Origin of the sequence: Commensalibacter oyaizuii (assembly GCF_029953265.1) — a bacterium.
Lineage (GTDB): Bacteria > Pseudomonadota > Alphaproteobacteria > Acetobacterales > Acetobacteraceae > Commensalibacter > Commensalibacter oyaizuii.
The window spans coordinates 2,215,858-2,273,528 of the sequence record NZ_JASBAO010000001.1 but is presented as its reverse complement, the minus strand read 5'-3'; the positions used below and the strand labels follow the sequence as shown (position 1 = coordinate 2,273,528).

Here is a 57,671-nt window from a genome sequence, read left to right as displayed (position 1 = left end):
AAACTGATGAATATATTGATTTAATGACTTTAAAGGATATGTAAATGAATAAAATAGTCGGAATTTTTTCTTTATCTTTTACTCTCTCATTTTTTAGCACCGTTGTTAATGCTCAACCTCTGCCATAACATGTGTCCCAAGAAACCATTAACTCTGTCATTAAACAATTTGCAACGAATGTTTGTACAAGCTCTATTATCCTTGCTGCGGAAAGCATGCACAAATGTTATGAATATATAGATAAAAATAGCCCTGACATTGATCAATGCATTTTGGCCGATATGTATTTACAGGATGGTCTTACTCATTTACGTCAAAGAGAGCAAGATTTAGGTCGATCCTCTCCTACTGATGATATTCCTTATATCGAACCAGAAACATCTCGAAAGCGCATAAAAGAATATCTGAGCTTACCTCGTTTTAGTAGTTTGCAAACACAATCCGCAAAAGAAGCATATTTTAAACACGGTATAGACAAAGTAGAACAAGGTATTTTTGGGCAGTGTAAAATTACCGATTATAAATATGGCTCTAGTACTAAATGGAATGGGCAAGTTAAAAATCCAGAACAGCTGGATGATCCAAGTGATAGCAACTAATATTATCAAAAGATAATTTAATAGAAAATTGCTGCAAGGAATTAAGTATAATATATTTACTTTTCTGTCTTTAAGGTCTTTTTAATGAAAAAATATTTATCTGCATTATTAATAATATTATGCACATCAACGATAGCCAAAGCAACGCCTCCACCCATTCCAACAGAATCTATATCAATTGCATTTGATGAAAATAGCGATTTTAATCATATGAAAAAAATAGCTGTGAATCTTTGCAATAACGCTGATAAAAATAGTTACGCAACGCAGATCATGTGCCTTTATGCACAAAATGCAAATATAAGCAATGATAGTAATCATAGCCCACAATACCAAGGAATATATATTACCTTCAAAAGCCCACAACAATTAATTGAAACTGCTCATGCTGCTGAAAAGGCTTGCTATTATGGCAACAAAAATAATACAGTAACCACAATCATGTGTGAGTATGCAAGAGCAACAAAAGATCGACTTAACTTGATCCAAAGCTGCTTAAAACAGCCTTATGAATCAAATAATTTTAAAGACATTAACTACTGTATCAATGATGGATATAGAGGATTTAATCATCCGTAATCTTCAATATTGAAAACATTTCTGTAATTCGCTAAAGTTATTGAGTTTTTTTATAGAATTGGAATAAATTATGGATCTATCTAAAATTGCCCCTGGTAAAGATGTACCAAACGATATTAATGTTGTTATTGAAATTCCCAAAGGATCAAAAGTCAAATACGAAGTTGATAAAGATAGTGGTGCTGTTTTTGTTGATCGTGTCGTATTCACCCCAATGGTTTATCCCGCAGCTTATGGGTTTATCCCTAATACACTGGCTGCCGATGGTGATCCAATTGATATGTTGGTTCTATGTCCAGAACCCGTTATCCCTGGATGCGTTATTCGTGCGCGCCCGATTGGCGTATTGAAAATGGAAGATGAATCAGGCATGGATGAAAAAGTCATCTGTGTTCCTCATGACAAAATTCACCCTGCCTATACCAATATTGCAGAAGTCGGCGAATTACCTGAAATTACTCGTCAAGAGATTGAACATTTCTTTACCCACTACAAAGACCTTGAAAAAGGAAAATGGGTTAAAATTCAAGGCTGGGATAACAAAGCTAAAGCTTGTGAATTAATCGAAACCGCGATTAAAAATTACAAGAAATAATATCATATATTATACGAGGCTATTAAATAACGACTGCCTCGTATAATAATCAACATAAAATACCTTATCAAAATCAATTATTAAATAATAAAAGTAAGTTTTTAGATTACATTCCACTTTATAAATATATAATTTTATATTTTATCGTTATTGATAACATTATCTCATAAGAGAAACTTTAACGACGACTATTGGAACGTTAAACTCACCAGCTAATAAACATTATTGGGTCAAATATCATATTATATTATATAATTATTTATCCTATAGTATATTCGTTAAAGAAAACAACGTAGCTCTTCTTTCCTACTACCAATCCAGCTCGTGCCCCAGCAAATCAAAGACCTCGCGACGTATTTTCATCAAAGCTTCAGCATCCCGATGTCTTGGATATTGCATGTTCACCTTGAACTCGCCAATAATATGGGCTGGTCTTTGACACATCACGACAATACGGGTCGCCAATAATAATGCCTCCTCAATATCATGCGTTACCATTAACCCAGTGAATTGCTTTTGCTGCCATAAATGCACCAACTCTTTTTGCATCGTAATACGGGTTAAACTATCCAACTTTCCCAAAGGCTCGTCCAAAATTAATACGCTGGGGTCATTGACCAATGCCCGTGCTAACGCCACACGTTGGGCCATTCCCCCAGATAACTGGGCTGGATAGGCATTATCAAATCCTTGTAACCCAATCATTTCTAACATATCAGAAATGGCTTGATTATCTTTTTTACCTTGGATTTTAAAACCTAGTTCAACATTTTGCCTGACTGTTAACCAGGGATATAAAGTCGGATCTTGGAATACTACAATGCGAGAGGGATCAGCAGACCGAATTTCGTATCCATTCGCTTTTACCGAACCTTCTTCAGGGTGTTCAAGCCCTGCCACCATACGCAATAATGTCGATTTTCCACATCCAGAAGGGCCTAAAATAACGACAAACTCATTGGGTTCGATTGTTAAATCAATATCATTTAAGACAGGAAGCTCATGGTCATCAAGACTATAACTGTGACTAACCTTCGTGATTTCTATTTTCTGTTGTTTTTCTATAACCGCTACCATTTAATGCTTTCCTTTTGCCAACGTAGCAAACGATTTCGTACTTTAAATAATAACGTCATAAACGAAGTACACATCACCGCCATAATGAACAACGCCGCGTACATATTTGGATAGGCTGCCCAACCCTGGGCCCATTGCATATAAAAGCCCAAGCCAGCTTTGACCCCCAGCATTTCCGCAACAACCAGCATATAAAAGCAAGATCCAAGTGCCATAAACATACCAACAAAGACAAAGGGCAATGCCGCTGGAATAGCTACATGTCGAATTAAGAATAAAGGTTTGGCCCCCATTGTTTTGGCCACATCATAATATCCAGGATTAACCCCTGCAATTCCAGACCATGTTAATATCGCTACTGGGAATGCCGCCGCAAATGCCATCAATAACTCGCCTGCAATAAAACTAGAAGGAATAACTGCAAACAATAAAGGTAAAAATGCTACAGGAGGTAATGGCCCTAAGAAACGTAAAATTGGATGTGCCCAATAACCAAAACGCAACGACCATCCCATTCCAACACCAATAGAAAAACCAATAATGCACCCTAAGATATATCCACCAACCAACAACATCATTGAATGCACCAATGCATCCAATAGTTTCAGCCAGTCGGTAATGAAGACATCCAGTAATTCTTGTGGCGCACCAAAAAAGGGTCTGGGCAATAGTAGGAATTTCGCCTGAATCACTTCCCACAATCCAATAAACACAGCCAAGGCCAAAATCCACGCACCATAATAACGAACCTTATTAAGGGGCAATGTTAATGCACTTAATACAGCTACACTAACGCAGGCAAGGGCAAATGTTGTTGTTCTTGGAAAGTCGTCTGCATTTGGGATCAAATAAGTCAAAGCCCCAGTGATCAGCCACGCAATCGCACCAACGACTTGGGGCCAATAGGCATTTATAACAATCTTTTTCATCCAGTAAAAAGATCCTGTGTTACTTTTTTCGCATAGGTTTCAGAATTCAACGAAGACGGAAATACACCAATTTGTTTGAGCTGATTGGCATAAAAAACTACATCTTTTTGCAATTGCCATCCAACAGACTGTTCGTGCGTACCTTCTGTTTCCAAGATTGCTGCCAATTCTTGGGCAGAGACTTTGGGCGCATATGGTTCAAACATTTTGGCTGCTTCCATTTTGTTATGATGTACCCACTGCCCAGCTTCTAAAATTGCTTGGGTGATAGCTTTGGCAACCATGGGTTCCTTACGAATCAAAGACCCCCTTAGGCCAACAACACAACAGGCAATATGCTTCCACTGCCCTTCCATATTGGAATCAATAGAAATTAACTTATTTTTAGTTTGGAATAAATGTGCCAATGGATCATCCAGACCTGCGGCCTGAATTGCACCACGTTTTAAAGCAAGTGGTAGCATATCCTCTGGAAATTGTCGCCAACTGACCTCTTTTTCTGGATCTATTCCTATTTCTTTAAAACGCATACTAAAGAAGTTTTTGGCGGGACCGCCAATATCACCAACTCCAATAGTTTTGCCCTTAAGCGCAGCAAGAGTTTTAATATCACCGTTTTCTGGTGCCAATAAGTGCAAACAGCCTGAATGTAATCCAGCAACTAATTTAACGTCAAATCCTTGTTGTAAAGGTTTTAACCACCGTAATGCCATCCCTGATGCACCATCTGCCTTCCCTGTAGACATGGTCTCTAACATCTGATCAACAGAACCAGCAAAATCTATGAAATTTACGTCTAGATTATATTTTTCAAAAAAACCTTTTTGTTTGGCAACTGGAAAAGCAGCAGTACAAATCGAATCTGCACTCCACGCTAGGGTGATCTTACGCGGCTTACCATCCAGCTTTACCGCAGATCCAAGATCAGGAAATGGTGACCCCTCATCAGCCAATGCTTTACCTATACTGCCCGATAAGATTGTCGCCCCTGAAACAGCTAATAAAGACCGCGAAAACTGACGACGATTTAACTTACGAAAACCCATAATTTTTCCTAAATGTTTTAAAGAAAATAAAATGTTATTGAATTTAATATTTAAATACTTTGGTTAAAAATACAATTATATTTTACGTTAAAATATGATTATACAATTTTAAATGTATAAATAGCACACAAAAAATGCCACTTAATGTCATAAGTGGCATCAAATCTTTTATTCAAAATCTTATATTTAAAGGTTTATGGATTTTTTAAGGCTAGCTCTGCTGGGGAATTACCTAGATTTAACGAAGGTTTACGACGATGCACTAAATCATCAATTAATAATTCATAATTCTCAAGATAATCTGTCAACGACAGACTACGTTCAGCTTCTGCACGCGCTGCTGTACGTAAATTTTGTGCTAGAATTTGATCCTCTAATACCTCTAATACATGATCTGCAAGTGCGTTTGGATCTAAAAATGGGGTTAGTAGGCCCGTTTTACGATCCGCAATAAATTCTTGAACGGGTTGCGTATCACTGGCAACAATCGCGCATCCCGTTGCCATCGCTTCACGCAAAGACCATGATAGAACAAATGGATAAGTCATATAGACATGAGCATCAGAACGTTTCAATAATTGGCCAAAAACGTCATATGAAACCTGTCCAGCAAAATGCACACGCGACATGTCAAGCTTGTCGCTCAGCTCTCTTAGCATATATTCACGCCAAGATAATCCACCCGCTAAAGACGCGCCATAACTAACCTGATCACGTCCGACCATCACAACCTTTAAATCTGGACGTTCATTTAATAATTTTGGTAATGCTCGCATAAAAATATGAAAGCCACGATAAGGTTCTAGCCCACGTGCAACATACGTTAACAACTTATCATGAGGTGAGACAATAAAATCTCCAAATTTTACATCTTGCTTGCGAACTGACTGATCTGGCGCACATTTTTGAAGATTCACACCCTCACGCAATATAGTCATTTGTTGCTGAGCCCATTTGGGATAGGTCGAATGTTGAAACAAAGTTGGGGTTTGACCCCATCCAGGATTGGTTGCTGAAATTAAATTTATAGTATTTTTTATTCGAACCCGAGAAGGTAAGAGTTCATCTGCAGGAAATTCAGGATCAAAATTGACATCTAATCCGTCTGAATGGTAATAAAATTCGCAATAGTGAATAACTGGAACATCTGGGTATATGTCTTGCAAATTCAACATTTCACCCCATCCTTGATGCCCAATGATAATATCAGGTATAAAACCTAGATTTTTAAGAGTCTTGATCGTTTTATAAACTTCTTCGCCTCTCTTAATGGCTATATCCAATTCCGCTAGCGCAGTATGTATTCCTGGTGTAACTTCGACCGTTTTATAAAAAACAGATCGAACGCCCTCTATCTTATTTTCAGAAGATTGACTGATAAAAATTATCTCGTTATCGGGTTGTTTAGCCAAATGCCGAACAATATGCAAATATTGTCCTGGAAAATTCTGATGAATAAATAAATATTTCACAACAGAAACCAATTCATTAAATAAAATTATACCCATCTATTTTGAATATGATGGGGTGTTAAAAAATAAATGTATATTTTTGCTTAAATATACATTTTTGGATTATCATTTCTTCTTAGAACTTGCTTTTGCCACCGTTTTTCGTTCAACGGGCTTGGCAGAAGCAACCTTGGAACTCGATTTTTTTAACTTAATATTACTTCTCACAGTTTTATTTTCTGTTTTTTTATTAATGGTTGGTGTTGATTCTTTAACTTCAACAACTTTCTTGGCAACGGATTTACCATCAGCAATAGAAATTAATTCGAAACACAGTGCTTCTAAAGGGGCAACAGATTCTGCTGCTAGTGTGGTGTCATCTTCAACAGGTCCAAGTTTGGTTCCATCAATAAAAGTAGCTGTCAGACGCGTACGATATTTTTTTGCTGCTTCGCCACTCAATTTAACGCGCAACCCACATAATGGTAAAGCCATGCCTCGACTACCACAAAATTGATTCCCCTTGTACCAAGGAGACATCCACCCTTTACCCAAAACAGCTTGATATTCGATATCTTCCGGATCGATATATTTATTGACCCCTAAACCAAACCCTTCAATCCAGGTTTTACTGTCTGGAATCCCAATCCAATCGCCTAATTTTACTGAAACATCACCCATACGCTGTACATGGGCAAAAATTGTAATATCATCCTCTTGGGCAGAGGATGACTGTTTTACAGCTGCCTGTTGTGCTTGTAAGGACTGATCTTGTTGCTGTTTTACCTCTGTTGATACAGGTAAATTATTAGGCTGATCTGGCGCATCATTTAAACGCACGACTTGCAATTTGGGGGCAGGAATTTGATTAGCTGGATTTTGGTATACAGTCACTAAAATTAAACCAGGACCACCAGAAACACGAACCAAAGCTGCACTTTTTTCAGCCCCCAACCAACCATCTTGTTCAAAAGTCTCAACATTAACATGAGCACTTTGTTTAAATGGAGGTAGACAAATTCGTAGCCCAGGAAAACCAAACTCATCTGCAGCCGCTTGATTAGGGGCATGATAAATACAATATAGCCCTGCATCCAAGCTCATTAAGTGACCGTTAACGTTTAAATCAATAACGCGTTGCTGATTTTGATTCGTTTTTTGTTTGGTTTCTGACATTCTACGAGTTCCTATTTTTAAAGCTATAATTTAATATACATTCTTTAAATAGACCAAAGAAATGATAATAACTACTTATAAACTACTTTTAATTTTTCATATCTTGCTTTTTTGCAAAAGTCTAACAAAATATTATTTTGATCAATAATAGATAATTCTGGCGAAATAACCCACCCTCGTTGTGTTGTTTTTATCCTTTGTGCAATTGCTCCCAAATCAAAGGCAACTGTTTTCAACCCTGCACGCCAAGCAATGCTTAAAGCATAACACCACGTCTCTGGCCAAATTGCTGGAAAGAACGCTATGTCTGCCTGCTGTCGATTTACCAAATCAACTGCCTCTTCTTCCTTATAACTGCCTGTAATGAATAAACGATTACTATTAAGAAATAATTGGTCATCAACCGTACGTCCCACCAATACAAATTCTAAAGGCAAATCTCTTTGATCTGCATCAGCTACCAAAGCCTTTAAAATATCAAAACCTTTTTCAATTCCGATTGCTCCGATTAAACAGACTTTATAAGAATGTGTATAAATATCTTTTTGTATTTCTGTTTCAGGGATTTTGTCAGTATGTTGTGAAAAAAATGCCAGTTGTTCGATAGTTAAATCTGGACGATCATCCTCTAATTCTTCAACATCAATTTTCTTAAGCATTGGAAAATGCTTTTTAATTCTTGCTGCCGTATCTTTAGAAGGGGTAATGACACGTTGTGCATGCATCAATTCATTTTGTGAACGTTGAATCCAAGAATCCATGTCAATTAGATTTTCTCTACTTGCTGGCATTAAGTCAACACATGCTTGACATTTAGATAATTGTTTAGGTTCGCCACAATATCTTTTATCAGCATTTAGCAAAGATATTCTTGGACAAAAAACCATGTAATCATGTATATAAACATGATAAGGTATCGATAAATCATATAATAATTGACGCACAGCATCATGATGATTTGAAAAATGATGGACCTCTAGAGATTGGATATCCATTTTTTGTAAAAATTGCAACAAAATAGAGTATTCGCAAGGTAGACTGAAAACAAGGTTGGGATATAACTCTGTAATCTCATTATAGAGTATCGTCTCAGATTTAAATTGTATTTCTAACTGGCACCCATCACCCAATATTGTTGGTCGTATCAATATTGGTATCATTCCTTTTAAGCGTAACTTATATATACGTTCTTGAACCGCACGTTCAACCCCTCCCCCATAAGCATGGGTAATGATCAAGGCATAACGATATACAATACCTTGTTTTTTCTTGGCCTTATAAAAATTTTGTAAACGTTGTATATCCAAATTACGACGATAGTTACGTAAAAAATCCCGATCCATATAGGTTTTTACCATTTGATCGTAACCAGGATATAAATCGTTTAAAATCTTAATGTTACGCCTTAACAAAGCATTCTTACTGCGTTGAAAAGAAACGCCACCTTTATGCCCGACAAAAACATCTGCAGCCACAACATGACGCCAGCCTAAATGTTGAGCACGCATACAAAAATCGTTTTCTTCACCATATCCTTGGGCAAATAAATTCTCTCTTAACAGGCCTGTCTGCTTAAGACAATCATGACGAATGTACATACAAAAGCCATGCGCTGTGGGGGCTTGAACAACCACCCCTGCATTTACTTTTTGCATTAATCGCATTAAAGATTTTACTTCTTTAATAGAAGGCACAGGATTTTCTTGATCATAATAGGGATAAGAAAAAATACTGGCATCATTTGAAAACGGTGTAACGGTTCCAATATCTATTTGGCTATAAGCTGCTTTACGTAAAGATTCTATCCATCCTTTAGCCACCAACGTATCACTATTAAGTAAGATAACATCATAACCAGGCCACGCACGAATACCACTGTTAACCGCACCTGGAAACCCTTTGTTTTCATGATGTTGAATTAAATAAATCTGCTGATTGTCAACATTATCTCTTAAAATATCTATTAATTCACTCTCAGGCGAACAATCATCTACAAGCTGAATAATCACATCATCAGGAACTGTCTGTAAAACTGCTTCTACACAAGCAATGGTTTCCTCTATTCCTTTATAAACGGGTACAATGATTACCAAACCCATTGCTTTTTTTGATGCAATCTGAGGTTTTTCTCCATAAAAAAAGGCAGAAACTGGAACACATAACTGATGTTTTTTCGTAATACTTCTTAGTTTTTTTTGCTTTGGAATCAATATCCATGGATCAATTGGACTGCCAATTAAGTTTCTTTGTTGTTCGTCTTTAACTGCATATAATTCAGGAGAAAAATCCTCTAAAGGTAATTTGAAGCATTTGGCGCGAAATAGCGGCACGTCCAAATGCGCAATTTCGAAATAATCTTGAACAGTAATTTGCTTCTCAAGAATGTTCTTAGAATTATAAAAACTTAATACAGGTAATCTTTCTGGTTCAGCAGGATACCACAACCATCCAGACATATGACCTTGGTCAATTTCAACAAACCCCTCTGTGCGACAAATACTTTGTATATCAATCGGACTACCAAGTAACGAAACACCATCTTGTTGCACATGCAGATCTTGGCAATCTTGCCACCCTTCTGGTAAATTAAAATATTTGTTATTAGTCTCGCCCAAATAATTATCATCTAAAAACAAAGAAACTGAGCCTGGTTTGAAAGTCGAAATCCATGCCTGCCCCATAGAACCAACTAATCCACAACACCCATTCATTTGCAATTTTTTAGTTAAATTAATAACTAATGGCCACGTTTCCAATACAGGACAGTGATGTGATAAGGCATGTTCTAGAATGGTCAATAACCGATCAAAATCTTTCTTTGTCGCTATAACCAAGGCTAGCGCCAGCCACCCTTCATAAAAATCAAATTTACCCATTAAAGGATTAAGAAGTGTATAGGCTTGATCATGTTGCTTTTGCTTTAAATATAACATAGCCAAATCAAACGTTATATTTGGATTACGTAGTGCTAGACGATGGGCACGATCCATCCATTGAATGGAGGCTTTTATGTTCCCTTTGTTTTTTTCCTCTTGGGCTCGAATATAAGCAGATTGCGCATTTTGCCTTATGCGTTCCATTCCTTCTGCTTTTTTACGAGCATATTCTAATAATTTTTCTTGTTTTGTTTTTGGCACCGAAACCTCTTAATGTTGTGCCTTTATATTGCAATAAAGTAAAAAAATTAGAAATTGGTTAATTACTTTTTACAAAAAATAATCCAGGGGCAATTTCTACATTATTATTTTGCTTTTTGTCAGAAACATGATCCTGCGTAGCGTTATTTTGAATACCATCAGGTAATGCGCCAAATTGTTCTAAATGATCTAAATCGGTTTGAGCTTCTTTTTCACCGTTATCCTTGGCAACCCCCAACCAATAGCGTGCCTTAATTAAATTTTGCTCTTCAACTAATCCTTTTGCAAAATATCGCCCTAACATTAACTGAGCTTTTGGGTGTCCCTTCTCGGCAGCTTTAGTAAACCATTCTTGTGCTTTAACACGATCTGGCTCTATATGGTTTCCGCCGCCATACATTGCACCTAGTGCGAACATTGCAGGTATATTTCCTTGTTCAGCGGCTAAATGATAATACTTTAAAGCTTCCTGTGCCATTATCTGACCATTATTGGCATAACCTTCTAATAAAATGCCGGCCCACAGCAGCTGCGCCTCTGCAAAACCAGCGTCAGCTGCAGAAGCCATCCATTTATACCCCTCTGTGATATCTTTGTCCCCACCTGTTCCTTGAATCAAAAGACGAGCATACCAATATCGTGCAGGAACAATTTCTTCACAACATCTCCTTAACCATTCCCTTGCTTGCTTCTCTTTTTCAACATCAGAGTTATTACTATTGCTTTTCAATAAGGCCATAGCCAAGTTAAACATAATCGCTTGATTGCCTTGCTCAGCCCCAGGAATCAAAAACTCCTGTATAATTTCGTCCAAATCAATAGAAGACTGAGGTAATTGTAGTGCAAGATCACCCAAAGTAATAATTGAAGTCACATCTCCTTTTTGGGCTGCACTTTTAAAAAAATGGATTGCCCTATCAACAGATTTTTCAACCCCTAAGCCATTTAAATATAATAACCCTATGGTACGTATTGCGGATAAATGACCACATTGTGCAGCATATGAATACCAACGAAATGCTTCTGTATAATTGGGCGGAATATCATCGTTTCCTTGGCCGTTCATATCTGCTAAAACAACCGCAGCTTCGATATCCCCTTTCATAGCTGCTTTTCGAAGCCAAGTTTCAGCCTGAATAAAATTCTGCTCTACACCCTGTCCTTTTTTTAAAGCAACACCGTACAAAGCTTGGGCCTCACGAATACCCAACTCAGCTGCTTCTTTATAATATTGTGCTGCCTTTTCATAATCAAGAGGAACCCCTTGTCCCGTAGCATACATAACACCAAGCTTTTGAATGGCAGAACCCATTTTCCTTTCTGCAGCAATCTTTAAAAATTCTGCAGCTTTTGCATAATCCTCTTGCGTTGAGCCTAGTCTTAATAACAGCAATCCTTTACCCATATACCCTTGGGCAGAATCTTGAGCAATGGCCTGGTCGTATAAATTTAAAGCCTCCTTAATAACATCTTCATCATTTGTATTTAAAGATAATAGATAAGCATATAAAGCCTGACCTTCAGCATAACCATTTTCAGCAGCTTTTTTTGCCCAAAAGCGTGCCTTATCTAAATCAGGTTTAATCGTTTCGTAATTTTCTTTTACAACATCTAATAAATTAGCACCAGTAACTTCCTGTGTTTCGGGAACGCCTTGCATGTATAGTAAAGCCAATATGTGCTGGGAAGGAACCCATCCTCCAGCAGATGCAGCTTCGTGCCAAGATACGGCATCCCGAATACTTAAAACAACACCGTGCCCCCCCAAATAACACATACCCAACCAATACTGAGCTTCTGCGGATTGAAGAGCTGCTGCCTGGGAATATTGTTCAAAAGCAACCGTATAATTTTGTTCATCATAAGCTGCTTTTGCTTTTTTCAAAAATTTATCAATTTTCTTCTCTTGACGCTTTTTTGAAGACCCAAATAAACCCCGCACTACCACTCTCCCAACTTTATATTTTCATTATTATTGAGGATCCCTCATCCCCTGTGATAACTTAGGAATGAGATTATTCATTAGATACTGTGCAACAGTTCGTTTCCCAACATTAATATCCGCCTTAACCGTTAAACCAGGCATAGGGTGAAAGAAATTAGGAACCCCATGCAATGTATATTTCTCAATCTTCAACCGTGCTCTGAAAAACGGTTTCTCACGAAATGTTAGCGGAGCAGCACCTAGACGGTTGGTTTCTTGTGTCATATCGCCAGGTTGGAACACATCTGGGCTAATTTGAGTGACAACTGCTTCAGCACCTCCATATTGCGTATAGGTGAAAGTATCAAACTTAATAATTGCCTTATCACCAAGTTTTAAATATCCAACCTCATCACCAGAAATAGCCGTTTCTACTTCTAGTCCTGTTCCAACAGGAATCAAAGTGATAAAAGGAGCACCAGCATTTAATACAGATCCCACCGATCCTTTAGCAATTGATAAGACAATCGAATCTTGCTCAGCAGTTAATAAAACCTTTTCCTGACGTAGTTTTGCTTTTTTATAATCACTCTCATTGGTGGATAACTGCTTTTGTACATCTGTCAGCTCTTTATAAACTTGACCTTTCCAATTTTCAATATAGGCGGTTTTATCAGCTTGCAAACTAGCAATTTTTTTCTCTGTTTGGGTTACTCCTTGCTGAGACGTAATCAATTTACTTTCAACGTCCATCAATGTATCTTGGGCACCCAAAGTCGATAGCTTACTACCTACCTCTTCATCTTGCAATTTTCGACGCATTTGATGGACATCTGATGCTACTTGAACACGACCGCGCAAAACAGCAACGCTAGCCTTGTAGTTTTTTAACATTGCTAATTGTTCTTGAATTTTTTGATCAAAACCTTCTACCTTGGCGTTATATTCCAACTTACGTTTTAAGAATGCATTGCCCTGTTCAACAGAATAAGGATTAGAAGGGTCTACAGTATAATTCTTTTCGTCAGCCTCTGCCCGTAAACGATCGTATTGTGCTTGCTCACTACTTACTTGCACACGCAAATTATCAATGTCAGCCTCTGTCAATGTCGGGTCAAGATGTGCCAAAATTTGCCCTTTTTTTACAAAATCTCCTTCTCGAACATCAATAGATTTAATGATACTTTGTTCTAATGGCTGAACAAGTAGAGGTGTTGCTGTTGAAACTAACCTTCCATCCGCGGTCACTACTTTATTTAATGGAAATACATACATACCGATGATAGAAAATAACGCCAACGCACTGACCAACCATGTCAAATACTGAGCAGAAGCCGTGGGAGGCATATTAATTGCAGCAGAAGTTGGCGAATGAAACTCTAATAAAGCAACAGGCATGTCTGCTTGAAAGCTATCATCCTTGCCTGCATCAGGTAAAATATATCCATCAGGCACGTGATCTTCATCATCATTTTTAGCGGGTTGGGAATTACTTGCCCCCTGAATGCTTTTAGAAGTTGTCTTAGTAACATCCAATGTTTTATTTTGATCCGTTATATCGCTTTGGTTTGATTGAACGCCATCAGGCAACTGATTATTGTTGTTATCATCTACCATGATTACGCCCCCTCTGGAACCAATGAATCATCAGCTGAATTATCTTTTTTAGCCTGCTCGCGCGCTTGAGTATGTCTATTTTGTTGCAGCCACAAGGTTCTGTAAATTTCACAATTTTCCAATAACTCTTCATGATTACCAATAGATTGCATAACCCCCTGATCCAGAACCAAAATTTTATCACAATTTACCAAAGAAGATAATCTATGTGAAACAATAACCATTGTGCGCCCCTTTGCAATACGCTCCAAGTTGGCATTAACTAGTGCTTCACTCTCTGGATCTAAAGCTGAAGTTGCTTCATCTAAAATCATAAATTTTGGATCTAAAATTACTGCACGTGCAATCGCTAACCGTTGCCGCTGCCCACCAGAAATATTAGTCGATCCTTCCTCAATAAAAGTATCATATCCAGCAGGCATACGCTCAATAAACTCTTCTGCCCCTGCTAAACGAGCAGCGCGAATAACATCATCCATCGTCAATCCTGGACGACCAGCTGTGATATTATCCCGAATAGTTCCACGAAATAAGAAGTTATCTTGTAACACGACACCAAAAGAACGACGCAAATGTGTCAAATTAATTTCGCGCAGATCTACCCCATCTAGCCTCAGAAAACCAGTATAGTTACGACTGACCCCCTGTAGCAAACGCGTAATCGTTGATTTACCGGAACCACTTCGACCAACTAGCCCTAACATCGTTCCAGCAGGTATAGAAAAGGTTAAATCTTTTAATGCTCTATTACTACCACCAGGATAAGTAAAATTAACTCCCTCAAAGGAAAGCGCTCCGATAATTTTAGGGCGTAATCCTGTCGTTAATTCTTTCGTTTCTGTTGGGTTGTTTAATATCTCACCAGCTTGCCCCAAAGAAGTTTGCACTTCTAGCATCGACGACATTAACTTTGCTAACCCTACCAAAGGTGCAGCAACACGGCCACCTAACATCATAAAAGCAACAACAGACCCAGCATCTACGCCAGAAGTAGGATCGCTAATTGCAATAAAAGCACCAATAAGAATAACACCACGATTAATGAAGAAATCTAGCGGCATAACTAAAGTTTCAGGCCAATTTTGCATCCTTGACGTCGATAAACGCCATTTAGAAACCTCAGCAATGACCTCGTCCCATTCCTGCCGTCTAGCAGGTTCAAGTGCCAAGGTTTTAACGGTTCGAATGCCAGCAACCGTTTCATACATCATCGAACCACGAGTCATTTCTGCTTCAATACGTTTGTTGTACAGCTTCATTAGAGGGGGCATAAATGCGACAACCAGCAAACCAATTGCCCCTGCTGCTGCAACTGTCATCCATGCTAAAGTTGCACTGATGTAAAACAAAAAAGGCAAGATCACGACAAGGGTAAATAAATCTAAAAATGTTGATAATAAACGCCCCGTAATAAAATCACGAACCTGATAAATTTGAGATACTTTACCCACAATCCGCCCCGCCTGTTGACGTTCAAAGAATTCCAACGGTAACGACAATAAACGATTATAAGTGTGAATTGAAATACGTGCATCCAGACGGTTAGCCAATACAGCCGTTAATTCACGACGTGCATAACTAATTAATACTTCATAAAAGCACAAGACAATTAAAAGTCCAGTAATCGATATTAATGTCGCTGTCGAATGAAACGCAATCACGCGGTTTACAACCTGCATCACAATGAAAGCAGGAAAAATTTGCAAAACACTAATAACCATTGACGCAATTGCAATATCGCGTAACGATGCCCGTTCTCGCAACACCATCTTAAACAACCAAGCAAAATTAATCTTGGCATCTGCTTCAGACAGATTACGATTTCGCTTAACCAACAAGACATCGCCTGTCCAAGCTTGACGTAAGCGGAATTCGTCTACGGCAACAGGTTGATCAGTTTCTTTACCCAATGGATCTCTTAAAAAAACCACCCTTTTTTGAGGATTAACCCCAACCATTAACCCAGCAGAACCGTCCTTAAACATCAACACAACTGGAGGAGAATTGTATAAACGAATAAGATAGCGCCATTTAAGACGCATTCCCTTGGCAACTAAACCTTGCCCATTCAACCAACGCGCGAGCGTTGCTGGAGAGGGAGAATCTTCACCAGGTTCTGTCGCAAGGTCACGCATATCCAAATCAATACCATGATGCTTTGCAGCAGCCATTGTAGCACGAATACGGATCATCATTGGTGAAAGACGGGCGTGCGTTGATTGTGCTTCGTCTTTGGCATTCCCAGACCCTGCCTGAGGGGGAGTATTTTTTGGTTGATCCACCGACCATCCTCTATCAATAATCTCAACAAAATAACTTAGTATTTCTTCGAAAAATCAACAATCTGCGTTAAAGACAGAATAAATGAAATAATTATATAATTATTTCAATTACAATCTGATCTTTCAGAAACACCACGGAACATATCAAGTATATAATTATAATTCAAACCATTTCCAATTATATAGAAAAATTAGTTTTAACAACCCAAAAATCAAAAAAACAACTTCTAAACTTTAAACAATACATATAAAATAACTTTTTTTACGATTGATAGTGGCTATTCTATAATCTTGAACATTGGAAACCATTTACTACCTCTATAATCTACTCATCTTGTATAAAATAAAATATAAATGATTAAAATCCATATCCTTATTTACATCTATGCGATATAAACCAAAAATCAAATAATATTACACTTCTCTGAAATTAGGCTTGATCATTTATGTCTGGACAAAGCAAACTTCTTAATAAATTACAGCACCATATTCTTCTTTGTGATGGAGGAATGGGATCTATCGTTCAAATGCTTGACCTTGATATCGATAAAGATTTTTGGGGCAAAGAGAACTGTACAGAAGTTCTAAATTTATCCAGACCTGATTTAGTTAGAGATATCCATCGCCAATATTTTGCAGCAGGCGCAGATATTGTCGAAACCAATTCTTTTGGGGGATCGATCACAACCCTCAGTGAGTTTGACCTGCAAGACCAAACACGTGAAATCAATAAACGCGCAGCTGAGATTGCCAACGAAGCCGCGGAATCCTTTGCTGACAATAAGGAGCGTTTTGTTGTTGGATCTATTGGCCCAGGAACGCGTCTACCTTCTTTGGGTAATATTGCTTATGATCCCTTGGAAAACGCCATAACAGAACAATGTCGCGGGTTAATTGATGGGGGTGTTCATGGATTTTTAATTGAGACCTGCCAAGACCCCTTGCAAATCAAGGCCGCCGTCAATGCCGCCAAAATAGCACAAAAAGAAGCCAATATTTTCTTACCAATTTTTGTGCAAGTTACTATTGAAACAACAGGCACTTTATTAGTCGGCAGTGACATTGCCGCGGCTGCCACCGTTATTGATGCTCTTGATGTTCAAATGATGGGCATGAATTGCGGAACAGGGCCACGTGAAATGGCTGAAGCCATCAAATGGTTATCTCAATACTGGCCCAAACTAATTTCTATGCAGCCCAATGCAGGCCTGCCTGAACTTGTTGATGGGAAAACACATTACCCACTATCTCCAGAAGAGATGGGACATTGGATGTCACGTTATATAGAGGAACAAAAAATTAATATGATCGGAGGATGTTGCGGCACTAATCCCAATCATATTGCCGCAATGCATAAAATATTATGTGAACGTGCCCAAAACGAAGGGACCACCTCTGACCGCCCAAAAATTATCGAACGAACCCACCACTGGGTGCCATCCGTTGCCAGTCTGTTTACCTCAACCCCTTTACGTCAAGAAAATAGTTTATTTTCAATTGGCGAGCGTTGCAATGCCAATGGTTCAAAAAAATGGCGAGATCTTCAAGCCGAACAAGATTGGGATGGATGCGTTACAGTTGGTCGTGAACAACTAAAAGAAGGATCGAACGCCCTTGATGTCTGTATGGCCTTTGTTGGACGCGATGAAGATGCTGAAATGCGCGAAATTATTCCCAGATTTACTTCGTCAATCAATGCTCCCTTAGTTATTGATTCAACAGGTACCGATGTCATTGAAAGTTGTTTGAAACTTCATGGGGGTAAACCGATTATCAACTCCATCAATTTCGAAGATGGCGAGGAAATAGCAGCCGAGCGTATGGTTTTGGCTCGTAAATTTGGTGCATCGGTCATTGCATTAACCATTGATGAAGTGGGAATGGCAAAAACGCCCGAAGACAAATTACGCATTACCCAACGGCTGGTTGATTTTGCCTGCAATCGATATGGATTACCACAGTCTGATTTAATGATTGATCCACTAACCTTTACCATCGCCACAGGGGTAGAAGATGATCGCAAATTAGGATTATGGACATTGGAAGGCATTAAAGCGATCCGCGATGCTTTTCCCGACATTCAGATAGTTTTGGGATTATCGAATATCTCTTTTGGATTAAATCCTGCTGCTCGTGCGGTTTTAAACTCTGTTTTCCTACATCACGCTCAAAAAATGGGCATGACGGCTGCCATTGTTCATGTATCTAAGATCCGCCCTTTACATTTAATTGACGAAGCAGAAATCAAGGTCATGGAAGATCTCATCTTTGATCGCAGGGAGGGTGACTATGATCCACTTAAAAAAGTTCTCGAAATTTTTGCCGATCGTAAAGCCTCACAAGCAGCTACCCGCCCTATTGCCTCTACGATCGAGGAACAATTACATGACCGTATCGTAGATGGTAATCGTAAAGGGTTAGAAGACGATTTAAAAAGAGCTATGGAAACCTATCCACCATTGGAAATCATCAATAACCTTTTGTTGAACGGAATGAAAACCGTTGGTGAACTCTTTGGTTCGGGCAAAATGCAGCTACCTTTCGTGTTACAATCAGCAGAAACCATGAAAGCAGCAGTCTCTTTTTTAGAGCCTTTCATGGAAAAAACGAACGAAGATACCAAAGGCACTATGGTCTTAGCCACGGTCAAAGGTGATGTTCACGATATAGGCAAAAATCTTGTTGATATCATCCTAAGCAATAATGGATTTCGCGTTGTTAACTTAGGAATAAAAGTTCCTGTCGCTGATATGATTAATGCAGCCAAAGAACATCGTGCCGATGCTATTGGCATGTCTGGATTACTGGTTAAATCAACCGTAATTATGAAGGATAATTTGCTTGAAATGGCAGAACAAGGATTAAATATTCCTGTTTTATTAGGTGGCGCAGCCTTAACCCGTGCCTATGTAGATGAAGATTGCGCAGAAGTATACAAAAAAAACAATGGTTTAGTTGCCTATGCACGCGATGCTTTTGATGGTTTAACATTAATGGAGAAAATCGCTAGTGGTCAGCTAGATGATTACGTAGCTGCACAAAAGGTACAAAATAAACGTCCTAAACGAAATAACAAGAAAGAGACCATCACAGCAATACCCATCTCTGCCGAAGAAGCAACTAAACGTCGTCAAGATATGGCCCCAAAAGAGGATGTTCCCACACCACCTTTTTGGGGTGTCCGCAAACTTGAGGCAAAAATGAAAGCAATATTGCCTTTTCTTAACGAACGTTCTTTATACCAATTACAATGGGGAATGAAAAAGCAAGGCAAGACTCTAGAAGAGTTTTTAGAAAATGCCAAAACGTCTTTACGTCCTATCTTACACAAATTAATGGACGAATGTGAAAAAGAGAATATTCTGCAACCCCAAGCATTATATGGATATTGGAAAGCCGCAGCAGAAGGCGAAGACTTAATTCTATTTGATGAAGATGGTCAAACAGAATTATGCCGTTTTACCTTGCCCAGACAACATGGTGCCAACAGATTTTGTATTACAGATTTTGTTCGCGATATTCAAGATCCTGTTCGTGATGTTATTGGACTGCAAGTTGTAACCGTTGGACAACAAGCATCTGATACAGCTAGAGTTTGGTTTGAAGAAAACCGTTACCAGGATTATCTATATTTACATGGATTGTCCGTTGAAATGACAGAAGCAATGGCCGAATATACCCATCAACGCATGCGCTCTGAACTAGGTTACATTAGTGAGGACGACCCCGATATGAACAAATTATTAATGCAAGGTTATCGTGGTTCTCGATATTCTTTTGGATATCCTGCCTGCCCTAATTTAGAAGATCAAAAATATATTCTTGAATTATTAAAAGCCGATCAATTGGGAATAACCCTATCTGATGAATGGCAACTGCACCCCGAGCAGTCAACATCTGCGTTAGTAATTTTCCACCCAAAAGCAAAATATTTCATTATTTAATATGTAATTTTTTTTCCATTACTTATCCGTAAGTAATGGAAAAAATTTAATAAAACGGTTGTTTTCAGACACTTCCCCTTGACCTTGGTAAAATGTAATCCAACGGTTGACATATTTTATACCTATAATAAATAAACTGACATCAGTTAAAAATATTATGTAAAATACTCAATCTATAAAATATGTAATTGTTCTTAGTAAGTATTCAAATAAAAATTATTTTAAACACTATTTAAAATTATAGTTTCTAAACTATATTTATTGTAAGATTAGTAGATAATAGATGAAAAATATATCGACTAATTGTCAATTTATTGTCTCTCTTATTGATTAACAAAAATGAAATACCATATAATAACTCAAACAAATAACTTATTTGAGAAAAAAAATGATCATTAAACATTACTATATTACAAAAAAGAGAGAAAATTCGATTTTAGACCTTATTGATAAGAAGCTTTATTTGCGCAAACTGTCAAAAGATCGGTCAAAAGTCTACCTCTCTACTCTCGATATGAAAACAGCGCTAATTCATAATAAATCAGATATTTTGGATGTGATAGATCTAAACTCTATTACTGCGTCAGAATATACACTGAAAAGCCATAAAAATAATCAATTTTATTGTAGCCATCCCTTGGGAGAAACAACGCGGATTGCGTACTTTGAAGCTAATCGTAGCGAAGCCAAAGCTTGGGAAATGTTTAACCTGAAAAAAAGTAAAAATATCGTTGTTAGCCAAACAATTCGACATAAACTTCAAGAATTGAACCGATAACCTTGTATAAAAAGTTGGCCTTTTACACTACAATGTAAAAGGCCAACCACACTGCCTATTCTTAATCTCTTAGTAAAAACTTATATTAATAAAACAAGACACTTCAAATTTTAATAGATCAATCTGAATAATTTTTTGAAAAAATTACTTAAGGAAGATAAACAAACCTTAACAAAAGGTTTAATATTTGTAAATATTTATTTATCTATAAGGTGAATTTATATTTAGCTTTCAACCATCATATTATCTACCATTATTTACACTTAAAAAAATCAAAATATTACCTTAATAAAAGAATTGTATGATAAAACTAGATATATGTATAATCATACCCCCTAAGCAGTTTTCATATTGAAACATTTTAATATCTTTATAAAATTTGAATATTACACGAGGACAGTCATTGGACTTTGTTACTATCATAGACCTTGCGGGTAGTGTTGCCCTCCTATTATGGGGGGTGCATATGGTGCAAACTGGCGTACAGCGTGCGTTTGGGGCAAGGTTGAATCAAATTTTGTCCAAAACATTACGTAACAGAGTTCAAGCTTTTTTTGCTGGTCTGGGGATTACTGCCATTTTGCAATCATCGACTGCAACGGGATTGATGATTACCAGCTTTACGGCAAATGGGGTTATTGGTTTGCCTTCTGCTTTGGCGGTTATGTTGGGTGCCAATGTTGGTACTACATTGATTGTTCAACTCCTTTCTTTCGATGTATCGCGCATTGCTCCACTTTTTGTCCTTATTGGCGTCATTATGTTTAGGCGTTGTACAAATTACTTTCGTGATTTGGGACGAACCTTTATTGGATTGGGATTAATTTTAATCTCATTACACCAATTTTTAGTTATTTTACATCCATACACAAATCAGCCTACACTACGATTAATGTTGGGAAGTATTGCCGACTTACCCTTGATCGCAGTCGTTATTGCCATGGTTTTAACGTGGATTATGCATTCATCTGTTGCTGTTATTTTATTAATTGCTTCTTTTGCTTCCCACAATGTGATATCGGCAGAAACTGCTTTTGCAATGGTGCTAGGATCGAATATTGGTACAGCCCTTAATCCTGTAATAGAAGGGGCAGGCAAAGATGCAGTTGCCAAACGCTTACCTATTGGTAATTTATTAAATCGTGTAATTGGGGCTATAATTATTTTAGTTTTCCTATCCCCAATTACAAATTGGTTTGTACATTATTATCCTGATGCTAATCGATCGATAGCCAATTTTCATACGTTATTTAATATAGTTACAGCAGCTGTTTTTCTGCCTTTCTTAACACCATATGCAGAACTCTTGAAACGCATCTTACCCAGACCTAAAACCGAGAAAGCTGAAGATCCATCTAAACCTATTTATTTAGATAAATCAGCCATTAAGCAATCCCCTATGTTAGCCATCGGTAATGCTACACGAGAATCTTTACGTTTATGTGATGCGCTGGAAAAAATGCTGAGCGGCGTGGATAATGCCCTAAAAAGCAAAACCCCCCAAATCGCAAGTGAAGCACGTAGAGTCGATAATACTCTCGACAGACTGACCAGTTCAATCCAAAGCTATGTCACAGCACTTGATCCCGAATCTTTAAACCGCAAAGAACTAAATCAAATTGAGAGAATTCTAACTTTTTGCACCCAAATCGCCAATGCTGGGGATGTCTTAGATCGTAATGTTTTGCCAACTGTGCAAAAAATGGTCAAGCAACGTATTGTCCTGCCCAAAGAAATGATGGATTTACTAGAAGATATGATGATCCGTATTCATAAAAATCTGCGTATTGCAGCGACATTGTTGATGAACGAGGACGAAAGCATCGCCAGAAAATTAGCCGAAGAAAAAGACATTTTTCGAGAAACCGAAAATCAAGCAAATTCTATTTATTATCGCAGGCTGCGAGAAGAAACAGAGGATAAGAAAACACAAATTCAATTTGGTTCGTTTATGTTGGAATTGGCACGTGATTTAAAACGCACCAATACTCATGTTGTCGCATCATCGGCCTATCCAGTACTAGATCAATCAGGGTTATTATTACCCAGCCGACTACAGCCTGAAGACCGAAATCAAAACGAGACTATTAATCAAGACATAAATGAAACAATCGATCAAGATACAGTAAAACCTTCGCTTTGATATAAGCAAATATGATTGCTCAATTCAAGGTTACTTTAGTAATATTTCAGTATTAAAATAATCTGTTGATATTTCTAATTCAGACTCCAAAAATGTCAATGATTTATATATTGCAACCATTTACCTGCATTTACTTCATTTTAATATTAAAGTGTAAAAGATTATTCTGTAAATCACCACTATTACGCATATATAATATGATGATAAATATTCATTCTCTTATATTCCATAGACATAATGGTCAAAAATATTTTATAAAGAACCATTGATATAAATGAATTGTTTAATTAAAAGTACCTTTTTAACACTTTATTAATAAAGAGGGATACCTTAATCAAGTGCTAGATACTATGAACTGGATTGATCTGGTTTGTCTTGGTGTTGTTATCCTTGGGGCATTGTCTGGATTGACCAGAGGATTTACTCGAGAATTTATTGGCTTGTTTGGGTGGATTATTGCGGCCAGCCTTGCAAATCGTTGGTATCCTGATTTAACCCCTAAAATTACACCCTATATCAGCTCAGAGTCTGTAGCTAATATTATAGCATTCATTGCAATCTTTTTGTTAGCGTCCATTGTTATAAATACACTGGCAAATGTGATTGTAGGACAAAATTCAACGCGCTTTTCTATACTTGGGCGATTAGATAGAATATTAGGAGCTGTTTGTGGCGGGGTGAAAGGATATGCTGGATTAGCCATTATTTATCTAGTTGGCAGTATTCTTGTCCCAGGATATCAGTGGCCAGAAACACTACAAGAAAGCCAAGTCGTTCCCTATATTTACAAAGGGGCTGTTTACATTAATGACTTACTACCCACCTCTATGCAAAGAGAGGTTGTAGTCCCCCAACTTAAAACGCCTAGAATGACAATCCCCCAAGCCCCATCCTCAACAAAGGATACCTTTTCTTATCCTGATAATAATGACCCAAATACATCCGCTCAACCTTAACCCTAAAATATATGTTTAAACTTTAGCACCTAATATTCTCAATATTCCTCTTATTTACCATGGATTTATTATGACCCTCCCTGCTTCTTTACAAAACCAAGACTGTTTTTCTATCGAAGATGATAAACTCCACGAAGAATGTGGTGTTGTTGGTGTATGGACTACACAAGATGCAGCATCACTAACAGCACTGGGTTTGCATGCATTACAACATCGTGGCCAAGAAGCCAGCGGTATCGTGACTTTTGACGGACATCAATTCTGCACCCATCGTGGATTGGGATTGGTTGGCGAAGTTTTTGCCGACCCACAAATTATTGCAAAATTACCAGGTGGCAGTGCTATTGGTCATAATCGCTATGCGACAACAGGCGAAACACAAATTCGAAATGTTCAACCCTTATATGGTGATTTCGAGTTTGGAGGATTTGCCGTTGCACATAATGGTAATTTAACAAATGCACAATTATTAAAACAATCACTGGTACGTCGTGGATGTTTATTTCAATCCAGCACAGACAGTGAAGTGTTCATTCATTTAATTGCAATTTCACTTTACACAAACGTTATCGATCGGTTCATTGATGCCTTAAAACAAGTTCAAGGGGCCTATTCACTGGTTGCTTTATCTAAGGATATGTTAATAGCTGCCCGTGATCCGTTAGGTGTACGTCCTTTAATATTGGGTAAACTACCACAAGGCAAAGAGAAGAAATCTTGGGTCGTAGCCAGCGAAACCTGCGCTTTGTCAAGTATGGGTGCCGAATTCGTCCGCGATATTGAACCTGGTGAAGTTATCATTATCAATGATGATGGTATTCAATCCATCAAACCATTTTCAAATGTTGCCAACCGTTTTTGCATATTTGAATATGTTTATTTTGCACGCCCTGATTCTGTCATTGAAAACAAATCCGTTTATATGGCTAGAAAAAAAATTGGTGCTGAATTAGCCAAAGAATGTAACGTCGATGCTGATGTTGTTGTTCCTGTTCCCGATTCTGGGGTGCCAGCCGCAATAGGATACGCTGCAGCTAGCAAGATACCCTTTGAATTAGGTATTATTCGCAGTCACTATATCGGACGTACCTTTATTGAACCTACAGATCAAATCCGCCATCTGGGGGTAAAATTAAAACACTCAACAAACCGCAGTGTTTTAGAAGGGAAACGCGTTATTCTAATTGATGATTCAATTGTTCGTGGTACAACCTCCAAAAAAATTGTAGAAATGGTCAGAGCCGCAGGCGCAACAGAAGTACACCTACGCATTGCCTCACCTCCAACACAATATTCTTGCTTTTATGGAATCGATACACCCGCCCAAGAAAAGTTACTGGCTCATACCCATAACATCGATGAAATGTGTAAATTAATTGGCACAGATTCTTTAGGTTTTATTTCTTGTGATGGTTTATATCGCGCATTAGGAGAAGAAAAAAGAAATAACTTTGATCCACAATATTGTGATGCTTGCTTTACAGGGGATTATCCAATTCCGTTAACAGATCATGACAAACAATTAATTAAGACGAAATAGTTTATGTCCTCCCCTCTGCATGGGAAAATAGCATTTATTACCGGGGCCAGTCGTGGTATTGGACAAGCCTGCGCTATTGCTTTAGCACAGGCAGGGGCGCACTGTATTCTGAGTGCTCGTACTCAAAGTGGTTTAATGCGTACAGATGACATTATTCGTGCTATGGGAGGGGAAACAACGTTATTACCTTTAGATCTAGGAACATCTGATCCCAAGCAATATATTGATCCTATTGGCCCCTCTATCGCAGCTCAATATAATCAACTGGATATTTTTATCCATGCAGCTTTTCAATACATGCCTTTAACCCCAATTACGCAAATTGTCGATTCTGTTTGGGACAAAAACCTAAAAACAAATCTTACCAATTGCAGATACCTTATTCGCACCTTATCGCCTTTGTTATGTGCAACACCCAACGCACATACAATTTTTTTACAAAATACTGTGGAACCTGAAGCTTTTTGGGGGCCTGTTGCTATAGTACAGGCTGCTTTAAAAACGATGGTCTTGTGTTGGAAAGCAGAGGTTACCGCTCTTTCATCGGTTAAAATTGATCTTTTTACCCCTCCTCCTACGAATACAGTTTTACGACAAACATTCTTCCCTGCAGAAAATAAAGACGCTCTATCATCCCCAAAAGAAGTTGCCAAACAAATTATATCCTTGATTTTATCACAAAAGTAGATATAATCAGAATTCCTCTATTCGTAGAAGTGTAAAATAAAATATCCTCAAATTACTGGAATTCTAATTTTTCATTAATGTAATTTATTATTTTAAATTACTTTGAATGAAGATTGTAGCTTTGTTTTAACTTTATAAATAGATGAAATGTCGTAATAAAAAACGGTAAACACTTAATGAAATAATTCTTAATTTTGTATAAGAAGGAGGACGAAACAATGACTAATCTTCATCGTTTCCTCTACGGGACTTTTTTTAGCAGCATGATTGCTTGGACCATCTACTTGTTAACAGTAGATTTTTATTCGCTTGCTGTCGTTTCACAGCATTACAAGCATCTTGTTAGCATTCCCTTTCCCGGGGATTGGTTAAATTTATATTCTTTAGCCCTGATTAATCTAGTAACCCTATTTGTTATATTTGTTTCTGCCATAATTGCAAAGATTGTAACTGCAGGATTATCATTAACATCTTGGTTTCGATTAAAACGTTCAGAAGAAGAAGTTAAAGCTTAATCTGATCCTTATACAAACATTGCGTTTTACAATATTACATTTTTTTATAATCTTATAAAACGCAATGTTTCTCCTAGAAATCAATTTCGATCATATTTCATTGTGAAACCACTTATTAAATAAACTTAATTTTTTATAATCTTGATTATAACGTAATACTTACATAGATAGAATATATCTTATCATAATATTTAAATGGTTTATTTGGATTAAAAATGAAATATTTTGTTATTTATACATATAAAAACCAAGATGCTCTTAATTCTTTCCACCAAGCAAATAATCATTTAAATATTTCCATCACCCCTGTAGAGGCACATGCTTCAAACGCCCAGCAGCGCCAGAAATTAATTACGCAAAATATTATCACAAGTGATAATCAATATAGCCCTTACGAACTTTCATTGACTGAGGCTCATATCTCTTTATGGAAGCATGCCGTTGAAACACAACAGCCAATTACTATTTTCGAAAGCAATGCAGTTACTCACAAAGATTTTTTATCTCATCAACAACGCTCTTTATTACTACACCCCAATTATGAATTAATGATTTGGGGGTATGATCTGAACTGGAATCTTTGTCTAAAATTACTTCCGAGTATACCAGAGGCAATTTACAATTTTTGTGGAAACACTACCCAAGAAATTGATACGGCAAACAACGATCTAATTGACGTTGAATTATATCAAAAAAATATAATTTCACCTCAAATCATCAAAGTTTTGTCTTTTGCTGGCTTAGGGTGCTATACGATTTCACCCAAAGGGGCAGAGCAGTTACTAAAACTTACTTTACCAATTGCCAATGATATTGCACCAAGCTATCAAGATCGCCCTCATGGAACGAACTTTTATGCGTTTAGCCCCATACAACATCGTTCTAATAAAAGCTTAGATATCGAAGTTAATCGTCACCTTCATATTCTAAATGCTTATATTTCATTACCAATGATCGCCGTGTTACCAACAATCTCAACATTGTCATCAACATAACAAACTTTTTACATAATTAAACCACAAAGTCTTCGTACAGATTTCCTATGTCTGTTCCCTACATGCTGTCAAAAATAAAAATACTACCGTAAAATTAATAATATTTTTGACAGCGTCTTTTTCCTGCATAGTATTTTATTTATTTTTTTCATAAAAAAATACAGCTTGCTGTATAAATAAATACACAAAAAAGCTATTTTCAAAATACTTGTTTAATGAATATACTATTATATTCAGTTACATCTTAACATATAATTTTAAACTACTCATTTATAGAGGATATTATGGATTTAAAAGCTATTGTTCGCAAGCGATACACAACCAAAAAATATAATCCGAGTAAAAAAATTCCGGCTGACTTATTCGAACAATTAATTGACGCACTTCAATACACGCCAACATCAATTAATTCACAACCTTATCATTTTATTATTGCCGAGACTCCGAATGGAAAAAGTCGTATAGCAAAATCCATGGAAGGTGACATGTATTCTTATAATCACAGCAAGGTTATTGATGCCTCTCATGTCGTTGTTATTTGTGCAAAAACAGATATGGACAAAGCGTATATTCAAAATATTTTAGATCAAGAAGAACAAGATGGACGTATTGCTTCACCTGAAAAAAAACAAAAAACTGTTGATCTTTATAGTCGATATATTCACATGCACAAAGAAATCTTTCACGATCTTCAAACATGGATGGACAAACAAGCATATATTGCTTTGGGAACCCTATTATTAGGTGCTGCTACTTTAGGAATTGATGCAACCCCAATTGAAGGATTTGATCATAAAATATTGGACAACGAGTTTAATTTACATGATCAAGGATATAAAAGTTTGGTTACGATAGCCTTGGGTTATCGCGCAGATGATGATTATAATGCAGAACTTCCTAAATCGCGTTTGCCTAAAGAGCAAATATTTTCTTTCTTTTAAATGACCGATTGATTTACAATTTTTACTTTTTCACCTTGTTAAAATGATTTTACATCCTATTCAAAAAAACGAATAGAAGTGTAAAATCTATCTTCAAGTCATAATAATTACAACTAACCTTCTGGCATTAAGAATATTTAATATTCTAGACACCAAATTGTGCTGCTTTAAAATCACAAAGTTACTTGCACATTGTCCAGTTAAAACGATACCATAATTCTTCCCTACTCATTTTTATCACTTTTATAACCAAGGAAAGAAAATGATACATTTATTTGAGCCATGGTCTATTGGGAATCTTACCCTAGAAAATAGAATTATTATCCCGCCCATGTGCCAATACAGTGCCCAAGACGGCAAAATGAGTGATTGGCATCGCATCCATATTGGCAGTATGTTAACCTCTGGTGCTGGATTATTTATTATAGAAGCCACCGGTGTATCCCCAGAGGGACGTATCTCGCCCTATTGTGTTGGATTATGGTCTGATGAGACCCAACAGGCAATGGCAGATGTTCTTCGATCTGTTCGCCAATATTCGTCCATGCCCATCGCTATTCAATTGGCCCATGCAGGCAGAAAAGCTTCTACATATGAACCTTGGAAAGCACAGGAAAAAGGGGAACGACTCATACCTCAATCTGATCCTTTAAGCTGGCAACCTATTGCTCCATCAGCAATCCCATTTTTACCGGATGATCCCGCCCCTACAGCAATGACAATAGAGGATATCCACCAAACAACCCAAGCCTTTGTAAACAGTGCAAAACGATCAGAGGCTATTGGTATTAATGGTATTGAACTGCACATGGCACATGGATATTTAGTTCATGAATTTCTATCCCCTCTTTCCAACCATCGACAGGATTCCTATGGCGGCTCTCTTGAAAATCGGATGCGTTTTGCCCTAGAGATTTATAAAGCTGTATATGATGCGGTGCAGATTCCTGTATGGGTTCGTATTTCCGCTACGGATTGGGTGGATAAAGGTTGGAATCTTGATGAAGCAATTATTTTATGTAAAGCATTAAAAGCACTGGGATGCCCTGCTATTCATGTTTCAACAGCGGGATTAAGCCCACAGCAAAAAATCCCAGCAGGGCCAGGATTCCAAGTCAGTTTTGCCCACGAAATACGTAAACAAGCTGCAATTCCAACCATTGCTGTTGGTCTAATCAGCGAGCCAGAAACAGCCGAAGCTATTCTTGCCAGTGGTCAGGCGGATGCTGTTGCGATAGGGCGATCTATACTGGCGAACCCTCATTGGCCATGGGTAGCAGCTCAAAGGCTAAATCGGAAGATAACCACAGTCCCACAATATTGGAGAGGTAAACGTAACTAGAATAAGCGAGCTGAGTAATTAAAGACGAACAAATCTCATTTGTAACTGATGTTTTCATCCCTACATTATGTCCTTATTTTTGCGAAATACGATGGATTTGTTGAAAACTTGAAGATAAATCGAGTTTATTTATCATTTAATTTGACTTTAATACGTTCTTTTGATGATACATATGTAATTTAAAAGATGACTCATTCCATTTCTATGTAATCAGTGCGTCGATGAATAGGATTAATATTGCACGATAAAGTGGTCACCTAATCCAATACTAATGGTTAGTATTACGGATTGGGTTACCTGCTACAAGCACAAATGAAATCCTCCTCGTCCTTTAAGGTGCAAATAATTTCAAAAAGTTACTATAGGTTATTTTACAGATTTTTTTTATTTTTGATAAAATGCCAAATAGTATCTGTGGCATTTTTTGCACCATTGCTCAATTGAATACATTTCTGAAAAAATAAAGCTGATTTTTTAAATTCTTCATTTTTTAAGATACGCAGAATAGACGCCTGAATATGCTGAGAATTCCATTTTCTGAAAGGAATGCGGATGCCAGCGCCGTGTGATTCTATATTGCCAAATCAATAAATTGTTCCTGCTGCATTGCTACACCAACAACAGACGTTCCAACATAAAATGCTGTTTGTAAAGTCCCCTGGCCACCGTGACATAATATAACATCAGCCATTAGATTAACTTTCAATGCAGGAATAAATTTATTGATAACATACACTCTATCTCTGCGATTTAAAATGTTTAGACATTTATCAACAGAATAATGAGATAAAAGAATAACTGCGTTCCAGTTTAACCCGACCCCATATGTAAAGGCCTCCAAAATAGGCCTTAACATTTCTTCTGAACCTGCACTACTTAGCGTGCAAAAATTTTGGGTTCAGCAATATTTGAGTCAAAAACATTTAAAATATCGGGATCAATCTCAATTTCACCATCAGATATAAAAAATAAAGACCCAGTGAATTTCACCTTGGAAGGAAACTTATCCAGTTGATAAAAATCTGGTAAATCATTCACAATAATCAAAACTGCTTTCAATAAATCAAAAACTTTTACACGGCTCTTTGTTCCATCCGAGGGGCATGACCGCATTTCTAATATTATTTTGATGCAATATAGGAACGCGTTTTTTTATAAATAGAGGGATTAACTTAAAAAATAACAGCCGTAAGTATTTTGGTAAATGGGAAAATATTTTTATTTGTTCCAACACATCAGGTAGCATATCAAAAATACAGGCACCAAAGGTAGTGGAACAAAGCAAATTCCCGTAATTTCAGGCTCCACCATACGACGTGCTAAACCAGTAATTGGCTAAAACCTATGTAAAACAATATCAGGTTTGATGTCGCGACATGCATCAAGCTCTCCAAGCAATAACGCATTAGCTAATTTCTCTGTGTCTATCAGATTGGTTGGCGTCATTCCCTAAATCTTGAAAGACAGTGCTAACAACAATTTTCATGTTTCTCATAAACACCCTAATCTACCTTCTACATAGAGTGGCTTACTATGACGTGAGTTAATTGTTGTGGATTATTAAATGTTTATTTAAACGAAAAGTTTTCTACAGACACCAATGCTGATCATCAAAATTGCGCCAAGTGATCATTTCGAATTGAGGTATAAGTCCAAACCAGATGAGACAGTCAACTTAAAAAATGAACATAGCCCGTTTAGGTATGAGGTATCGAATCCTAAATCAAAATATAAAATAATTATAATTACGAATTAATTTTCGATGGGGACAGTAACATACAAGAAGATAGCTTCTGGCAGGCACTTTTAGCCGCTGTCTGACTTAACCCTGTGACTCTAGCCCGGTAAAGTTTATTTCGTCCAACGGTTACAGCTTCGACCTGTTGTGATCCAGCGTGTAAAGCAGCTTGACTTTTTGCTTTTCCTGCAGCACTGCGTGCTTGGGAAGACGAAGCAAATGCACCGACCTGAATTCCCCATCCACCAGCAACAGAAACCTTACTTGTTTTTGAGGGGGCAACGACTTTCTTAGCAGTCCTTGATGAACTCGTTGATGGGGATAATTGATAAGAAACTGGTTTATAATAATTTCTGTTTTTATATGTATTTGTAGATGGTGCTGATGCAATAATAACGGGCGGTGGCGCTACTGGGACAACACTTTCTTCTCTTGCCATTACAGGACGTGAAGGTGTCGGTTGAAACCCTCTCGACTCCCACACAGACGTTACATCTTTATTGGTTTCGCCTTTATAGCGATTTGGTTGGCGATCAAAACTTTTCCATTGAGTAGGGTATCCTGTTCCCGAAGCACTGACCTGCCCTTGAGGAGGTAGCATTGCAACTTGCACTGGACGTCCACCAGCACTGCGTAAACTTTGTCGATTTAAACTATCAGTCGTACCCGTATCGACACGATTTAGGCTGGCCATATTTAAACTATCTGCAGACTGCCCACCGCTTTGTCTATTAGCCCACGCCTGTTGCACTGCGTTTGCTTGTGGGGATAATCCCCTAGATCGATACGAAAGTGGCTGCGCAGCAGATGCGTATTGCGTTTGGTCCAATCCCCCACCAAATTGTCGGCTTTCAACCAATAGATCAGCCTGTGAACGTCGTTTTGGATTGATCCCCTGAATACGTGGACCTATAGATGCAACATAACGACGCGTTTCTAAGGGTAATGCTCTATTACGAGTTAGAAAATCATCTAAACGACCAGGACCACCGTTATAAGCGGCTAAGAACCCAGGCGATCCATATATATCATACATTTGTCGGATATATGCTGTACCTGCCATAATATTATCATGAGGATCATAAGCATCGTCCCCTAAATTATAAGCAATTCTCATTTCATCGTATGTTGGTGGCATTAACTGCATCAAGCCCATTGCTCCTGGGCCAGATGTTGCAAAGGAATTTCCACCAGATTCCTGCTTCATGACGCCACGAATCCATTCTTCGGGAACGTCAAATCGCTTTGATGCCTCTTTAATATATGGCCCCCAAGGGTCACTAGCTGGTCCAGGAGGGGCGTAATAAGATCGAGCACGCGCTTTATAAGTAGCAACTTCTTGCGCTATGGGAACTTGCTGTTGACGCGTTGAAGGCGTAGATGAACAAGCTGCAAGTAATGCTGCGATGCTGCCGACACTTCCTAGACGCAAAACTAAAGAAGCTGACAATTTTTTATGCAAAATCCTGTTCATATAATGATAAGAACCCACAAATGAAGGTCGACAATTATTTCTAGCGTGCGCCATGATGCATCTATCCCAAATTTATTTGAATCAATACTTTATATTGATATCATAATAAAATACTGCGCTTTTACGGTTTGTTAAATAACTTTTTTATAAGGAATCAACAAACTAATTTAATTATAATAATACCTACAAGATAAAGCTTTTTTTTGCAATAGAAATGATGATCAAGAACGGATATAAGAAATAATTTTTCTTTAATAAAAGAAATTTATATCAATATAAAGATTGTCTCTCATATTGGGATCATTTATAATGATGGATGATAGAAACTTTGCAAACCATTGCATCTAAATTTATTTGATTGTTATATCCAAAAGATGACCTTACGCATTCAAAATAGTAATCAAGCATCTAATAACGTATATTATCTAGCACTAAAGGATATAAAAGAAAGCCTACAATTATGGAAACTGGCATTTTCCCTTGGATGGTTTGATATTAAATTGCGTTATAAAGGGTCTCTTTTGGGACCATTATGGATTACATCGACCTCCGCAGTTATGATTGCAGCTATGGGAATTATTTACGGTTCCCTTTTTAAACTCAACCTGCCTGAATATCTTCCATTTGTTTCGTTATCAATAATCCTATGGCAACTTGGTATTACCGCAGTCATGGTCGAAGGGTGCCATTGTTTCTTACAGGCCAACGATACAATCCATTCCGTTAAATTGCCCTTTTTCTTACAAGCACTACGAACCATTATTAGAAACGGTATTATCATAACCCTAAATATGATTGTTCCATTCGTTGTTTTTCTAATTTTTAATGTAAGACCTGGATGGGTTGCCTTACTTAGTTTACCCGGTTTTTTATTATGGATTGTTGATGGACTAGCAATTTGCCTACTTTTGGGATGTATATGTGCACGTTTTAGGGATATTCCCCAAATCATTAATAGCGTTATTCAAATTTTTTTCTATATAACCCCTATTATGTGGATGCCATCACAGTTAAAACCCAATATTAATGTAATTTCCTTAAATCCATTTTATTCGATTATAGAAATTATTAGAACCCCTCTACTTGGTCACATACCCCCTTTAATCATTTGGCTTTATGCTTTGGGGTATAGTTGTCTTTTGTGGATTATCGCTGGATATATTTTTGCCAACAAACGTGGTCGATTAGCATTCTGGATATAAATTCGTAAGAACGTGTTTACACCGTTATTCTGGTTTTTATTAATATAATACAAAAAGGTTTACTTATTCATGCATATCAAAGGTCAATATTCTACATTTACCTTTCGTCCCCCTGGTGTACTAAAAAGTTCAGTATCAACCTCTCCTAAACCTCGTCTTGCCCCAGTAGAAGCATTTCCTGAACAGCAATTATTACGCCTAGCCCAAGGAGTAGATCCAAAGAGCGGTTCGCCCCTTGAATTATTACGTGAAATACAAGCAGGCATGTTATTTTTCTGCACTCTAGAGAACGTTTTCCTAGTGGTAAAAGATGGCATAGATGGTGTTATTATTACAGACGATTTACACGTCATTACAGAAAGCACTTATTTTTGTGAAGAAGCGCTGGCATCTCAAGAACTGCCTTCATTACAAAATGTAGAGTTTCTTGATGAAATATTTATATCTTTTGACTCGCAATGGATGGCCTATGACCACTGGATGGGGTATACCCTTTCAAAAGCATATTTAGCCAGCTTATATGTTCCTGAACATATAAAAATTGCTGTTCCTGAATATAGAGATATTACGAGCACTCCACACCCTATATCGAAAAAATTATATGAAGAAACCATTGATAAAGTGGGGATAAAATCTCGTATCCTGCCATTAAAAGATGGAATATATAAGATTAAAAAATTATCTTATCTGTGGCCTAACAGCTATCTTCCGCAAGCATATTTTAACTTTAAAGATGCTCAAACTGTTTTTTCTCATTTAAATAAAAAAATCAAGTATAGAGACAATCTCCCCCCCCGTTTTTATATTAACCAAGATGATCATATGGAACCTATGCTGCAAGAGGGGCAACAAAATATCATCAAGGATACACTAAAAGAACTTGATATCACCCCTGTTGATCTAAGCACAATGGATTTCGATACTCAAATTTCCCTGTTCTCACAAGCAGAATTAATCGTTTCCCCTCATAGACCAGAGTTAATTAATATTTTATTTTGTCAAAACGACACAGAAATATTAGAATTTTCACGTTCGGTCCATATGCAAAATTATATACCCGCATGGCCTTATATGATCGCATCAACCAATCGAATACAGTATAGTTTTTTTGATTTAGATTGGACCAAAATTACCCCAGAGATAATTAAAAATGCTATTAATCGTTTAGACTCATTGTAAAAATTTATACCTAAACATGCACGAAGCAAATCCAAAAAGTTTTATTCACTTAGAGCATTTATCCATTGAATTTCCATTATTTCATTTGGAACATCGCTCTATTAAAAAAACTTTGTTCTCTAAAGCCAGCAATATTGTAAGCAAGCAACAGCGACAACATCAAAGAACAGGCGCTGACATCGTCACTGATTCCAATCAGAACGTAGTCGTTCAAGCATTGAAAGATATCAATCTTTCCATACATGCAGGCGAACGTGTTGGCTTGATTGGTCATAATGGTGCTGGAAAATCCACTTTGTTAAGGGCGATCACAGGCATCTACGAACCCAATCAAGGGAAAATTATCACCAACGGTTCGATAGAAGCATTGCTTAGTACAAATGCAGGGATGAACCCGCAATTATCTGGTCGAGAAAATATTTATTTACGTGCAAAACGCTTAGGGTTGTCAAAAAAAGAAATTCAGCAATTAGAAAAAGACGTTGAACTTTTTGCTGAATTAAATGAGTTTATGGATTTACCTATCAAAATCTATTCATCAGGAATGCTAATGCGGCTTGGCTTTGGATTATCAACCGCAATAGCACCCAATATTTTATTAATGGATGAATGGTTCATGGCGGGTGATAACAGTTTTCAAGACAAAGCAAAACAAAGATTAATAAATATTATTGATAAGGCTGAAATTGTTGTCTTAACAACCCACTCTTTACCCATTATACGAACATGGTGCAATCGTATTATTTGGATGAAATCAGGGCAAATTGTTGCAGATGGCCCTACGGATGAAATCATTGACCAATACCAGCAAGCTATGGAAACGGATTCTATATCCTAGTCCTTATTTTTTTATTGAATTATCTTAATAATCGCTGCATCATGGACTAAATTTGTTTATGATTTTCCTTTTATCACATTATATTTGAATTATAAATGTCCTCTAATCTTGCTCCCATACCTGAACCATCCCAACAAGAACGTTTTTACTCAATAGCCCAAATGGTCATGATTGCATCCATTGGCATTCTCGCCATCTGGCTAATTGGCGATCTTTTAATGATTGTGTTCGCTGCAACCCTTACCGCTATTATTCTTAAAGGTCTGGCAACCATTTTAAGACGGTACACTCATATCCCTTATTGGATTGCATTAAGTATCGTAATTACTTTTATCATCACTGCATTTATCGCACTGACATTAACCAGTGGCCCACAAATTAGCGAACAAATTATTAAACTAAAACACGCTATTGCAACACAAGTTGGCAGTCTTAGAGAACAATTGCATACCAGCCCTTTGGGCAATATCATTATGGATTATTTGCCAAATTCTGTTGGTGGAAATAAAGAAGGATCCAATCATTCTCTTGGCTCACGAATTGCTGGATCAATGACAGGTTTTATTACCTCTGTATTTGGGGTAATGGGAACAATTTTTGTTATCTTTATTGCAGGATTATATTTTGCAGCCTCGCCCACTTTATACGGAAATGGCTTATTACGTTTATTCCCCAGTCGACAACGCCCAAGAATACGCAAATTATTAATTGTTGGTGGGCATACCTTATGGTCATGGACGGCAGGACAGTCCATCGTTATGTTAGTTGTTGGATCTTGTTCTTTTATCGGGCTTAGTATCATTGGTATTCCTTTAGCTTTGGCCCTAGGTGTGGTCGCAGGTCTTGCCAATTTTATCCCTTACATCGGGGCGATTATCGGTGCTGTACCGGCGATTTTAATTGGCTTATCCCAAGGCAGACAAGAAGCAATATTAGTTTTAATTTTATATTGCGTTATTCAATTTCTAGAAGGCAATGTTATTTCCCCCTTAGTTCAAAATCATGCAGTAAGAATGCCCCCAGGGGTTACCATTTTATCTCAAACTGTTTTTGGAACTATTTTAGGTATGCCAGGTCTAATTCTGGCCTCACCTCTTACAGCTGCGATTTTAGCAATCATGGATGCCAGCACACCACAACTAAAAGATGAAGAAAAAATGCCACCACTTGACTAAGGCACCTCGTGGCAAAAATAGTACTGTTCTTTAAAAAAAATCCTATCTTCTTTTTAAATAATATTTTTAAATTGTAATTCCTACTAACATTTTAAAGTGATTATTTCATTCGATCATTTTAAATCATGTTTTAGTTAGGAATTACTATGGCTAAAAACACCTCAATTAAACAGCTTCCTGATGGATATTTAGATAAGACTCCAATTTTTCAATTTATTTTATTATCATGTTTATTTGCCTTGTGGGGAATACCGGTTAGTCTTAATGATATTCTAATTACTCAGTTTAAAAGCATTTTTAACCTCAGCGATTTTGCCAGCGCCCTTGTTCAAAGTGCTTTTTATGGCGGGTATTTTTTAATTGCAATTCCTGCATCTCTCATTATAAAAAAAACAAATTATAAAATTGGAATTATTATTGGATTAGCTGTTTATATTCTTGGTTGCTCTTTATTCTATCCAGCTTCTACGATGGCAACCTATACTATGTTCCTAGCTGCTATCTTAGCGATGGCATTTGGACTAAGTTTCCTAGAAACAGCATCCAATACATTTAGTTCAATGTTGGGCCCCAAGAAATACGCCACATTACGATTAAATATCAGTCAAAATTTTCAACCCTTTGGTGCCATCACGGGCGTATTATTAGGGAAATATCTGATCTTCCAAGAAGGGGATAGCTTACATTCTCAAATTAGTAAATTAAACCCTGAACAACTGCATGCGTTTCGTTTACAACAGCTCATGCTGACGCTACAGCCATACAAATATATTATCATTATACTTGCTATCGTAATGGTATTATTTTTAATTACTTCTTATCCAAATTGTAAACCTACAAATACTAAAGAAAATATCGTTGAAAAAGCCTCTTTTTCAGAAACAATTGGATATTTAGTTCGTAATGTTAGTTTTCGTAATGGAATTATTGCTCAGTTTGTATATGTAGGTATGCAGACAGCCGTATGGTCGTTTACTATTCGCCTTGCCTTAGAGCTAGGGGCGCAAAACGAAAGAGACGCTGCTAATTTTATGTTATATAGTTTTCTTTGTTTCTTCATGGGTAAATTTATTGCCAATGTTTTTATGACTAAATTTAATCCTAAATTGGTGTTGTTTATCTATTCTGTTATTGGTACTTTGACCCTTTTATACATTACGTTTGCCAGCAGTTTTCATGCTGTTTATGCTGCAATTTTCACCAGTATCTTGATGGGGCCTTGTTGGCCGACCATTTTTGCCAACAATCTAGAAGTCGTTGAAAAAAAATATATTGAAATTGCAGGTGCCATCACAGTTATGTCTATCGTTGGTGGTGCTGTTGTTCCCGCAATACAAGGATATGTTTCAGATCACCTACACTCTATGCAACAAGCATTTATAGTATCTGCTATTTGCTTTGCAATTGTTGGTATACATTTCTTACGTGAATATTTAAAACATAACAAACCCGCTGTGTGATTATAAACGTGCTGTGTCCAGCCGATCGTAGATTGATTATCCTTAATGATCGGCTCAATAATTTGCTTATAAGATCTTATCCCTATTAATATAAAATAACTTTATCTATCTTATTAAAGAAATTAAATTATCTATAACGCTAATTTTTTTTTCATTTATATCTTGATTTTCCGTAATATTTATAAAAAAATAATTATTTCAGATGTATTTAAAAAAGATTTCTTTATGAACAAAAATATTAAACAATTTTCCGATGGATATTTGCAAACAACACCTAAATTTCAGTTCTTTTTACTTTGTTTAATTTTCACACTAATTGGTGCTCCTGTCAGCCTAAATGATATTTTGATTACCCAATTTAAGAGCGTCTTTAATCTTAGCGATTTTTCCAGTGTTCTCATTCAAAGCGTTTATTACGGGGGATATTTCTTAATCGCAATCCCAGCATCTTTAATTATAAAAAGAACCAGCTATAAAATCACCATTTTAATTGGGTTGTTAATTTATAGTATAGGATGTCTTTTATTTTATCCTGCGTCATCTTTGGCAACTTATACCGTGTTTTTGGCAGCAATTATGATCATGGCTTTTGGCCTAAGCATTTTGGAAACAACTTCAACCACCTATAGTGCTATGCTGGGGCCACATGATTATACAACCTTACGACTAAATATCAGTCAAATATTCCTACCAATAGGATCAATTATTGGCATTTTTATGGGAAAGTACCTGATCTTTCAAGAAGGAAAAAGTCTTAAATCCCAAGCAGTCAGCCTAAGCCCAGAGCAATATAATGATTTCCAGCTGCAGCAATTATTATATACATTACAACCTTATAAATATATCGTCATTGCCCTTGCCATTATTTTTATATTCATTCTCATCACTTCCTACCCGGACTGTAAACCCACCAACAAAATAACGCACGTGGCTGAACGTCCAACATTAATACAGACCTTGCGATATTTAATTAAAAACAAAAGTTTTTGTAGCGGTGTTTTTACCCAATTTATCTATGCAGGCATGCAGGCCTCTGTGTGGTCATTTACCATTCGCCTTGCTCTAGAACTAGGAGAAGTGAACGAACGAGAAGCCTCAAATTTTATGTTATATAGTTGCACCTGTTTTTTTATTGGTAAGTTTATCGCTAATATTTTCATCAGTCGCTTTCCTCCGAAACTTGTTTTATTTGTTTACTCGGTTCTTGGTACCTTTACCCTGTTGTATATTACTTTTTCATCCAGTTTTTGGGGGGTATATGCGGCTATTTTTTCCAGTATTCTAATGGGTCCTTGCTGGCCGACTATTTTCGCAGATAACTTAGAAGCTGTAGAAAAAAGATATATTGAGACTGCTGGCGCAATTACAGTTATGTCGATCGTCGGTGGGGCAGTCATCCCAGCAATACAAGGGTTTGCCTCGGATGTGTTGCATTCCATGCACGAGGCATTTATCGTTCCATCATGCTGTTTTATGATCATTGCACTGTATTTTTTTCGTGAATATAGCAAGGAAAAAACAAACCTTCCCTAAGCAAAAAGAATATAATACCTCTAAAAAATTATGTAATGAATATTATTTGATACTTGATTTGACTTATTACAATAAATACTTATAATAAGTCTTAAATACAAATTTACTACGTGCAATAAATAACGGTCTACTCGTGACCAACTTAGTCACAGCTTTATTTAACGGATAAAGAGAAATAAGTAGCTATACTCTTTAAGTTATTTTTTATTGAGTAAGTTATTCTTTAATTTTTACATATAGTCTTGTTCTGGAGGATCTATGTCGAACAATCCACATGATACTATCCATATTACTGGCATTGACAAACCTATCTTACGAATTGCCTTGGGAACTTGGGCAATCGGTGGTTGGCAATGGGGTGGACCAGATGATGAAAATGCTATAAAAACAATACATAAAGCCATTGATGATGGTATTACCCTAATTGACACAGCTCCTGTTTACGGATTTGGACATTCAGAAGAAGTGATTGGCAAGGCCATTCAGGGTAAACGGGACAAAATTGCGTTAGCCACAAAAGTAGGCTTAAACTGGACTGATGATAAGCAAAAAGTTTTTCGTGATTCTCGTCCAGAGCGTATTCGCCAAGAAGTTGAAGATTCTTTACGGCGTTTGAAAACAGATTATATAGACCTATATCAAATTCATTGGCCTGATGATAAAACACCCATCGAAGAAACCGCAGCTGAATTAGAAAAGTTACGTAAAGAAGGAAAAATCCGTGCTATTGGGGTCAGTAATTTTTCCACGGCGCAGATGGATGCCATCCGAAAGCACGCACAGCTCTCCACAGCACAACCTCCTTATAATTTATTTGAAAGAGATATTGAAAGCGACATTTTACCATACGCTAAGCAACATGACCTTGGTGTATTATGTTATGGTCCCCTTTGCAGAGGCTTATTAAGCGGAAAGATGACTAAAGATCGAGAATTTAAAGGGGATGATTTGAGAAAAATCGATCCAAAATTCTCTGCCCCTCACTTTGAGCATTATCTTGCAGCAGCGCAAGAATTATCTGAATTTGCCAAAGATACCTATAACAAAAACTTACTTGCGCTAGCAGTGCGTTGGGTATTAGACAAATATGATGGAAATATTCCTTTGTGGGGCGCTAGAAAACCAGAACAAATCGAAGGTGTGCAAGATGCATTAGGTTGGAAGCTTTCTGATAACGATCTACGCACAATTGACACAATTTTGAAAAAACATATTAAAAATCCTATAGGCCCTGAATTCATGGCTCCACCAAACCGTTGATTTCGGCAGGCCCTCCTGCAATATGGAGGGCCAGTACAAAAGAGCAATATGTCAAGCATCGTGTCCGACATTGCCAAAATTGACAATAATTACCCCAATCACGATACATAAAATTCCAAGAATTGAAATGACTGATAAATTTTGTTTATAAATAAACCAAGCTAGCAAACAAATACCGACCGTTCCCACCCCTGACCAAACCGCGTAAGCAATACCAACAGGGATTGTGCGTAATGCTATTGATAAGCAATAAAATGAAACGCCATATCCAATAAGTGATAAAAAAGTAAAAAAGAAGTTAGAAAAACCGTTTGATGCTTTTAGGCTGCTGGTTGCTAAAATCTCGACACCAATTGCAATTGTAAGATATAAATAAGACATTAACAAAATAACTATTTTCAACTATACTATAAAAAAACGTAATAAATATTAAACAAAGGAATTCACGATGGGTATTTTTGGTTCTATGATTATTTTAAGCATTATTTCTTATTCAGCTTTTATCTTTTTTATGAAGGTCATTGGGGCTTCCCAAGGAAAAGAGCTTGATACTCAGGAACGTATTTCAAAGGATACCGAAGAATTCAATAAATTTTAATTTACTTTTTCTGCTCGTGAATATCGAAATTAAGATCAACATGATTGTATATAGTTTTTTTTAAAACCGGTGTAATCGTTACCTTAATATTTTTCCCCTTATAAAGCTCTGCAATTCGAACCATTGAACTCATAATCAAACTTGCTTCGGCTAAATTATTCGTCTGCAGGGGAATGGCTTGCTTTAATTTTTGTTCTAAAAAAACTGTATTGCCTGTGAAAAAGATATGATCAATTACAGGATACGTTGCTGATGTTTTTTCCCTTGTAACTGAAGCATGTTCTTTTTCTACCATAGCTGACTTTACTTTTGTATGAGTTTTGGATGCTTTTTGATGATTTTGATGAGTATCAGCAGCATACCCTTCATGTATCCATGAATATGTAATTAAAACACTTATAGCCATACAAATATTTGTTAAAATTGGCTTTTTTCTTGTTAACTTCATCAAAAATTACTTTATTTCACTCAAAAACTAAATATTCACAGTAATCATAAGTAATATCAGCTATGATATCCACCCTTGTATTTCCTTTGTGATTAATTTGTGTAACATATTAATTGCGATCAAGGAATCATTTAAACATGGAATATACATGAACTCTTCCCCCCCTTTTGACATAAACAAATGCCGATATTCGTGATTAATCTCGTCCATAGTTTCCAGACAATCGGCCATAAAACCTGGTGCGACCACAGCTAAACGCTTGATGCCTTGTTGTAACGATTTTTCAATAATATCCGTGATGTTAGGCTCCAACCACTTATCTGGTCCAAAACGCGATTGATAAACCAATGGCATTTCCGGCTCTGTTTTTCCCATTGCCAAACGCAATGCAGTTGCAGTCGCTTGACAGTCTTGTTCATAAGGGTCGCCAGCATTAACATATCGTTGAGGTAGCCCATGAAAAGATAATAAAATCTGCTCTGGTCGATGCTTGTATTCTGATAATTTTTGTTCAATATTTTGTTTTAATGCTGCGATATAAATCGGATCCTGAGCAAACGAAAACGTTGTTCGAACTGCTGGTTGCATACGATACGTCATCAAATGTTTAAAAACAGCATCATTAACCGTCGCCGTTGTAGTAGCACTATATTGAGGATACAAAGAAAGAATTAAGATGTGGTTACAATCTTTACTTTTTAAGTAATCCAGCTTTTTAGCAATTGATGGCTGCCCATAACGCATTGCCCAATCAATCAACACATTTTGCTTATTAAAATAATCTTGTACCTTTTCCGCTTGACGTTTGGTAACAACGGCCAATGGGCTTTTATTTTCTGTCTTATCCCACACCCGTTCGTACGATTTGCTCAACCGTCGAGGACGAAACGTTAAAATTGGTCCTTGTAAAATTGGCTGCCATAACCAAGGCGGTATTTCTATTACCCGTCTATCAGATAAAAACTGAGATAAATATCGACGAATGGACCGATAGTCGGTTCCTTCGGGTGTCCCAAGATTAACTAATAAAACGCCAATTCTTTTTTGCAATTTATCTTCCTCACCCCAATGGTCGTTTTCATTTAACGCGATCATACCATATTGACTATAAACAGCAGTCTATCGCTTTTTTCATTAAAGAGGAACAGGGATATTTATCTAACTGAGATAGATTATACCATGCATAACCCTCGGCATTTATCGGACTGTCTTGAAATATTATGGGTTTATATAAACTAATCTTTAAAATGAAATGAGTAAAAACATGGTTGATATCGCCTATATATTCCCAATCCCCTGTATATCCCATTTGTTTCAACCCTGCGGGCAAATCCCAAACTTTCTCTTCCCAAGATGTGCTTGGCAGCTGCCAAGTACCTGCTAATACACCTTTCATAGGGCGTTTATGGAATAAAACATTATTGTTAGAACCTTGTATAAAAAAAGATATGCCGTACTTGATAGGTTTTGCAGCTTTTGGTGAACGCTTTGGTAGATCATTAGCAATATTATCCAAACAAGCTTTACAGACTGCTGACAAAGGACACAGTAAACATAAAGGGTTCTTTGGTTTACAAATCGTTGCCCCAATATCAAATAATCCTTGTGCAAAATCCCCTGGTCGCTCTTGAGCAGCCTGACCTTGATTAAGCATCTTGGCAAGGGATGCTAGCTTTGGTTTAATGGCTGGTAATGATTCTTTTATAGCAAATAGCCGTGCAGTAATTCGTTCGACATTTCCATCTACAGGCACTGCAGGTTGATTAAAACCAATGGAATATATTGCAGCGGCTGTATAATCGCCAATTCCTGATAATTTTTTTAATTCATTGATTGTTGTTGGAATATTTCCCCCTTGATCAACAATTTGTTGAGCACATTGATGCAAATTCCGTGCCCGACTGTAATATCCAAGTCCTGTCCACAAAGACATCACATGGTCCAATGAGGCTTTGGCGAGATCACAGATTGTTGGAAAATCCTGAATAAAACGATTAAAATACGGAATAACTGTTGCAACTTGCGTTTGTTGTAACATAATCTCACTAAGAAGCACATGGTAAGGATTAGGGGCCTCCCCTTTCTTTGCTCTCCATGGTAAGATTCGTTGATGATGATCATACCAGTGCAAAATAAGATCGGCATAAGGGGAGTTGGTTGACATATAATGTGTAATACCTGTGAAAAGAAACAGTTAACAACAGATGACGAATATAACATAGATGAATATCCTGTAAATAAAACAGAAAAGCGCAGCTATGATATGTATCAAATAGCGAGTACGGTACATCGTGTTACCCGACCAGTTTTCAAAAAAAAATCCCCAACGACTGTTCAAATCATGTCCGATTGGATTGATATTATTGGCCATCATTATGGTAAAATAACCATCCCTCACCGATTATATAACGGAACATTAACTATTGCTTGTTCCAGTACGACTGCTGCAGAAATGCACTATATTGCGCAAAATATTATTCAAAAAATTAATTTATATTGTGGGCGACCTCTTGTAAAAAACATTAAGTTTTTGACCAGTCAAAATGCAGTCTCTTTTTTACATACTCCTTCAAAAAACCCAAAACCCATTGTGCGCCCTATTAAAATCAATGATCTACCTGAAGGTCCTTTACAAACCGCTTTGGCACGTTTGGGCGGACTTTTACAAGCAAAACAAAAAGGAAATTATAAATGATGTTTACACACCACAAAAAACTAATTGAAAAGGCAAAAATACAAGATGTACCTTATTGTGCGATTTGTTATCCTTGCGAACTAACCGCCATTGAGTCGGGAATTGAGGCACATAAATTGGGATTGTTAAATCCTATTTTTGTAGGCCCCAGCGACGAAATCAAAGCCATTGCAAAAAAACACAATATTGCATTAGACCAATTTCAAATTATAGACGCTAAAACAGAAGCCGCCGCCGCGGCTATGAGTGTTCAATTAATTCGTGAAAATAAGGCACAACTTTTAATGAAGGGCAGCTTACATACTGATGTCATGCTAAAAGCTGTTGTAAATAAGGAAACAGGCCTCAGAACGGGTAAGCGCATTACCCACGCCTTTTTAATGGATGGGCCTGAATGGGAAACACCTTATATTATTACCGATGCAGCAATTAATATTTTCCCTGATCTTGTTACCAAAATGCATATTACTCAAAATGCTATTGATTTGCATCATGCTCTAGGATATGGCGTTCCCCGCGTGGCGATTTTGTCAGCTGTTGAAATGGTTAATCCTGATATTCCATCCACATTAGAGGCCGCAGCATTGTGCAAAATGGCTGATCGAGGGCAAATTAGAAATGGCGTTGTAGATGGTCCCTTGGCCCTAGATAATGCTGTAAGTATGGCCGCTGCAAGAATGAAAAAACTGGATACCCCCGTGACAGGCCAAGCTCAGATTTTAATTGTTCCCAATTTAGAAGCTGGGAATATCCTTTTTAAGGCTCTTTCTTTTATTGGTGCAGAAAAAAATCGTGCTGATAGTGCTGGCATCGTTTTGGGTGCAAAAGCCCCAATTATCTTAACCAGCCGTGCCAGCAGTTTAAACAGTCGCCTGGTATCTTGTGCGATGGCAAAATTATCTTATTATCACACTTTATAAATTTGAATAATAGTGCGTATTAATCCGCACTATTATTTATAGTAATTCTAACGACCATTTAAACTGCTTATAGCCTTAATCATCCCTAAGGCTACGGCTCTACATACGGGATTAATATTGGAATCAGGGTTTGTAAAATCATTGTCAGAATATTTTTTACCACAGGCATCCATAATGTCAGCGTGTAGCTTTAAACACTCGAATTTATCCTTCGAACATACTTGATTATAATAATATTCAAATCTATTTCTGTCTTGGGAAACAACATCATCAATACCTAAAAGATATACAGTTGTTAAATAAATAGCACTTTTTGTATCGCCTTTATCTGCAGCAGCTTCATTTAGCTCTACAGCTTTTCGAAAATCCTTGGTAACACCATATCCCAAGCGATAACATAGCCCTAAATAATATAACCCTTCAGCATTTCCTTGATCTGCTAATTTTTGAAAAATTGCTTTGGCTTTATTATAATTTTTTTTAACACCATTTGTCCCCTTCAAATACCATTGTCCCAAATCAATTTGTGCAGCAGGCAACCCTTGGTCTGCTACTTTGATCATCCATAATTCAGCTTTACTTTGCATTTTAGCATCCTGATTTTCAGAATAAAATAAAGCCAACTTGTATTGATCTTCAACATTCCCTTGTTGGGCCACTTTTAATAACAACTTTTCTAGCTTTTGATTATATTGAATAAATTTTTTCTGACCTTCTGGATAATAAACATCTTCAAATCTTTTTCTTTTTTGCTTGTATAACGAAATTAATGCGTTTCTTGCTTCTTTGTTCCCTTGATCTGCAGACTTTGCTAATCACACTTCCTGTTTTTGTTCAGAATTATCAATTGATGGTTGGTTTTGGAAAAAAACCCTTAATTCGTACTGCGCCTGGGCATCCCTTGACGTAGCTTTTTTACTTAATATTTGAAATTGATCCAATTCTTTTTGGGCTTCGGTATTTCCAATTGATGCCTCTTTTTTTAGCCCTACGATATAGTCATTCATAGATTTGGCGAATGTATGATGTGTTGGAAATAATAAAAAAGTTACTATAAAAAAATTTTTAAATTTCATTAAGAAAATCCCTAAAAAAAATTACAAAATATATTAAACACTATTAACTTTGATATTAAGCCTATATAAAAAGGATCAAAATTAACCCAAAAACTACAGTGATTTAAAAAATATTACTTATAAGGAACATTTTTAATGAGAAAGATTTTTTATACCTTACTGATCACTGTCGGTTTGATTGGTTTCACCGGCAGCAGCTATGCCGAAAATAGTGCTGTATTTACCCAAATGGAAAAGTTAGCTAATGAAGGAAATGGGCAAGCGCAGCACAATCTCGGAGTAATGTATCAAAGAGGGATCGGCACGATCCAAAACGATGCGAAAGCAATCGAATGGTATACAAAAGCTGCTGATCAAGGGGTAGTACGAGCCCAAAATAATCTTGGTATGATTTACAAAAACGGCAAAGGTGTTGAAAAAAACTATGCCAAAGCCATTGAATGGTTTACGAAAGCTGCTGAATACTTTCAAAAAGCCTGTTCAAACAAAATTAGACCAGCCTGTAAACTCTACGAACGAACAAAACAATAGAATAAAGATTATTTTTATCGGGTATTTGTGTGTTCATAAATACCCGATTTTGTCATTGACTTGTCTGCACACCATAGTCAGTCATTGGTCGTAATTGGTGAATAACCCCCTTGTTGAACAGATAACTCATAAACCCGCGAATTCTATTAAATTCTATTTTCCCCGGATTGACAGCAATCAAGGGCAAAGTTGCTTGCCATGCGGCTTTATTTAACTCTGTATTAAGTTCAGGATGGTCTTTGACTGCTTTATCAAAAATTTCATCTGGGTGTAATTTTAAATACTCTCCCCCTTCCTTCAAAGCCTGCATAAACCGCGCAATCTTAGGATCCTTAGCGTAATCAGGACGAGTTATAAAAATCAGTTCATCATAAGCGGGAATACCGTATTTTTCTGGATAAAAAGTAGAAACCTGCACGTTGCGTTGTTGTAAATCAATCAGTTCATAATTTCTATTTGCCCCAATGATCGCATCAACTGCCCCAGTCATTAATGCCTGTTCTAATTGAAAATTAACGTTAATCAATTGCACATCAGATAGTTTTAACCCAGCACTTTGCAAAATTGTTCCCAAAACTGCACGTTCATCGCCAGCAACTGAAACCCCGATTTTTTTACCCTTTAAATCTTTGATTGATTTTATACGATCATTTGTGATCAAAACATCCAATGGTTGATTTAACAATGATCCTACTTGCACCAAAGGGATATGTTGATCCACCATCATTCCTAATTGGATGGGATAAGATATTGCCATATCTGCTTGTCCCGCGGCAACCAGTCTTGGTGGTGTTCCAGGATCAGCTGGGGCAATCAATTCTACATCTAATCCATGACGTTGAAATGCCCCACTATATTGAGCAGCCAATAATGATTGATGCCCAGCATTTAAAAACCAATCTAAAATCACTGTGACTTTATCATTGGCAGAGACACGTGTACTCGATAAACATCCAATACAAATAAATAACGCAGCAAACAAACGGAATATATTTAAAATATTCATAATATATCTATTCTTTTCCTAACAACACTCATATGACAACCCAAAATGATTAATCTAATAAATCATTACCTTACCAACTGATCCTTTCCGTTCCCATTCACAAGGAAGATGACCTGTTTTATAAACCTCGAATAATTGTGCAAAAACCAGAGATTGCTTTATAATTTTCTTATAATGATCCTCAATCATAAAATGCACAATATCTCCACCCTACACACGCTTTTAATAATTGATCATCTATCCCATCAATATGAATCAAATTTTCAATTGAGTGTTTATAATAATCTTTCCAAGATTGAAATAAGCTAGGATATTTTGACAAAGAAATACTGACTCTCTATTTGCTTCTTCCACAACTAAATTTTCCAATTTCTACGCACCAATCAATTGCTGACAAGGTGTCTTTTAGATCATTATCCATAAAGTTAATGCCAGTTTATTATTCATCAATACCAGAAGACATAGCCATCATATCAGGATGAGAATTTTTAACGTGTTTCTGCCCAAGTTCTCCTTGTTGCTTTTCATATTTTCTCTTTAATTTTTCTGCTCTTTTTGACCATTGTTGTGCTTTTGCTAAATCTTTGGTAATACCATCGCCTTGTTCATATATTTCTTTGAGTTTCAACGCCGCTTCGCTATTTTCTTTAGCAGCCTGTTCATAATATGAAATTGCTTTGAAACTATCCTTTTCGACGATTTCTCCCACTCGATAGATATCCCCTAATTTATCTTGAGCATATAGATCATCACGTAATTTCAGAGTTGTAATCGCCATCTCATAATAATGCTTGGCTTTTTTTGTATCTTTGACAACACCGTTACCAACAGCATAGAGTTTACCCAGCTCTATTTGGGCATTATCATCATTTTTGATGACTTGCTGTTCATAAAATTTTCTGGCTAGACTATACCATTCCTGTGCTTGCAAAGGATCTGTTGGAACATTGTTGATATCAGAAAACAAAGTCCATAATCTCTTGGTAATCTCATGATAACCTTTTATAAAATGCCAATCTGGTAATCTTTGCTGAGCCTGCTGATAATTTTTAACCGCTTGCAACACATCTTTTGGAACCCCATCACCCTCATCATATTGCTTTGCCAGTAAAAAGAAAATATTCGCCTGTTCTGCAGCCTTATCAAACAATTCAAAAGCAATATTAAAATCTTGTTCAACCCCCAGCCCAGCATGATACATATCTCCTAAAAACCATTGTGCCATTACATGATTTTGATGAGCTGCTTTTTTGTACCACCTGACGGCTGTGCCATAATCAAAATCAACCTCTTCATCATCAACATCTACACCATAACCATCATTATAAAGTACACCCAGGCGAAATTGTGCCTCGGCATCGCCTTGATTGGCAGATTTTTGATAATATTCAAAAGCTTGATTGATATCTTGCTCTACACCGTGCCCCTGTTCATACATCATTCCCAACCGACATTGTGCTTTGGCATGACCAGAGTCTGCTGCTTTTTCATACCACATCAATGCCTCAGCATAATCCTGAGCGATATGCTCATTTCCCTCATTATATAAATTACCAAGTGTGTATCGTGACTCTACATCCCCGTTTAAGGCTTTTTCTTTTAGGTTTCGTAACATTCTATTCACCACTTATTCATTAAATAGGGATGAAATGATCATATTAAAAATTTTCTTTTAACAACTTAATTTACTTTGATACCAAGGGATTTATTGAACATAATCGTCATACAAAATACTATAGGATAGTATCAGCTCATTCTTGTTATTAAGAGTTCTATTCATGACCTTATCTTCTTATTATAAACAATTACACAGCACTCTCATTCTATTTTTATGCATCATTTCTGCCAACAGCATTGCCAAAACACCAGCCTCGCTTAATCAATTCAGAGGAGATCCATTGATCGCCAGCAAGAAATTTGCACTGTCTATTGATCAATCCTGTGGTGAAAATAGTTCTGCCGATCAACTCAACCTGAACAAGCAAAATAAAAAATGTATTCTTGAAAAAATTACTTTTCCTTATGATACAGTCTTATTTAACGATACAAAAAAAAATAAGTCTATTCCTGTTCAATTATCCCCTCAATTTCACAGCGTCATTCGAACTATATTTCATCCTAATGATACAATTTCTACAGCAACATTATTTATCGAGCAGCCCAATCATCAAAATACTTCACTGATGCTGTATCAAGAAAAACCAAATTTTGATGGGTTTAGTGTTACAAAACGCTATTATTTTATCGCCTCCCCCACACAAATTTTTATCTTAGGCGTGATTTATACCGAAGAAGGCGCTGTATTAGATTATTGGCATAATTATACCATCAATCATCAAGGACAATTCCGCTTGTCCGATACAATCACTTGCCAAGCTGGTATTCCCAGAAAATGCAGTAATCAACAAGATTCCTATTACAAGTTTTTTTATAAGTAAAAACCGATTAGTGAGAATGTTTGCAGAACGCAATAATTTTTCTAGTAAATAATTTTATAGAATTCTTTTGATAATCTAAGTTTTCTTGATTGGTATAATTTTTATATTTTGGAAAATCGGATCTTTCTTTCATTCTTTTTGCAGTTTCTACTTTCGAAAAATAAGTAATTTTATCAAAAGGACTAGTTTTTCCTACGGCTTGAGCCTCTTCAGTTTCTGGTTGTATTATTAAATTAACAGCACCATCACCTAAAAAGCAAATTTCCAAATCTGGACTATCCTTAGGTGTTTTTTGATAGCAATCATGTACCTTTTCAGCGGCTTCTTTAATTCCATCAACTGTTTTAACGCAAAAACTTGGAGCAAATTTTTTAACAGCAGCATCAATAGTGCCATCTGACATGTGGCTTGGTTTGTCCGCAGCCATAGCGGTTAAAGGGAAAGAAATAATAGAAAAAGCAAGTAAGATTTTTTTCATTTTGACCTTCATATACACTTATAAAAGTTTACTCAATTTACCATAGATGACTCTAGTTTTAAAAATAAAAAGCCCGTGCGTTCTGCCATATTGCTTTACCTTAAAATCCAGTGGTCATGGTTAACATGGTTGCAAACCCACCGCCAATATAATAATTCGGCGATGAACCAGCAATTACTGTGCCATATTTTCCAACAGTATCACGTGCATTTCCTGTGGGACTGGCAACACCAGAAAGATATTTTTGATCGGTAATATTAATAAAATTCATGCGAATTTGTGGATGTTTCATAAATCCATAACTATCAAATCGATATCCCAGTGCCACATTTCCCGTTGCAAAAGAGCCAATCGATTCATCGTTCATAAAAGTTGCATATTGTTTGCCAACCATTTTGACATTACCATTAGCAAAAAAATGACCATCATCATATGTCAACCCTACGGCAAATTGCCATGGTGGGCTTCTGACAGCTCTTTTTCCTTTGGTAGGTAATAAATCACCATAGGTGCGTAAATCATTATCTATTCTGGTATATAAATATTCACCAGAGACATAAGGACTGAAATGATGCCAGGGTTTTAATCCAATTTCTGCATCTACGCCACGTGATGTTTGACCACCAGCATTAATCGATGAACCTACCCACGCACCATTTTGTCTTAATATCGTCGAAATCATTCGATTGGTATAATTATAATTAAAAAATGTAACGCTTCCTAAAAAACGGCGACCGTTATAACGGTATCCTAGCTCTTCCTCGATTGAATATTCTGTTTTCAAATGGTTCGTGCCAATCTGTGAAATATCCCCTGTATTGGGATCGTAAGTATCATATAATGTTGATTTATTGGGAACAGCGAAATTAGTATTTACACTGGCAAAAATCTGATGCTCTTTATTAAATTGATACCGAACCCCCAATCTTGGCAGTGGTTTAGATACATTATTCCCAGTGCGATATTGAGGGCCTGGTAATCCATTCCACCCCGAACGATTGAAAAAAATCTGCTTAAATCCCGCATCAATAAATAATTTATTGTCCATAAACGTCATATGGTCACCCAGAAAAACCGCATTTACTTGGGTTATCGTATGCGTATTTTGGGCCAATAACTCCTGACCGTCAGGTAGATGAATGTTTTGATGTTTACCACTCCATAAATCCCATGGCTGTCCATTGGAAGAAACAGGCGTAAAAGGTTGCGTTACAACATCATCAGAATAATCATACCAATATCCCAATAATAATTGATGATGTTTCAAGTTTAATGTTAATGTGGGTGTAAACCCAGAACGATAAGTTCGTTGAAACCATCCCCCTAACACTGTTGCTGTGCCATCTACCGCGCCTGGGATATCAATTTTACCTTGAATAGGTTGGGTTCCTTGCCACAATCCCATCTCATTAAGCGTGGTGCCATAAGGTGAATTTCCATATCCATATTGAAAATACGGAGTTACCTTAAATTGCAATCGATCTGTTAACGTAAATTTAGAAGGCGTAGCCACATAAATTTGTTGAAATGTTTGCTGATATAATTTCCAATAATTGCTGTTATCAATTGCTGTTTTATCCCATGTGCCAGAATAATTATTTCCACCCCCTGCACCATCGGCAATCCATTGAGATTTTGTTGGAGTATAATAACTGCTCATAAGCGAGTAATTCCAGTCACCAAGGAAAGAAATCGAATTATTATTCCCCCACTCTTTTAAAAATTTAAAATCAATATGCTGGCGATGGTCATATCCTGGCCCACGCCAATTATTCCCCCCAGTATAAGAATAAGAAATAAAACCCTTTATCCCTGTTTTACCAATTTCACCCGTATCAACACGCATGAAAGCACGCCCTGTATGATGTGACCCATAAGATAGATCAATCAGTCCACCAAATTTTTCCGCAGGATCGCGCAATTTTAAATTAATTATTCCACCAGCAGCATTATAAACAGGACTGCCTAAATCGGGGGACCCTTGGGCCAAAGCGATAGATTGCAAATTCTCATTATCAACAAACTGGTTTAAATACCCAAACCCGTCAGAAACATCATTCAATGGCATTCCCTCTAAAACATAGCCTATTGAATTACCGGTCATTCCCCGAACCGTTAAATCTGTCTGTGACGATAATCCATAAGGATCAGAAGTGGAAACATTTGCCCCTGGCAACATATTGATTAAATTATATACATTAGACGTTGGAGCTTGCATTTGAATATAACTAGAAGACACAGTACTGACTGATTTCATCGCCGTTTCAGGTTTAATCAATCCACCCCCAGCATCTTTGCCAACAAAACCATAGGCTGTTCGATATCCTGGCGCTTTGCCTGTCACCATAATCTGTTCGCCCGCCTCAGATATGGGGACGTCTTGTTTATTTTTTGGATCTGCTGCAACAGCAACCATTCCCGTCACAGGCAATGCTGTCATCACACAAAATAAGCGATACATATAACTTGAGAATTTAAACATTTTACTTCCTCCCTTCGCTGGCATGATCCAGATCAGGTTCTACGAGTGTATTCTCAGCCCCTTTTTATAAAGAGACACCCCGGTTAAAACAATTTGTAATTGTTTTATCGTATTTTTACTGTGTTGAATACCCCCTTATTCATTCCATTTTTCGTGTTGTAAAAAAGGATGAGTTACATCCAAAAATGCAGCATTTTTTTCCATTGAATCAGCAATGATTGTTAAACATGCAATAGCAGCCACAATTTCCATACGAACAGCCAAATTTTGTTCGTAAAGCTCACGTTTTCTAAGCTTTTTGATAACACTATGACAAACAACGACAGTACGCCCATACCGCCCATGAAATTTAGAAATTCGTCTTAATACAATTCGCAACAAATCCTTAATGTCGTTGGTCATAATATCGTGATCAATCATCGACCTTAAACGCAAAACATTCAACCCAATCATCATGACGGCCATCGTTCCCAAATGATAGGCCTGCACGACTTTCGTATTTTTTGTTGTATTTAACTGACGTATCATTGTTACCAATAATTCCGTTGTCTGAAACAACCAAATCCGTGGGCTACGTTTATGGGTAGTCGGCACTGCCCGCATATTTTTCAATAAGGTTTGACGTAAATTTAACCGTGTATTTATTGGGCTGTACGGATAAATCAACCGAAAAGAAAGAAGCGCAAATATAATCCCCATAAATAAGGATAAAGCATTATTTGCAAATGTTACCTCGTCCAATCGGGCTTGATTGTCTAAGGACAACATATATGGCAAATACGAAGCATAGGACGCTGAAACAGACAATGTTTTTGGATTGGCAATTCCTAACCCCCCAATCAAAGTCGGAATAAATAATACCACGCATAGAGTGAACATATTTTCCATTGGAGGAATAAATACGAAAGTCAGGAAAAGACCAACAATTAATGCATAAATCGATCCTTTAAACCATCCAAAGGTTGAAGCAGAAGGATTTTCAAATAAACAAAAACGTGCACATCCCATTCCTGTTAATGCAGCAGCAGATCCCCCCTTGTCCCAACCCGTCACATACCACATGACACAGGCCGCGGTCATGGCAACAAATGTACGCAAACAATTTTTCCATGCCAAAGAATAATTTAAAGGAGGGGTAACATGAAAGTTGAAATGATCATTTTTATATGGATGAATGCTTTTATAATATTCATCTAATGTTATTTGTAATTCACCTAATAGCTCGCTTAAACTTCGAAATAAAATCCGATCATTAAAAATGGTTTGATTGACCTTTACAGCATCAGTAGAACGATTACGGTCTCGTTGTTGATAAAAACTATCTGTAATTCGTTGACGACATTCCCAGCGCAATGCATTTAATCGTTGTTTTTCAATAAGAAAACCTTCCCCTTTTTCAATACGTCGTAATAGTTTTTTTAACCGTTCCTGCACCACAGGGATAATAAGTTTAAATTCATAAGTTTCCTCACCAAAATAATTCATTTGTGTAGATAACCCTGTGCTACGGGCTAACACTGCGGTTACTGAAAATAATGCTGCATGGGCATGATCCCCCGTATGATCATGCCCATTCATTTCGATTTGCCTAAATTCTATTGTATTATTGAAATTTGTAATTGCCGTAAACAGTTCCTGAGATTTTACAACAGCCTTTTCATCCCCTGAAAGCATGTCTGCAACGGATTGAACGGTTCCTTTAATCGCAAATAATAAATTATCATTTAATTGCTGGCGGGCATGTCTATCTAAATTAAAATCAAAAAATCGTCCAACTACACTATCTGATAATACCCCAAGTAAAATATAAGTGGCCCGCGACATTGCCAGCATAAAAATTCCATCGGGGTTGTTAACTGACCCAAACGCAATGATTGCACAAGTAAAACCTGCTAAAACCATTGCATAGGCTTTAAAACTTTGCATACAGGTTCCAAACCATACGCAAACAGCTAAAAAGAACGTTACCGCCAGATTAAATAGCCATGGTTGTTGTGGAAAGATCGCGACCAAAATAATGGCTGCAATTGCACCAAAAATTGTTCCCACAGCCCGCCAATACGCTTTTGAAATTGTCTCACCACGCGACGTATTACGCGCACAAATCCAAACCGTCATGGGTGCCCATTTGGGACTGTCCAATTCCATCCACAGCGCAATACCCAGTGCCAAAAAGGACGCAATTGTCGTACGCAATGCAAATAAAAATGCAGAACGAGATGGCGCATATATCCAGCCAAAAGACTGTATATATGCTTTTGATAAGATTAAATGCCTGTCCAGCCACGACGTGACTGTTTGTAGTCGTGCCACAAGAAACCTTTAAAATTTTAATATGATTTAAATAAATGAAATTAAATAATAAAACTTATTTACTTTATTCTATTTTTACAACTACTACAAATTTTAAATATATTTATCTATATAAAATTCGTTTTTCAAAAATAAAGATTTTAATAAAAAAGCATATTATGGGATTTTACCTTAAGGAACGATGCGTTTCTATTTAATGCATATGCAATCAAGATCAAAGAAGAGATAGCCGCACTAACTTCTATCCTAACGGCTAAATTACGTTCTGTTTCTTCTCTTTTTCTAAACTTAGCAATTGCTCTATAGGCAATCAAAACTGTTCTTGCATGTTGGCCATATCTAGCCTTATCACCTTTAAACTGAGCAATGCGACGCAAAACCACCCTTAATATATTTTTAACATCCTCTGTCATAATATCGTTATTGACCATAGCCTGTAAACGAATGACGTTTATCCCTATTAACATAACAGCCATGCAACCACGACGATATGTATTGGTTAAATTACTATTTTGTTCCTCACTTAATTGACGCATAAGCATAACAAAAGAAACAGAAACAAAATGTATCCACT

Annotated in this window: 50 protein-coding genes and 1 riboswitch (1 of these 51 running past the window's edge); of the genes, 25 read left to right on the top strand and 25 right to left on the bottom strand. The window is 37.0% G+C overall.

Features of this window, described 5'->3' with window-relative positions; genetic code table 11:
- Window positions 1-131 precede the first annotated feature (131 nt).
- The 3 genes from QJV27_RS10430 to ppa all read left to right on the top strand — a co-directional run bounded on the left by QJV27_RS10430 (window position 132) and on the right by ppa (window position 1,773).
- Entirely contained in the window at window positions 132-599 is a 468-nt protein-coding gene (locus tag QJV27_RS10430; RefSeq protein ID WP_281448865.1) for a hypothetical protein, read from the top strand.
- Window positions 600-683: 84 nt separating this feature from the next.
- Window positions 684-1,178, top strand: a complete 495-nt coding sequence (locus tag QJV27_RS10425) for a hypothetical protein (RefSeq protein ID WP_281448864.1) — start codon at window positions 684-686, stop codon at window positions 1,176-1,178.
- A gap of 70 nt (window positions 1,179-1,248) precedes the next feature.
- Entirely contained in the window at window positions 1,249-1,773 is a 525-nt protein-coding gene (gene ppa, locus QJV27_RS10420) for an inorganic diphosphatase (RefSeq protein WP_281448863.1), read from the top strand.
- A gap of 309 nt (window positions 1,774-2,082) precedes the next feature.
- Here ppa and QJV27_RS10415 read toward each other — a convergent pair whose 3' ends face one another.
- From QJV27_RS10415 to QJV27_RS10375, 9 genes are all read right to left on the bottom strand, one after another.
- Entirely contained in the window at window positions 2,083-2,850 is a 768-nt protein-coding gene (locus QJV27_RS10415) for an ABC transporter ATP-binding protein (protein WP_281448862.1), read from the bottom strand.
- Window positions 2,844-3,779 carry an ABC transporter permease gene (locus tag QJV27_RS10410; protein WP_281448861.1) on the bottom strand — a complete coding sequence of 312 codons (936 nt, stop codon included), beginning with the start codon at window positions 3,777-3,779 and terminating at the stop codon, window positions 2,844-2,846. Before QJV27_RS10410 ends, QJV27_RS10415 begins: the two co-directional genes overlap by 7 nt.
- Entirely contained in the window at window positions 3,776-4,825 is a 1,050-nt protein-coding gene (locus tag QJV27_RS10405) for an ABC transporter substrate-binding protein (RefSeq protein ID WP_281448860.1), read from the bottom strand. The genes QJV27_RS10410 and QJV27_RS10405 overlap by 4 nt, the downstream gene beginning before the upstream one ends.
- 194 nt (window positions 4,826-5,019) lie before the next feature.
- On the bottom strand, window positions 5,020-6,297 hold the full coding sequence (locus QJV27_RS10400; RefSeq protein WP_281448859.1) for a glycosyltransferase family 4 protein: 1,278 nt from the start codon (window positions 6,295-6,297) through the stop codon (window positions 5,020-5,022).
- A gap of 105 nt (window positions 6,298-6,402) precedes the next feature.
- Window positions 6,403-7,452 carry a hypothetical protein gene (locus tag QJV27_RS10395; RefSeq protein WP_281448858.1) on the bottom strand — a complete coding sequence of 350 codons (1,050 nt, stop codon included), beginning with the start codon at window positions 7,450-7,452 and terminating at the stop codon, window positions 6,403-6,405.
- Window positions 7,453-7,523: 71 nt separating this feature from the next.
- The gene (locus QJV27_RS10390; RefSeq protein WP_281448857.1) at window positions 7,524-10,589 is read right to left on the bottom strand and encodes a glycosyltransferase; all 3,066 of its coding nucleotides are present in this window, start codon (window positions 10,587-10,589) and stop codon (window positions 7,524-7,526) included.
- Between the two features lie 58 nt (window positions 10,590-10,647).
- Entirely contained in the window at window positions 10,648-12,531 is a 1,884-nt protein-coding gene (locus tag QJV27_RS10385) for a tetratricopeptide repeat protein (protein ID WP_281448856.1), read from the bottom strand.
- 30 nt (window positions 12,532-12,561) lie between these two features.
- Window positions 12,562-14,130 (bottom strand): HlyD family type I secretion periplasmic adaptor subunit, encoded by a 1,569-nt coding sequence (locus QJV27_RS10380; protein WP_281448855.1) that lies wholly within the window; start codon window positions 14,128-14,130, stop codon window positions 12,562-12,564.
- Between the two features lie 2 nt (window positions 14,131-14,132).
- Window positions 14,133-16,412, bottom strand: a complete 2,280-nt coding sequence (locus QJV27_RS10375; RefSeq protein ID WP_281448854.1) for a peptidase domain-containing ABC transporter — start codon at window positions 16,410-16,412, stop codon at window positions 14,133-14,135.
- Window positions 16,413-16,858: 446 nt separating this feature from the next.
- On the opposite strand from QJV27_RS10375, the gene metH reads away from it, so the two are divergent.
- The 10 genes from metH (at window position 16,859) to QJV27_RS10325 (ending at window position 30,253) form a co-directional block, all read left to right on the top strand.
- On the top strand, window positions 16,859-20,356 hold the full coding sequence (metH, locus tag QJV27_RS10370) for a methionine synthase (protein WP_281448853.1): 3,498 nt from the start codon (window positions 16,859-16,861) through the stop codon (window positions 20,354-20,356).
- 388 nt (window positions 20,357-20,744) lie between these two features.
- Window positions 20,745-21,134: a hypothetical protein gene (locus tag QJV27_RS10365; RefSeq protein ID WP_281448852.1), complete on the top strand. Its 390-nt coding sequence runs from the start codon at window positions 20,745-20,747 to the stop codon at window positions 21,132-21,134.
- Between the two features lie 403 nt (window positions 21,135-21,537).
- A complete protein-coding gene (locus tag QJV27_RS10360; protein WP_281448851.1) occupies window positions 21,538-23,277 on the top strand; it encodes a Na/Pi cotransporter family protein in 1,740 nt (579 codons plus the stop codon).
- Between the two features lie 338 nt (window positions 23,278-23,615).
- A complete protein-coding gene (locus QJV27_RS10355; RefSeq protein WP_281448850.1) occupies window positions 23,616-24,233 on the top strand; it encodes a CvpA family protein in 618 nt (205 codons plus the stop codon).
- Between the two features lie 70 nt (window positions 24,234-24,303).
- Window positions 24,304-25,773: an amidophosphoribosyltransferase gene (gene purF, locus QJV27_RS10350; RefSeq protein WP_281448849.1), complete on the top strand. Its 1,470-nt coding sequence runs from the start codon at window positions 24,304-24,306 to the stop codon at window positions 25,771-25,773.
- A gap of 3 nt (window positions 25,774-25,776) precedes the next feature.
- Window positions 25,777-26,460, top strand: coding sequence for an SDR family NAD(P)-dependent oxidoreductase (locus QJV27_RS10345; protein ID WP_281448848.1), 684 nt, complete (start codon window positions 25,777-25,779; stop codon window positions 26,458-26,460).
- 218 nt (window positions 26,461-26,678) lie between these two features.
- On the top strand, window positions 26,679-26,975 hold the full coding sequence (locus QJV27_RS10340) for a hypothetical protein (RefSeq protein ID WP_281448847.1): 297 nt from the start codon (window positions 26,679-26,681) through the stop codon (window positions 26,973-26,975).
- Between the two features lie 215 nt (window positions 26,976-27,190).
- Entirely contained in the window at window positions 27,191-27,970 is a 780-nt protein-coding gene (locus QJV27_RS10335; protein WP_281448846.1) for a glycosyltransferase family 25 protein, read from the top strand.
- Between the two features lie 284 nt (window positions 27,971-28,254).
- On the top strand, window positions 28,255-28,911 hold the full coding sequence (gene nfsB / locus QJV27_RS10330) for an oxygen-insensitive NAD(P)H nitroreductase (RefSeq protein ID WP_281448845.1): 657 nt from the start codon (window positions 28,255-28,257) through the stop codon (window positions 28,909-28,911).
- A gap of 262 nt (window positions 28,912-29,173) precedes the next feature.
- Complete coding sequence (locus QJV27_RS10325) at window positions 29,174-30,253, top strand: NADH:flavin oxidoreductase/NADH oxidase (RefSeq protein WP_281448844.1); 1,080 nt, start codon at window positions 29,174-29,176, stop codon at window positions 30,251-30,253.
- Window positions 30,254-30,824: 571 nt separating this feature from the next.
- Here QJV27_RS10325 and QJV27_RS10320 read toward each other — a convergent pair.
- From QJV27_RS10320 to QJV27_RS10310, 3 genes are all read right to left on the bottom strand, one after another.
- A complete protein-coding gene (locus QJV27_RS10320) occupies window positions 30,825-31,109 on the bottom strand; it encodes a hypothetical protein (RefSeq protein WP_281448843.1) in 285 nt (94 codons plus the stop codon).
- Window positions 31,110-31,129: 20 nt separating this feature from the next.
- Window positions 31,130-31,366, bottom strand: coding sequence for a hypothetical protein (locus QJV27_RS10315; RefSeq protein WP_281448842.1), 237 nt, complete (start codon window positions 31,364-31,366; stop codon window positions 31,130-31,132).
- A 632-nt stretch (window positions 31,367-31,998) separates the two neighbouring features.
- On the bottom strand, window positions 31,999-33,465 hold the full coding sequence (locus QJV27_RS10310; protein WP_408869640.1) for a lytic transglycosylase domain-containing protein: 1,467 nt from the start codon (window positions 33,463-33,465) through the stop codon (window positions 31,999-32,001).
- A gap of 374 nt (window positions 33,466-33,839) precedes the next feature.
- On the opposite strand from QJV27_RS10310, the gene QJV27_RS10305 reads away from it, so the two are divergent.
- The 7 genes from QJV27_RS10305 (at window position 33,840) to QJV27_RS10275 (ending at window position 42,112) form a co-directional block, all read left to right on the top strand.
- On the top strand, window positions 33,840-34,667 hold the full coding sequence (locus QJV27_RS10305) for an ABC transporter permease (protein WP_281448840.1): 828 nt from the start codon (window positions 33,840-33,842) through the stop codon (window positions 34,665-34,667).
- 69 nt (window positions 34,668-34,736) lie between these two features.
- Window positions 34,737-35,846, top strand: coding sequence for a glycosyltransferase 61 family protein (locus QJV27_RS10300; RefSeq protein ID WP_281448839.1), 1,110 nt, complete (start codon window positions 34,737-34,739; stop codon window positions 35,844-35,846).
- Window positions 35,847-35,862: 16 nt separating this feature from the next.
- Window positions 35,863-36,684, top strand: coding sequence for an ABC transporter ATP-binding protein (locus QJV27_RS10295; RefSeq protein WP_281448838.1), 822 nt, complete (start codon window positions 35,863-35,865; stop codon window positions 36,682-36,684).
- Between the two features lie 95 nt (window positions 36,685-36,779).
- Window positions 36,780-37,859 carry an AI-2E family transporter gene (locus QJV27_RS10290; protein WP_281448837.1) on the top strand — a complete coding sequence of 360 codons (1,080 nt, stop codon included), beginning with the start codon at window positions 36,780-36,782 and terminating at the stop codon, window positions 37,857-37,859.
- 146 nt (window positions 37,860-38,005) lie between these two features.
- On the top strand, window positions 38,006-39,319 hold the full coding sequence (gene fucP / locus QJV27_RS10285) for an L-fucose:H+ symporter permease (RefSeq protein WP_281448836.1): 1,314 nt from the start codon (window positions 38,006-38,008) through the stop codon (window positions 39,317-39,319).
- Between the two features lie 225 nt (window positions 39,320-39,544).
- Window positions 39,545-40,852, top strand: a complete 1,308-nt coding sequence (gene fucP, locus QJV27_RS10280; RefSeq protein ID WP_281448835.1) for an L-fucose:H+ symporter permease — start codon at window positions 39,545-39,547, stop codon at window positions 40,850-40,852.
- Window positions 40,853-41,110: 258 nt separating this feature from the next.
- Window positions 41,111-42,112, top strand: a complete 1,002-nt coding sequence (locus QJV27_RS10275) for an aldo/keto reductase (protein WP_281448834.1) — start codon at window positions 41,111-41,113, stop codon at window positions 42,110-42,112.
- Between the two features lie 51 nt (window positions 42,113-42,163).
- Here the strand turns inward: QJV27_RS10275 and QJV27_RS10270 are convergent, their stop codons facing one another.
- Complete coding sequence (locus tag QJV27_RS10270) at window positions 42,164-42,493, bottom strand: DMT family transporter (RefSeq protein ID WP_281448833.1); 330 nt, start codon at window positions 42,491-42,493, stop codon at window positions 42,164-42,166.
- Between the two features lie 67 nt (window positions 42,494-42,560).
- Here QJV27_RS10270 and QJV27_RS10265 point away from each other — a divergent pair, with 67 nt between their 5' ends.
- Complete coding sequence (locus tag QJV27_RS10265; protein WP_281448832.1) at window positions 42,561-42,710, top strand: hypothetical protein; 150 nt, start codon at window positions 42,561-42,563, stop codon at window positions 42,708-42,710.
- Window position 42,711: 1 nt separating this feature from the next.
- Here the strand turns inward: QJV27_RS10265 and QJV27_RS10260 are convergent, their stop codons facing one another.
- The 3 genes from QJV27_RS10260 to mutY are packed head-to-tail and all read right to left on the bottom strand — an operon-like array spanning window position 42,712 to window position 45,322.
- Window positions 42,712-43,158: a POTRA domain-containing protein gene (locus QJV27_RS10260; RefSeq protein WP_281448831.1), complete on the bottom strand. Its 447-nt coding sequence runs from the start codon at window positions 43,156-43,158 to the stop codon at window positions 42,712-42,714.
- A gap of 60 nt (window positions 43,159-43,218) precedes the next feature.
- Complete coding sequence (gene hemH / locus QJV27_RS10255; RefSeq protein WP_281448830.1) at window positions 43,219-44,253, bottom strand: ferrochelatase; 1,035 nt, start codon at window positions 44,251-44,253, stop codon at window positions 43,219-43,221.
- A gap of 10 nt (window positions 44,254-44,263) precedes the next feature.
- A complete protein-coding gene (gene mutY, locus QJV27_RS10250) occupies window positions 44,264-45,322 on the bottom strand; it encodes an A/G-specific adenine glycosylase (protein ID WP_281448829.1) in 1,059 nt (352 codons plus the stop codon).
- Window positions 45,323-45,325: 3 nt separating this feature from the next.
- Here mutY and QJV27_RS10245 point away from each other — a divergent pair, with 3 nt between their 5' ends.
- Window positions 45,326-45,853 (top strand): DUF721 domain-containing protein, encoded by a 528-nt coding sequence (locus QJV27_RS10245; protein ID WP_281448828.1) that lies wholly within the window; start codon window positions 45,326-45,328, stop codon window positions 45,851-45,853.
- Window positions 45,850-46,773 carry a bifunctional enoyl-CoA hydratase/phosphate acetyltransferase gene (locus QJV27_RS10240; protein WP_281448827.1) on the top strand — a complete coding sequence of 308 codons (924 nt, stop codon included), beginning with the start codon at window positions 45,850-45,852 and terminating at the stop codon, window positions 46,771-46,773. The genes QJV27_RS10245 and QJV27_RS10240 overlap by 4 nt, the downstream gene beginning before the upstream one ends.
- A gap of 47 nt (window positions 46,774-46,820) precedes the next feature.
- Here the strand turns inward: QJV27_RS10240 and QJV27_RS10235 are convergent, their stop codons facing one another.
- The gene (locus tag QJV27_RS10235) at window positions 46,821-47,444 is read right to left on the bottom strand and encodes a tetratricopeptide repeat protein (protein WP_281448826.1); all 624 of its coding nucleotides are present in this window, start codon (window positions 47,442-47,444) and stop codon (window positions 46,821-46,823) included.
- Between the two features lie 144 nt (window positions 47,445-47,588).
- Window positions 47,589-47,849: a hypothetical protein gene (locus tag QJV27_RS10230; RefSeq protein WP_281448825.1), complete on the bottom strand. Its 261-nt coding sequence runs from the start codon at window positions 47,847-47,849 to the stop codon at window positions 47,589-47,591.
- 135 nt (window positions 47,850-47,984) lie between these two features.
- On the opposite strand from QJV27_RS10230, the gene QJV27_RS10225 reads away from it, so the two are divergent.
- Window positions 47,985-48,380: a tetratricopeptide repeat protein gene (locus QJV27_RS10225; protein ID WP_281448824.1), complete on the top strand. Its 396-nt coding sequence runs from the start codon at window positions 47,985-47,987 to the stop codon at window positions 48,378-48,380.
- Between the two features lie 52 nt (window positions 48,381-48,432).
- On the opposite strand, the gene QJV27_RS10220 is transcribed toward QJV27_RS10225, so the two are convergent.
- The 3 genes from QJV27_RS10220 to QJV27_RS10210 form a co-directional block, all read right to left on the bottom strand.
- Window positions 48,433-49,386 carry an ABC transporter substrate-binding protein gene (locus QJV27_RS10220; protein ID WP_281448823.1) on the bottom strand — a complete coding sequence of 318 codons (954 nt, stop codon included), beginning with the start codon at window positions 49,384-49,386 and terminating at the stop codon, window positions 48,433-48,435.
- A 54-nt stretch (window positions 49,387-49,440) separates the two neighbouring features.
- Window positions 49,441-49,584 carry a hypothetical protein gene (locus QJV27_RS10215; protein ID WP_281448822.1) on the bottom strand — a complete coding sequence of 48 codons (144 nt, stop codon included), beginning with the start codon at window positions 49,582-49,584 and terminating at the stop codon, window positions 49,441-49,443.
- A gap of 241 nt (window positions 49,585-49,825) precedes the next feature.
- Window positions 49,826-51,001: an SEL1-like repeat protein gene (locus QJV27_RS10210; protein WP_281448821.1), complete on the bottom strand. Its 1,176-nt coding sequence runs from the start codon at window positions 50,999-51,001 to the stop codon at window positions 49,826-49,828.
- A gap of 163 nt (window positions 51,002-51,164) precedes the next feature.
- Between QJV27_RS10210 and QJV27_RS10205 the strand changes: the two genes are divergently transcribed.
- Window positions 51,165-51,824 (top strand): hypothetical protein, encoded by a 660-nt coding sequence (locus tag QJV27_RS10205; RefSeq protein ID WP_281448820.1) that lies wholly within the window; start codon window positions 51,165-51,167, stop codon window positions 51,822-51,824.
- Window positions 51,825-51,831: 7 nt separating this feature from the next.
- Here QJV27_RS10205 and QJV27_RS10200 read toward each other — a convergent pair whose 3' ends face one another.
- The 4 genes from QJV27_RS10200 to QJV27_RS10185 form a co-directional block, all read right to left on the bottom strand.
- Entirely contained in the window at window positions 51,832-52,302 is a 471-nt protein-coding gene (locus QJV27_RS10200) for a hypothetical protein (protein WP_281448819.1), read from the bottom strand.
- A 100-nt stretch (window positions 52,303-52,402) separates the two neighbouring features.
- Complete coding sequence (locus tag QJV27_RS10195; RefSeq protein WP_281448818.1) at window positions 52,403-54,784, bottom strand: TonB-dependent receptor; 2,382 nt, start codon at window positions 54,782-54,784, stop codon at window positions 52,403-52,405.
- Window positions 54,777-54,876, bottom strand: a riboswitch (TPP riboswitch). It overlaps the preceding gene by 8 nt.
- A 43-nt stretch (window positions 54,877-54,919) precedes the next feature.
- Window positions 54,920-57,097 (bottom strand): FUSC family protein, encoded by a 2,178-nt coding sequence (locus QJV27_RS10190; protein ID WP_281448817.1) that lies wholly within the window; start codon window positions 57,095-57,097, stop codon window positions 54,920-54,922.
- Between the two features lie 140 nt (window positions 57,098-57,237).
- A protein-coding gene (locus tag QJV27_RS10185) for an FUSC family protein (protein ID WP_281448816.1) crosses the window boundary here: on the bottom strand, window positions 57,238-57,671 show its end. It continues 1,726 nt past the right edge of the window; only the last 434 of its 2,160 coding nucleotides appear in the window; its start codon lies beyond the right edge, outside the window; it ends in the stop codon at window positions 57,238-57,240.

Bases quoted from the DNA above. Each gene is read 5' to 3' on its own strand.
- QJV27_RS10340 (WP_281448847.1), top strand. From the start codon at position 26,679: ATGACTAATCTTCATCGTTTCCTCTACGGGACTTTTTTTAGCAGCATG.
- QJV27_RS10205 (WP_281448820.1), top strand. From the start codon at position 51,165: ATGACCTTATCTTCTTATTATAAACAATTACACAGCACTCTCATTCTA.
- QJV27_RS10275 (WP_281448834.1), top strand. From the start codon at position 41,111: ATGTCGAACAATCCACATGATACTATCCATATTACTGGCATTGACAAA.
- mutY (WP_281448829.1), bottom strand. From the start codon at position 45,322: ATGTCAACCAACTCCCCTTATGCCGATCTTATTTTGCACTGGTATGAT.
- QJV27_RS10270 (WP_281448833.1), bottom strand. From the start codon at position 42,493: ATGTCTTATTTATATCTTACAATTGCAATTGGTGTCGAGATTTTAGCA.
- QJV27_RS10310 (WP_408869640.1), bottom strand. From the start codon at position 33,465: ATGAACAGGATTTTGCATAAAAAATTGTCAGCTTCTTTAGTTTTGCGT.
- QJV27_RS10290 (WP_281448837.1), top strand. From the start codon at position 36,780: ATGTCCTCTAATCTTGCTCCCATACCTGAACCATCCCAACAAGAACGT.
- QJV27_RS10260 (WP_281448831.1), bottom strand. From the start codon at position 43,158: ATGAAGTTAACAAGAAAAAAGCCAATTTTAACAAATATTTGTATGGCT.
- QJV27_RS10195 (WP_281448818.1), bottom strand. From the start codon at position 54,784: ATGTTTAAATTCTCAAGTTATATGTATCGCTTATTTTGTGTGATGACA.
- QJV27_RS10325 (WP_281448844.1), top strand. From the start codon at position 29,174: ATGATACATTTATTTGAGCCATGGTCTATTGGGAATCTTACCCTAGAA.
- metH (WP_281448853.1), top strand. From the start codon at position 16,859: ATGTCTGGACAAAGCAAACTTCTTAATAAATTACAGCACCATATTCTT.
- fucP (WP_281448836.1), top strand. From the start codon at position 38,006: ATGGCTAAAAACACCTCAATTAAACAGCTTCCTGATGGATATTTAGAT.
- QJV27_RS10295 (WP_281448838.1), top strand. From the start codon at position 35,863: ATGCACGAAGCAAATCCAAAAAGTTTTATTCACTTAGAGCATTTATCC.
- QJV27_RS10410 (WP_281448861.1), bottom strand. From the start codon at position 3,779: ATGAAAAAGATTGTTATAAATGCCTATTGGCCCCAAGTCGTTGGTGCG.
- QJV27_RS10200 (WP_281448819.1), bottom strand. From the start codon at position 52,302: ATGAAAAAAATCTTACTTGCTTTTTCTATTATTTCTTTCCCTTTAACC.
- QJV27_RS10395 (WP_281448858.1), bottom strand. From the start codon at position 7,452: ATGTCAGAAACCAAACAAAAAACGAATCAAAATCAGCAACGCGTTATT.
- QJV27_RS10320 (WP_281448843.1), bottom strand. From the start codon at position 31,109: ATGTTAAGGCCTATTTTGGAGGCCTTTACATATGGGGTCGGGTTAAAC.
- QJV27_RS10225 (WP_281448824.1), top strand. From the start codon at position 47,985: ATGAGAAAGATTTTTTATACCTTACTGATCACTGTCGGTTTGATTGGT.
- hemH (WP_281448830.1), bottom strand. From the start codon at position 44,253: ATGATCGCGTTAAATGAAAACGACCATTGGGGTGAGGAAGATAAATTG.
- QJV27_RS10245 (WP_281448828.1), top strand. From the start codon at position 45,326: ATGTGTAATACCTGTGAAAAGAAACAGTTAACAACAGATGACGAATAT.
- nfsB (WP_281448845.1), top strand. From the start codon at position 28,255: ATGGATTTAAAAGCTATTGTTCGCAAGCGATACACAACCAAAAAATAT.
- QJV27_RS10230 (WP_281448825.1), bottom strand. From the start codon at position 47,849: ATGAAATTTAAAAATTTTTTTATAGTAACTTTTTTATTATTTCCAACA.
- QJV27_RS10345 (WP_281448848.1), top strand. From the start codon at position 25,777: ATGTCCTCCCCTCTGCATGGGAAAATAGCATTTATTACCGGGGCCAGT.
- QJV27_RS10220 (WP_281448823.1), bottom strand. From the start codon at position 49,386: ATGAATATTTTAAATATATTCCGTTTGTTTGCTGCGTTATTTATTTGT.
- QJV27_RS10335 (WP_281448846.1), top strand. From the start codon at position 27,191: ATGAAATATTTTGTTATTTATACATATAAAAACCAAGATGCTCTTAAT.
- QJV27_RS10415 (WP_281448862.1), bottom strand. From the start codon at position 2,850: ATGGTAGCGGTTATAGAAAAACAACAGAAAATAGAAATCACGAAGGTT.
- QJV27_RS10305 (WP_281448840.1), top strand. From the start codon at position 33,840: ATGACCTTACGCATTCAAAATAGTAATCAAGCATCTAATAACGTATAT.
- QJV27_RS10405 (WP_281448860.1), bottom strand. From the start codon at position 4,825: ATGGGTTTTCGTAAGTTAAATCGTCGTCAGTTTTCGCGGTCTTTATTA.
- purF (WP_281448849.1), top strand. From the start codon at position 24,304: ATGACCCTCCCTGCTTCTTTACAAAACCAAGACTGTTTTTCTATCGAA.
- QJV27_RS10315 (WP_281448842.1), bottom strand. From the start codon at position 31,366: ATGCGGTCATGCCCCTCGGATGGAACAAAGAGCCGTGTAAAAGTTTTT.
- QJV27_RS10265 (WP_281448832.1), top strand. From the start codon at position 42,561: ATGGGTATTTTTGGTTCTATGATTATTTTAAGCATTATTTCTTATTCA.
- QJV27_RS10425 (WP_281448864.1), top strand. From the start codon at position 684: ATGAAAAAATATTTATCTGCATTATTAATAATATTATGCACATCAACG.
- QJV27_RS10300 (WP_281448839.1), top strand. From the start codon at position 34,737: ATGCATATCAAAGGTCAATATTCTACATTTACCTTTCGTCCCCCTGGT.
- fucP (WP_281448835.1), top strand. From the start codon at position 39,545: ATGAACAAAAATATTAAACAATTTTCCGATGGATATTTGCAAACAACA.
- QJV27_RS10365 (WP_281448852.1), top strand. From the start codon at position 20,745: ATGATCATTAAACATTACTATATTACAAAAAAGAGAGAAAATTCGATT.
- QJV27_RS10240 (WP_281448827.1), top strand. From the start codon at position 45,850: ATGATGTTTACACACCACAAAAAACTAATTGAAAAGGCAAAAATACAA.
- QJV27_RS10380 (WP_281448855.1), bottom strand. From the start codon at position 14,130: ATGGTAGATGATAACAACAATAATCAGTTGCCTGATGGCGTTCAATCA.
- ppa (WP_281448863.1), top strand. From the start codon at position 1,249: ATGGATCTATCTAAAATTGCCCCTGGTAAAGATGTACCAAACGATATT.
- QJV27_RS10210 (WP_281448821.1), bottom strand. From the start codon at position 51,001: ATGTTACGAAACCTAAAAGAAAAAGCCTTAAACGGGGATGTAGAGTCA.